This is a genomic window from Pedobacter sp. Hv1, from assembly GCF_001412215.1.
Taxonomy (GTDB): Bacteria; Bacteroidota; Bacteroidia; order Sphingobacteriales; family Sphingobacteriaceae; genus Pedobacter.
In genome coordinates this window covers 57,672-115,342 of the sequence record NZ_LLWP01000004.1, presented here as the reverse complement: position 1 = coordinate 115,342, position 57,671 = coordinate 57,672, and the positions used below count along the sequence as shown (strand labels likewise).

Below are 57,671 nucleotides of genomic sequence, written 5' to 3'. Positions count from 1 at the left end.
CGCTTTAATCAGTCTTTCCTCAAAACTATCGATAGCAGTGCTCTACAGAAATTATAGTAGAAATTATCATAACTTTTTTAACCAAGCTCCAGCAGAGAGTAGTGGAGCTACCAATGAAAAGGGTTTCTATACAGGCATAAATTTCACACCAACAAAGGCTTTAAATTTCTCATTATATGTTGATCATTTTGTTTTTCCTTGGTTAAAGTTTAGGATTGATGCGCCATCAAATGGATATCAAATTTTGGCTCAAGCTACTTATACGCCTACGAAAACATTCAAAGCATTATTGAGATATAAATCAGAGCTAAAGCAACAAAACACAGAACTGGAAACACCGATAAACTATTTAGATTTTGTAAAAAAAGAATCGTACAGAGCTGATGTAAATTGGAAGTTGCACAAATCATTTAGTTTTCAGAACAGGTTAGAGGTAGTCCAGTTTCAAAAAGGAACAGCTCGAGCAGAATTTGGTTATTTGATTTATCAAGATATCAGCTATGTACCAAAGCTTGCTAAACTTTCGGGGAACCTTAGGTTTGCTTATTTCAATACCCCTTCTTTTAATAGCAGAATTTATGCTTACGAAGATGATGTATTGTACAATTTCAGTTTTGGAATGTATAGTGGAAAAGGTTGGAGAACTTATGCAAATCTAAAATACAAGCTTGCAAAGAAAATTGACATTTGGGTCCGATATGCTTTATTTCTATATCAAAATGTAGCAACTGTGGGTTCTGGTTTAGATGAAATCAATGGCAATCAAAAAACAGATGTTAAACTCCAGTTACGCTTTCAATTTTGACATTTAGATCTGAAATTGTTTTTGTAAGAATAGTACTGCCCTTTATTGCAGGGATCATTTGTGCCTATCCTATTGAAAGCAAAAAGTTAATCGCCCCAACCCTCTTCATTTGCCTATTACTCTTTACTTGCCTACTTATCATTAATATCTTGTATAAACACATAAAAGCCTACCATTTTAAAGATAGAATTGGCTTGCTTATTTATATGTTTTGTTTCTTTTTAGGTGGGTTAATTTGTTTATTCAATAAACAGTCTTTAAGGCCTGATTACTACAGCAATTACACATCCAGTTATCTTAAATCGTATGTAAACAGCGAACCACAACAAACGAATGATATTTTAAGATTTGAAGTGGTAGTAACCAAAGCTTTTGTAAGCCAGCAGGCTAAAGCAGTAAAAGGAAAGCTCTTAATTGCCTTAAAACTTGACACTTTAAATCCAATTGAGCTTAATTATGGCGATGAACTCATGATCGTTTCCGAAAACTTACCAGTAGAACCACCCTATAACCCTGCCGAATTTAACTTCAAAGCATGGTTGGCAGCAAAAAACATCTACCATCAAACTTTTATCAAGCAAAGCCATATCATTAAGTTAAACAGTACTAATGGAAACAAACTTATCAAATATGCAATTGAAGTTAGACAACGGCAAGTGGCTATTTACAGAAAGTTAATTCACAACAATGAGGCGTTTGCGGTGGCCTCGACATTAATTTTAGGTTACCGGGCAGATTTAAGTCAAGAAACATTGGCCGCTTATAGTAAAACCGGCACCATACATGCACTTTCTGTATCAGGAATGCATGTGGGTATCATTTACATTTTCTTAAACTGGGCTTTATTCTTTTTAAATGGTAAAAGAACATTAAGAATAATCAAACTGCTATTCATTTGTACCTTAATTTGGTATTATGCACTTTTAACTGGCTTCTCCCCTTCAGTTTTAAGATCGGCGATCATGCTGAGTGTTTATATTTTTGCAAAAACATTTAACAGAAGTAGCAATAACTATAACATATTAGCTTTTACTGCTTTTTGTCTCCTCGTTTACAACCCCTTTCTGATTTGGGATGTGGGGTTCCAGCTCTCTTTTTTAGCAGTGATTGGATTGATTTACCTCCAGCCAAAAATCTATAAATGGCTGTACATCAAAAACAAATGGCTAGATAAATTATGGTCTACTGTAGCTTTGAGTTTAGCAGCACAAATTGCCACCTTTCCGCTAAGTATCTACTATTTCCATCAATTTCCTTTGTATTTTATCTTTAGCAACCTTTTTATCTTATTGCCTTTAACAGCAATGATGTATTTAGGGATTATGATCTTAGTCTTAAAGTTCTATTTTTTAGCCCCTTTGTTTGAATGGATCATCACTTTTACCAATAATGGTTTAAGATGGATGGCTGAACTGCCCTTTTCGGGTATCACTTCCATTTGGTTAAATCAAGGACAGTTAATCTTATTGAGTTTTACTTTAACGATTTTTACATATGCCTTGGTTAAAAAACGAAAAGGCTTGTTCATCTTGTCGTTAGTTTGTCTCTTAATTTTTCAGTCCAGTGCATTTTACGATAAGGTTTCAGCATTAAACCAAAGAAAGATCTTGTTCTTCAGTCTCCGTAAAAATTATGCAACAGCTTTTATCAATGCCAATGAGGTAGTTTTAGTAACCAATCTATCCAAAAATGATAAAAACTTTAATTTCTTTATCAAACCCGCATTAGATCAAATGCAGCTTACAAAAATTCATTTTATAAATTGGGAACAGGATACCATCATTAATGCATTCGTCAAAAAAGAGCATCAACTTTCGTTTTATGGCTATCGAATTTTATTGCTCGACCAACGTTTAAACTATAGATCAATAGCTAACCTTCCACAATATGAAACCATATGGCTCCATCAAAATCCTAAAAAACTAATCAACACTTTGCGACAAGAAGTATTGTTCAACTCTTTGGTAATAGATGCCAGTAATAAAGATGATCAGATTCAGAAATATAAAACCGAGGCAAATAAAATTAAAGTTCAATATCATATCTTAAAGAAAAATAATTCATATTTGGTGCACCTTAAATAATGAATAATATGGCCGAAGAACTAGTTTTATATCGTGTTAAAGATAGAATTGCCAACATTACATTAAACCGGGTCGATAAGCGTAATGCCTTAAATCCAGAATTGGTTGCGCTACTTTCGGCAAGTTTGCGTAAAGCTGCCGAAGATGACGAGGTGAAAGTAATTGTATTAAAAGCCAATGGAAATACTTTTAGTGCAGGTGCAGATCTGGCCTATTTACAACAATTGCAACAGAACAGCTTTGAAGAAAATCTTGCTGATTCTAATAATCTAAAAGAGCTTTTTACCACCATTTGTTACCTCCCTAAAATTGTGATAGCCCAAATAGAAGGTCATGCTATTGCTGGTGGATGTGGCCTAGCTACTGTTTGTGATGTTATTTTTGCGGTACCTGAAGCAAATTTTGGCTATACAGAAGTTAAACTGGGATTTGTACCTGCTATTGTTTCTTGCTTTTTAATGCGTAAGACAAGTGAAACGATAGCAAAAAGGATTTTACTTACTGGTGAGCTATTTTCTGCTGAACAAGCTTTGGCCTATAATTTGATTTCCTTTGTAACAAAAAAGCAAGATATTGATCAAAAGGTAAATGATTTTGCAGTAGATTTGTGTAACAACAGTTCCGCAAATGCGTTAATGGTAACTAAACAATTGATTAACCAAACTACCAATCCTTGGTTAGAAAAAAGTTTAGAAATGGCCATAACAATCAACGCAAAAGTGAGGGAAAGTGAGGATTTTAAAAAAGGAGTAGCTTCTTTTTTAAATAAAGAAAAAATTAATTGGTAAATTAAATTCTAAAACTAATATTATGTTTAAATCTTTGAAAACTGGCGTCTTAGCCGCAATTTTAATTAGCACAGCAATTGTAGCACATGCGCAAAAGAAAATTACAGAGGGCACTCTAACTTATAAAACGGAATATGCATTAACTCCTGAACAAGAGCCTATGGCGGCGAGTTTACCTACAGAAACCAAAGTAAAATTCAGTGGAAACCTTACTAAAATGGTAATAGAACAAGGTCCAGCAACCATTACTATTTTCTCTGATTTTGTAACCAACAATGGCTTGGTACTGATTGATGTTCCTGTTGCTCAAATGCAATTTGCAGTTAAACAAGGAAAAGCTGAATATGAAAAAGCTAGAGCTACTTCTCCAAAATTCAGCGACTTTAAAGCTACTGGCGAAAAACAGATGATTGGTACCTACAACACTGAAAAATACACCTACAAAGATGACAAAGGTGCCACTTACGAACTTTGGGCCACAAATGACATTGAATTGCCAGCTGGTTTTTCTGGTGAAGATTTTAAAGATGTAAAAGGTTCATTGGTAAAATATACAGTTTTTCAGAATGGTCTTAAAACTATTTTAACCTTAAAAGGTGTTACTGAAGAAAAAACAGGCCCTTTCAATTTAGATGTTCCTAAAGGATATGAGATCAAAACAATGGAAGAAATCATGGCTATGCAAGGTGGTGGCGAATAAGCCCTCTTAAATAACCTTATCCGAAATCAGGCTTTTATTTTAGCAAAATTATTAAATTGCGCTAATGATTAAAAGCCTGATTTTTTTTGTCCGTTTTTTTCTGTTCTGGCTATTGTTCTTCGCCATAGATCGATTTATTTTCTTAGCCATCTTTCACCAAAAATTAAGAGCTATTCCTTTTACTGAAAGGTTATCTACTTTTTATCATGCTTTAAGGTTAGATCTTTCCATGACGGCCTATCTTGCTGTTATTCCGCTATTGCCATTTATTTTCTGGTATTTTACTAAAAAAACTACGATTAACTTTAAATGGGTAGCCATTTACAACAAAATCTTGATTGTTCTTTTCAGCATTTTTTCTGTTGTAAATTTCAATATTTATAGAGAATGGGGTAGTAAACTAAACGCCAAGGCTTTTTCTTTTGCCATAGATACACCAAATGAAGCATTAGCTTCCAGTGCTTCCTCTCCTATTTTACTGAGTTTAGGTATACTGGCTATCCTTTTATGCATTGGTCTTTATCTCAATTTTTTAATCATTAAAAACAAAATCACCTTTGTTAAATCGCCAATTTGGTTAAAAGCTATTGTTGCCATCTTATTAATTGGTTTCAATTTTTTATTGATCAGGGGTGGTGTTGATGTTGCGCCAAATAGCCAAAGTATGGCCTATTTTTCAAAACATCAATTGTTAAACCATGCCTCATTAAATACAGAATGGAATTTAATGTCGAGTATTTTGGCCTCCAAAAAAACAAATCACAACCCCTATATTTATTTTAAACAGACTACTGCTGATCAAGAAGTGGCTCAACTGTATCATGTTCAAAAAGATACTACTGTTTCTATTTTAAAAGTACAAAGACCTAATGTTGTCATCTTCATTCTAGAGAGTTTTACAGCAGACCTTACCAAAACTTTGGGAAATGAAAATGGCATTACCCCAAAATTTGATAGTTTAATTAACCAAGGTTTACTTTTCAGCGAGATCTATTCGGCAGGGAACCGTACCGATAAGGGCCTAATTGGTACCTTAACCGGATTTCCCACACTAGGCACAGGAAGCATTGTTAAATGGCCTGAAAAGATGCAAAAAATACCAGCTATTAGTCAAAAGCTAGTTCAAAATAGTTATCAAACTTCTTTCTTTTATGGTGGCGAATCAGAGTTCGATAACTATAAAGCGTTCATTTTAAGTCATGGCTATCAAAAACTAGTAGACAAAAATAGTTTTGATCCAAAAGACATGAATTCAAAATGGGGGGCTTATGATGGATTAGTATTTACGAAACAACTCGAGTCGCTTAACCAAACCAAACAACCATTTTTCTCTACAATCTTATCTTTAACCAATCATGAGCCATTTGAATTACCCGTAAGGTCGAAGTTTGGCACCAGAAACAATGTGGAGAAATTTAAGAGTACAGCTTATTATACAGATTCGTGTATAAATGCATACCTCAACACTGCAAAAAAACAAAATTGGTACAAAAACACATTATTCATTTTTGTGGCAGATCACGGCCATATTTTACCTAAAAATAATAGTGAAGTTTTTGAACCTCGCCGTTACCATATCCCTCTTTTATTTTATGGAGATGTAATTAAAGAAGAGTTTAAAGGAAAAAAACTCAGCAACACAGGTAGCCAGCAAGATATAGCTGCAACTTTATTAAATCAATTAAATATACCAGCCAAAGATTTTTTATGGAGTAAAAACCTACTTAACCCTTATACTCAGCATTTTGCATTTTTTAGCTGGGACAATGGTTTAGGTTTTATTTATGACAAACATTCTGTTACATTTGATAATATTGGTAAAAATATTTTGTACAATAGTAATCCAAAAGACAAACTGCAAACAGACAATAACTTAAAGCTTGGTCAATCTTATTTACAATCTGTATATCAACAATTTATAAAACTATAACTTACATATGAAAATCAATAAACTATGCCTGGTTATTGCATTCATTGCTTTACTTGGCCCTATTGTAAAAGCCCAAAGAGGCGGTGTTAACTGGACCAAAGATGGCAGCAGCTATTACCTGAATGCTGGTGGTGAAATTGTAACCATTACGCTTCCAAAAAGCGAGCGAAAAACAATTATTAGTAGAGAGCAGCTTACGCCAGCCAATAGAACCACACCACTATCAGTTCGAAGCTTTCAATTAACTGATGATGGTACAAAAGCTTTGATCTACACCAATACCAAACGTGTTTGGCGTCAAGATAGCCGTGGCGATTATTGGGTAGCAGACATTACAAACAATAAATTAACTCAAATTGGCAAAGGCAGGCCCGAATCTTCTTTAATGTTTGCCAAGTTTTCGCCTGATGGTTCGAAAGTAGCGTATGTAAGTGAACACAATATTTATGTAGAAGATTTGGCCAGTGGCGCAATTAAAGCATTAACCACCGATGGAACTTTAAGAATGATCAACGGAACTTTCGATTGGGTTTATGAAGAAGAATTTAACTGTTTAGATGGTTTTAGATGGAGCCCTGATAGCAAGTCTATCGCCTATTGGCAAATAGATGCCACTAAAATCAGAAACTTTCTAATGATCAATAATACAGATTCGATCTATTCTTTTAATGTTCCTGTAGAATATCCAAAAGTTGGACAGAACCCTTCGGCCTGTAAAATTGGCGTAGTAGACATTGAAACTGCTAAAACCAATTGGTTAGCCGTGCCTGGAGATAATATTCAACATTACATCCCTCGTATGGAATGGATCCCGAACACAAATGAAGTGATTTTACAGCAATTGAACCGTGAGCAAAACGAAAGTAAGGTATTTATTGCCAATGCTGCTACTGGTGGAATTACAGAGATCTATAAAGAAAATGATAAAGCTTGGATAGATGCAACTGATGGTTGGGTTTGGTTAAATGGCAATAAAGAATTTGTTTGGCAAACCGAAAAAGATGGCTATACACACTTGTATCGTATTAGCAGAGATGGCAAGAAAGAAACATTGATTACCAAAGGCAATTACGATGTAATTAGTGTAAACTTAATTGACGAGAAAAATAACCTGGTTTATTTTATGGCCTCTCCTACCAATGCTACTCAAAAATATCTGTATAAAACTAAATTAGATGGCAGAGGAAAACTAGAAATGGTTACTCCTTCTGTTTTGCCAGGCACACACAGTTATTCCATATCTCCAAATGGCTTATTTGCCCGTCACAGCTATAACAGTTCTACGGTTTCTCCAGTAACAGAGTGGATGAACTTTACCACAAACAATCCATTAACCATGGATGGTAGCATTACCAGCCAAATGGCTAAACAGCAACAACCAAAAAATAAGGTTGAGTTTTTTAAAGTAACAACTGAAGATGGTGTAGAGATGGATGGTTGGATGAAAAAACCTGATAATTTTAATCCAAACAAAAAGTACCCAGTTGTATTCTATGTATATGGCGAGCCTGCTTCTCAAACTGCTGCAGATGTTTGGGGTGCTGGCAGAAATGGATTATATGCTGGCGATATGGCTAAAGATGGCTATATCTATATTTCTATGGATAATCGTGGCGCCCCAGTTCCTAAAGGTGCTGCTTGGAGAAAAAGCATTTATAAAAATATTGGGATCATTAACATTAGAGACCAAGCAATGGCAACCAAAAAATTATTGGCCACTTATTCATTTATGGACAAAGATCGTGTTGCTGTTCATGGTTGGAGTGGTGGCGGTTCCTCTACCTTAAACCTATTGTTCCAATATCCAGAAATCTATTCTACAGGCATTGCCGTAGCAGCAGTTGCTAACCAATTAACTTACGACAATATTTACCAAGAACGTTACATGGGTACTCCTTTCCCAAGTACAGAAGCTTATGTAAAAGGTTCTCCAATTACCTATGCTAAAAATTTAAAAGGCAATCTCTTGTATATTCATGGTACTGGTGATGACAATGTACATTATCAAAATGCCGAAATGTTAATTAATGAGCTGGTTAAGAACAAGAAAGTATTCCAGATGATGAGTTACCCTAACCGCACACATGGAATTTTTGAAGGCGAAGGAACCTCTGAGCATTTATCTTTGGTGTACACCAAATTTTTAAAAGAAAATTGTCCTCCGGGAGCTAGATAAGATCTATTAAGGTTATATAAAAAGCCTCAGTTACATTTAGCTGGGGCTTTTTTATAGTGTTACTGTCATTGCTACAATTAAAGCAATACCAAAGCTCAACAAGGTACCAATCAGTACATATTCTGTGAGTTTAATATCATGTGCTTCTTTTAAATCGCCAAACCTAAAAATGGATTTAGCAGCTAGTAAAAAACCAACTGCCTCAAAATGGCGGGTACAAACAAAGAGGTAAATCAGCAAGCGTTCCATAATACCTATAAACTTACCTGCATCTTGTAGTGATGCCGAGTTTTTTGTCGGAATCCATTTGGCGATAATTACCCTGATAAATATAGCCGCTGGGGATGTTAAAAATAATGCGCCCAATACAAATAACCAAAATTTTTGATTCTGTAAAAAGCTCAAATCAATTGTTGCTTGATGACTGTATTTCCAAACCCCTACAATAAGTGCTACATGCAATATCTGGTCGATGAAAAACCATAAGCGTTTGGTTTTTTCTTTCTGAAAAATCAGTTTCATGGCATCAATTAGACCATGGCCTAAACCAACTACCAAAGCAACTTTCCATACACTAAAAGAAAAGAACACTAAAAAAATTAGAGCAATATGGATGGCAATATGTAAATATAATTTACCAGATTTCAACTTTAGTTTTTCCTTTTCAGCTACCCAGGAGTTCGGTTGAAGAAAAAAATCGCCTAGCACATGTGCCAATAATAGTTTAAGCAATGCAATTTCCATTATTTTTTAATTAGGTTGATCATTTGTGCCCTGTATTTATTTTCTAGCTCCATTAGCTCTGCAAAATGTGCTCTTTTTAAAGCCTCACTAACCGATGATTGGCTCCTGCCTGATATTTTAGCAATCTTATCTTGTTTAGTGTCTTTATTTTCAATGGCATACTTCACCATCTCGGCCGAAATCTGCCCCCAACTATCCATAGTGATCAATGCCAATTTCACCAAAAGATTAATGTCATCATTAAAACTAGGCCAAGGAGTCTGAAAAGCCATATTCACTTTATTGGTTCTTAAGGTATCAAAAGCAAATCCAGAATGAATAAAAGCTTCCCCATTGGCCTCAGTTACCTTTGCTGAATTTACACTTTTTTTACCTATTCCTATCCCCATTCTTACATCAGCTTTTTTTAAGGTCTTGATGCATGCTTTAATATAAATTGCATTTAACAGGGCGTCTTCTGCATTCAGTTCTATCTGAAAACTATCTCCTCTAAAGATTTCCCATGTCGATTTTTTAGTAAATAAATGCGTTAGTGCACCTTTAAGTGTATCTATCCATTCTTCTGGCAATGCCCTGGAGTTAATGATATCTCCTGTAATTACTGCTATCATTTTACTAATATCGGGTAAATACACGATATTTCCAATTATCGGCTAATTAACCGATATTTTAATTTATCGGCTAAATACACGATATTACAGATTATCGGCTAATTAGCCGATAATTAAACGAAAGTTTATTGGTATTTGATTGGTTATTAGCTCATGTATGGCGCTCATTAATAAGAGCAGCTATTGTACCTGGTAATTGCATTTGAAGGTAGCCAGAGAAACCGCAGGTTTAAAATCCAATAGCTAAACCTATACCCACATTAAAAGTTCCAATGCTTTGTTTCACTTGTTGTGTTACTGGTGCATCGGCTGGATAAGTGGTCACAGTGAACTTAGGTTGAGCCCCGTTATAATCTCCACTTAGCTTTAAGGCCAACGAAGGGCTTAAGCTATATTTCAATCCAGCACCTACTACATAAGCAAAAGAACCAGCAGACTCAGATTCTTGAGTATCTTGAAAAGAGCCCATACCTGGAATAGATATTTTAACATCTACCTTAGGCGATGAAGTAGATTGATATCCTCCTAAAGCTCTGATCTCTAAATTTAACTTTTCATCTTTGGTTAAAGGAACAACCTGAAAAATACCAGCCATAATGGCTCCCATTTTCCAAGTGCCTGTTGCGATACTTAAGCTCGCACCAGATCCATCAGGAACAGCATAAGTTGACAAAGCTTTTTCATCAACCCCATGAATACGACCCTGTGCACTTACAATTGCTCCAAAGTATTTCGAAAACCGATAACTATAATCAATCCCTAAAAAACCACCAACCTTGGCTAAACCAGACTGCGAATTGGATAGATCTTTACTTGCAAAATCACCAACAGGGAAACTTGGGCCAACTGTAATCCCAATACTAGATTTCTGGCTTACAGTTTGTGCATTTACATTGAAATATACGAACGAGATGAGGCTGAATAATAGAATTTTCTTCATAAAACTGTTTAAATAGAGTTTGTGCGCTAAAAGCGCTCTAAGATAACAAAACCCCTTATAAAACGAAATAAATAGTTGGTTTAAACAACAAACGATCTAGAAATCGACTACTAGCCCAACACCAACATTAATGGCTTCTGTATCACGCCTCATATCACTTATTGTAGGCCCAATATATACTCCACCTCTAAATTCGGGGTTTGAACCATAATAATCTGCATTAAATTTTAAAGCAAGTTTTTTGGTAAGGTGCTGTCTTACTCCTACCCCCACTAAATAGGCAAATGCGTTAGAGGCAATTGACTTTTGTTGAAGCTGTGTTCCCATTACCATTACCGTAGTAGAAATATCAGGAGAAGAGGTCCGTTGAAAGCCTGCCATAATTTTAAGTTCGAAGTTCAACCTTCCTGTTTTTGTTAATGGCAGTACGTGGAATATACCGCCCATAATAGCGCCAGTTCTCCAAGTACCTGCACTAAAAGATGCAGCCTCGTTAATTTCTTTTGAAACCCCATGTATGTTTAGAGCATCCTTATCAATGCCATATCTACGACCTTGCCCACTCAGTACTAAGCCAAAATGTGACGAAAACTGGTAAACATAATCAATGGCTAAAAAGCCACCAACTTTAGCTAGACCACCAGATTTAGAGCCCTCCGTTTTACCAAAGTAACCAATAGGAAAACTTGGGCCAAGCGTAATACCAATGCTAGATCTTGATACTGTAGTTTGGGCATCTACTTTAACAAATCCAAACAAAATAAAACTTAACAGTATAATTCTTTTCATCTATGGTTATTTAGCCAATCTAAAATAATAACTAAGATATAGAATTAAAAAACTTTAACTAAACTTTTAATTGATTAAACTATAAGCCGTAACATTTTAAACATTAACCTGTTAAAGAAACCCTTTTAAGAAATCAGTTGCTTACTTCTTTCGCTAAACCAAGCATCCAATCGGTAAACATCTGCTGTTCAATTTTAATGATCTCTTGCGCATGTTTTTCCCAATCGGGCGAAAATTCTTTTAATTGATGCAGCATCTCTTCTAAATGCCCCTCTTCTTCCAAAATGATAGATTTTACAGTTACCTTACTCTCTTTAGCAGTTAACACGTCTTGGTAAATTGGATAAAGCTCATCTGCTCTTACCTCAATGGCATAAGTTACAAAAAGATAGGCAGCAAATTTCAGCTCGTAACCAGAAAGCTTGAAGTGATCTTTCAAATATCTGCAAACCTGAACATCCAAAGTATTTAGATAATATTTGGTATGGTTTGGTGCCAATAATTCAGCATTGCTATAAGTTCTACAAAGATTTTCGTCAAGCTTGGCCAATTGTTTTTTGAGGTAATAGGCATGGCGATGCTCTTCTGCCGCATGTTTTAAAATCAATAGGGTTACTTCTTCTTTATGTTCTGATGCTGATATTTTCTTTGCACCTGCATTTTCCATATAAGATAAGGTATTTAACCATTTGGAATGCAATACATTATCGTTAACTATATTTTCTAAAACTGTGGTTAATTGCATATTATATTTCTTCTAAAGCTTGTTGAATTGTTTGGTAAATGTACGCCAAATCCTCGTTAGAAATGACATACGGAGGTAAGATATAGATGATGTTCCCTAATGGTCTAAGAATAATCCCACTTGTTAAAAAGTAGTTATAAAGCTGGTCTCTTAACCCACTCAGGTAAGAAGTATCATTTCCAGTCTCCCATTCTAATGCGATAATTGTTCCTGTTTGGCGAATACTTCTCACTTTAGGGTGATTTTTGATTTGCTCAAAGAATTGGCTGTGCTGATCTTTTACCCTTTGAATGTTCATCAAGGTTTCTTCGGCCAATAAAATATCTAAGCTTGCCAAAGATGCTGCACAAGCTACCGGATTTGCGGTAAATGAATGACCATGGTAAAGTGTCTTCAATTTATCGTCACTTAAAAAAGCTTCAAAAATCTTTTGGTTACAGCTAGTTACGCCTAAGGGCATGGTGCCGCCAGTTAAACCTTTGCTTAAGCAAAATATATCTGGACGGTGTGTTAATTGCTCACAAGCGAAGTAAGTGCCTGTACGGCCAAATCCTGTCATTACTTCATCAGCAATGGTTAAAATATCATTTTCGATGCAACAAGCTAACAATTGGTCGAGGTAGGTTGCTTCGTACATCTGCATCCCGCCGGCACCCAAAATTAAAGGTTCAAAAATGAAACAGGCCAATTCTGATTTGAGGCCTGAAATACGGGCTATTAAACTTGAGATATTATTTTGATTGGGTAAGTCGATAAACTCAACATCGAACAATAAATCGTTAAAAGGATTGGTAAAAATACTTCTACCACTTACAGACATGGCACCAAAAGTATCTCCATGGTAGGCATCCCTAAAGGCCAAAACCTTCTTTTTCTGTTTATTTCCAGTATTGTTCCAATATTGCAAACACATTTTAAGGGCCACCTCTACCGCTGTAGAGCCATTGTCTGTATAAAATATCTTCTCTTGTTTACCTGGCAATAAGGGCAATAATCTTTCTGCAAGCCTAACTGCTGGCTCGTGGGTAAAACCAGCAAAAATTACATGTTCTAGCTCACTCAATTGCAAAGAAACCTGTGCTGCAATATAAGGGTGAGCATGGCCATGAATATTAACCCACCAAGATGAAACTGCATCGATGTATTTTTTTCCATTTTCATCAAACAGGTAAACCCCTGCTCCACTTACAATAGGAATTGGTGTTTGTGCATCTTTCATTTGGGTATAAGGATGCCAGATTACTTTTTGATCTCTTTCTACTAAACTCATCATATATCAGTCTCTTCTTTCAATTCTGTTTCAAAAACCGCTTCTTCAACAGGTGCAATTGGGTAACGAACCATTAAATAAACAATTAAAATTGCAAGTACAGCTGTACAAACAACAGATCCTTCAATACCAAAAACACCTCCAGATAAATAGGTATTGCCAATTGGTTTGGCCACCAATACGCCGGGGGTATCTGTTCCACTTACTTTATAGCCTAATAAAATTCCCTGTGCAAAATTCCATCCAAAATGAATGCCAACAGCCCAGCTCAAATTCCTTTTTTGTAGGGTATATACAGCGAATAAGATTCCTGCCAAAGTAATATTTAACATGGCCAGCCAAGTAAAACCCGGGTTAGCCATATGTACAGCACCAAATAATAAACCATTCAAAACAATGGCTAAAATGATTGGATACCGTTCTGCAAAAACAAACAATGGCAAAGTCCTGAACATTAATTCTTCAAACAATCCTACAATTACAAAATACAGCAGATAGGCAAAAAAAAGAATCAAACTGATTTTACCAACTGCAAATACAACATTACCACTTAGCCATAAAGCAACCCCACATAGCCCAATCAATAATATACCGATCAAACTACCTTTTAAAAATCCTGAAGCCATATTTTCTTTAGCAAGAAATACACTCCTAAAATCTAAGGTGGGGAAAGTTTTAAAAGTCATTAACAAAGCACCCAGTACCGCTAACACCATTCCTACTTCGTAAATCATATCTGTTCCCACAAAATCTTTCGGTAAGGAGAAGAAATTGAGCTGAGCAATAAGCCCAAAAGGCAAAATGCAAAGAAAGATAAACACCACAAATAAGATCAGCCTAAAAACCGGATGTAAATAATAGAATATCTTTTCTCCCATGCGTTAAATAGTTGATTTTTTTAAAAGATTGACTACGGTTTGATCTGTTTTAAAAGTTACATCGGCTTCAGTTAAGTCGCTTAAGTTAACCCATCTAAAAGATTGGCTGCTATTTTCATCGAAATCAAAAACTTTAGTTTTAAAGGCTAATTGTAAAGGATGTACTGCTTTAACCAAATAATACACACTAATGATCTGGCTTTCATTAAACGACGATTTTTCATAAAAATCTGTCGTGTAAAAATGATTTACAACTTCAATTTCTGCATTACACTCTTCTATAAATTCACGCTTTAGTGCAGTAATTAGCCCCTCTCCCAATTCCAATCCACCACCCGGAAACTTGGTAAAATATTGTTGATACTCGTATTCATCGCTTAACAAAACTTGATTTTGGGCATTCATGAGCAAACCATAAACCCTTACATTGAAATAACTCATTGATTAAAATGTTTTTGGTTTTTGGTTACATTTTCCATGTTCCATTTAATTTCAGCTTTAAATTCTTCTTGTCTAACGCCACAATGATGCATCTTACAATAATTGCAACAAGCTGGCAAACACGGATCGGCATGAATAAACAATTCTGTTTTATGCGAACCAGAAACATTAATCAAGTTGTCGATGCTGGAGATTTCTTGATGAACTGCATTTAAATCGTAGTAATAAGGTAAGGTTACGTGACAGTCGATATGCAAATCAGCACCATATTGCTGGGCCCTTAGGTTATGTACATCAATCCAACTGTCTAATCTATTCTCTTGTAAAATGGTTACGATATCTTCTACCAGCTCTATGTTACTTTCGTCCATTAGCCCCCCAACAGATCTTCTCGTTAATTTATAGCCGTTGTAAATGATGTATAGCCCCAATAAAATAGAAATAGCTCCATCTAACCAATAAATTTGGGTCAACTGAATTAAAATAATGCCAATTACCAATCCTCCACTGCTGATCGAATCGGTATGAAGATGTTTACCATCTGCCTCTAAAGTGATCGATTTGGTCTTTTTCCCTACGTTAATCAGATAAAAGCCTACAATCATGTTAATTAATCCAGTTACACCGATAATAATAGCCCCTTCATAGAGTTGCTTAATTTCATTGGGATAAATTAGATCATAACTAGATTTCAGGATAATGATGATCCCTGCAATACCAATTAGAATCCCTTCAACAAATGCAGAGAAAAACTCTACTTTGCCATGCCCATAGGGATGATTTTCATCTTTGGGCAAAGTACTCAGGTAAATGCTATAAAAAGCGAAAGCACTGGCCAATACATTCACAATACTTTCTGCGGCATCTGTCAATATCGCATTTGCATTGGTAAGGAAGTAGGCCACAAACTTGGCAAGCATTAATAAGATACTTACACAGAGGGAAATAAGGATCGCTTTCTTTTTTGGCTGCAAGATGAGATGTTTTAGACGTCAAAAATACATTTTAACCCTGAATTTTTACGAAAATTATCTTTTTTTAGTGCCTAATTGCAATAGGTTTTTATATTTGCGCATTCACAAAAACATTATGACATTTTTATCCCGAAGAATTAATAGTCTATCTGAGTCAGCCACACTTAAAATGACTAAACTTGGTCGCGAATTAGCGGCAAAAGGCGTTAATATTATCAGTTTAAGTATTGGTGAGCCTGACTTTAATACACCAGAACATGTAAAAGATGCCGCTAAGAAAGCTTTGGATGAAAATTACACCCATTATTCTCCGGTACCGGGCTATCCTGAATTACGTCAGGCCATTGCCAATAAATTAAAAAGAGAAAATAACCTAGATTATGATATTTCTCAGATCGTGGTTTCTACTGGTGCAAAACAGTCTTTATCTAATGTCATCCTCACCTTGGTTAACCCAGGTGAAGAAGTGATTATCCCTACGCCTTATTGGGTTTCTTACTCAGAAATGGTGGTATTGGCAGAAGGTAAATCTGTTTTTATAGACACAGATATTGAAAGTGATTTTAAAATTACGCCTGCTCAACTTGAAGCAGCAATTACCCCAAAAACAAAGCTTTTCATGTTTTCTTCGCCTTGTAACCCAACAGGCTCTGTTTATAGCAAAGCTGAATTGGCTGCATTGGTTGAGGTATTTGAAAGATATCCAAACATCTTTATTCTATCGGATGAGATTTATGAACATATCAATTTTGTTGACAAACATGAATCTATTGCACAATTTGACAGCATTAAAGAACGTGTAATTATTGTAAATGGTTTTTCTAAAGCTTTTGCAATGACTGGATGGAGACTAGGTTACATTGCAGCAAGCAAAGAAATAGCAGCAGCGAATGATAAAATGCAAGGACAAACCACCTCCGGTACTTGTTCTATCTCTCAACGTGCCGGCATTGTAGCTTATGACCAAGGCTTAGAAAGTGTTTTGGAAATGAAAAAAGCTTTTGCCAGACGCAGGTTATTGGTATATGATTTATTGAATGACATTCCGGGTGTAAAAACAAACTTACCTGATGGTGCATTTTATTTCTTTCCAGAAATTAGCTCATTCTTTGGTAAAAAAGATGCCGATGGAAACATTATTAAAGATTCTGCAGATTTAGCTTTATATCTTTTAAATGTAGGCCATGTGGCAACGGTAGGTGGCGATTCTTTTGGTAACAACAACTACATCCGCTTATCTTACGCTGCATCAGACGAAAGCTTAGTGGAGGCATTAAGAAGAATTAAAGAAGCATTGGCAAAATTGCAATAACATTCCTCTTCATTTAAAAGGGAATAAAAATATAAAAGGAGCCCCAAATTGGGGCTCCTTTTTTTTCACCTATATTTTAATAATTATACTAAGCTATTAAGAACGGATTGCCTCTACAGGATCTAACCTCGAAGCAGAATAAGCTGGCCAGAAGCCAGATATCAATCCAATGATAACCGAAACACCTATACCCAATACAATATTGCTTACATAAAGGATAATTTCGACATCAAAGCCATGGGTTGCAATTAGTGTTAAAATATACACCAAGCCAAGTCCGAGCAAACCACCCATGATACACAAGGCTACAGATTCAAAGATAAACTGCAACAGGATAAAGTAATTTTTGGCACCCAAAGATTTTTGGATACCGATAATATTTGTACGCTCTTTTACAGAAACAAACATAATGTTGGCGATACCAAAACCACCTACAAGAATAGAGAAACCTCCAATAATCCAACCTGCAATCTTCACTACACCAAACATTACATCCAATTGATTAGAGATCATGGTTGTTTTATTGAGTGAGAAATCATCTTCTTGTCCTGGTCTTAAACGGTGAATAGAACGCATTAATCCTTTCAATTCACTTTCTACATCTTCGAAGCTCACATTGTCTTTACCTCTTACCGTAACCTGAGGGTTGTAACGTTCATTCTCCACATCAAACATACTTTTGGCTAAATTGAGCGGAATCAATACATTTTTATCTTGCGACATGCCCATCATGTCATCACCTTCTTTTTTAAATACGCCTACAACAGTAATCCTTCGGCCCATTATCTTTACTTGTTTGCCAATAGGATCTTCGCCATTAAACAATCCATCTGCAATATCGGCGCCAACTACACAAACCGGAGACCCCGATTTACCTTCACTTTCTGTAAAATATCTTCCATCTTGAAATTCTAGAGTCCAAGTCTGATCATATTCTTGAGTAGCTGTATTTAACGTTGCCCCTTCTACAGAGTTGCTTCTATATTTAATAGTCCGGTTGTTTGCTGAAGCCTCAAAGCAAATGCCTTGAGCCATTTCCATACGATCTTTTAGAGCAATATAATCCCTTAATGAAGGCTCTGGACGGTTAACATATTTCCACCAAGGAAAATTCCCGCTAAAAATCCACGGCCATTTTTGAATGAAGATGGTTTTAGAACCTAGTTTATCTACACTACTCTGCAATTTATTGCGCATGGTATCTACGCCCGTAAAAACGGCGATAATGATAAATATACCAATGGATATGCCCAGTAAAGAAAGCATTGTTCTGAGTTTATTTTGGCGAAGGGCGTCCCATGCAAATCTGAAACTCTCACCAACTAGTCTAAAAATCATCATCATACAGTTTAGACCAAAAATACCTAAAAAGGTTACAGTTACTCTACTATATTATAAAAAATACATTGCAAATATTTTTGGCTCAAGCACCTTTAATTATTAATTGCAGAAAAAAGAATTAAAATTCGTAAATTTGCGCCCTAATTTACTACATCAAAAAAACATGAAATTATCTCAATTTAAGTTTAATTTACCTGAATCGCTTTTAGCGAACAATCCTGCCGAAAATAGAGACGAAGCCCGTTTAATGGTTTTGCACAAAGATAGTGGCAAGATTGAGCATAAAATCTTCAAAGATGTTTTAGGGTATTTTGATGACCAGGATGTAATGATCCTTAACAATACCAAAGTTTTTCCTGCTCGTTTATATGGCAACAAAGAAAAAACTGGTGCAACTATTGAAGTTTTTTTACTTCGCGAGTTAAATAAAGAACTACGTTTATGGGATGTGCTAGTAGATCCTGCTCGTAAAATCCGTGTTGGCAACAAATTATATTTTGGCGATGACGATCTTTTGGTTGCTGAAGTAGTTGACAATACCACCAGCCGTGGACGTACCATTCGTTTCTTATTTGATGGTACTGACGAAGAGTTCAGAAAAAATGTGGAAATTTTGGGTGAAACACCACTTCCTAAATACATCAAACGTAAAGCTACAGCTCAAGATAAAGAACGTTATCAAACTATATTTGCTAAACATGAAGGCGCCGTAGCAGCTCCAACTGCTGGTTTACACTTTAGCAGAGAGTTGATGAAACGTTTAGAACTGAAAGGTGTAAACTTTGCTGAAGTTACATTACACGTTGGTTTAGGTACCTTTAGACCAGTGGAGGTTGAAGATTTGACCAAACATAAAATGGATTCTGAGCAATTCATTATTGAGCCACCTGCGGTTAATATCGTAAACAAGGCCATTGATGATAAAAGAAGAATTTGTGCCGTAGGTACCACTTCAATGCGTGCAATTGAATCGGCTGTTTCTTCTAACAGAAGATTAAAAGAGGCAAATGATTGGACCAGCAAATTTATCTTTCCTCCTTACGATTTTAGCATTGCAAATTGTATGATCACCAATTTCCACACCCCTGAATCTACATTATTGATGATGGTAAGTGCATTTGGTGGATACGAAAATGTAATGAATGCATACCAAGTAGCGTTAAAAGAGAAGTATCGCTTTTATAGCTATGGCGATGCAATGTTAATTATATAACTAGATACAAGTATCGAGTATCAAGTATCGAGATTTGTGTCTTGATACTTGATACTTAAATCTTGATACTTAAAAATGAAATATTACGCAATAATTGTTGGGGGTGGTTCAGGTAAGCGGATGCAGAATGCAATTGCCAAACAATTTTTATTGCTTAAGAACAAGCCTGTGCTCATGCACACCCTCTCGACTTTTCACTCCTCTCCTTTTAAGCCCGAAATTATTTTAGTGCTCCATCCCCATTTACATCAGTATTGGGAAGAACTTCGTTTAAAGTATGATTTCACTATTCCACATTTATTGATCAGAGGTGGCGACCAAAGATTTCATTCGGTAAGAAATGGCTTGATGGCGATTAAAGGTGAAGGAATAGTGGCAATCCACGATGCAGTTAGACCTTTGGTTAGTCAGAAACTGATTACCAATACCTTTGAGCATGCTGAAGAAAATGGAAATGCCGTTTGCTGTATTAAACCAAGTGATTCTGTAAGAAGGGTTAAAACAACGCAACAAAGCAAAGTCATTAACAGAGATGAGCTGGTGATGATCCAAACACCACAAGTTTTTGAAATTAGCCAATTGAGAAAAGCTTATCAACAACCTTATAGGGCCAAATTTACAGATGATGCTACTGTAGTTGAAAAAGCTGGATTTGCCATCAATTTGGTTGAAGGCGAAAGAAATAACTTAAAAATTACCTATCCTGAAGATTTAGAACTTGCAAATTTCTTGTTAAAGTAAAAAATCGTCATTCCGAACATCATCCAAGCACTCGCTCATCCTAAGTTCGAAATGACGGAACCCTAGGTCAATTAGGCTGCGCTTTTGATTACCCTTAAAAGAATAGCTACAATTGCGATCACCAATAGCAGGTGAATAATACCGCCCGTATAATAGCCTCCTAAAAAGCTAATTGCCCATATAATTACTAAAATAACTGCAATAACATAAAGTAGATTTCCCATAACATTTAGTTTTTTAATGAATTTGTGGATGATTTCATTTCCTAAACATTAACAACAACTTTATTAAATTGTTCTGTAAAATAAAAAAAGCCCCAATTTCACATCAGGGCTTTTAGTAGGTTGAGATTTTAATATTCATCTTCGTTAAAAAAGAAGTCATCTTTAGTCGGATAATCTGGCCAGATTTCTTCTATCGTTTCATAAGGCTCACCATCGTCTTCCAAAGCTTGTAAATTTTCAATCACCTCTACAGGTGCACCAGAACGGATACCGTAATCTATTAATTCGTCTTTTGTTGCAGGCCATGGAGCGTCTTCCAAGTGCGATGCGAGTTCTAATGTCCAATACATATTCTTAATATTAATTATTCTTAATTCTGAAAGCGCAAAAGTATGTTAAAAAAAATGAGCAAAACAAATATTTTTTTCCACTATTTAAATTCGTGGTATCCATATGTTTTCTGCCGTCTTAGCATCTGCATTCAGTTTACGTGCCAAAACAAACAAATAATCGCTTAATCTATTTAAATAAATTGTAATATTGCTGTCAACAAAACTATCAACTGCCAATTGCACAGTTAATCTTTCGGCTCTTCTACAAACACAACGTGCTAAATGACAATAAGATACAACTGTATTTCCACCTGGCAACACAAAATGTTTCAAGGCTGGTAAAACTTCGTTCATCTGGTCCATCTCTTGCTCTAATAGCGTAATATCACTTGCTAACAAGTCGGGAATTTTCATTTTGGAACGTTCAGGATCGGAAGCCAAAGATGACCCAATTGTGAATAACCTGTCCTGAATTTCTTTCAAAATCTGTTGATGATGTACTTCAATTTCCTGGCACATGATTAAACCAATATAAGAATTGAGCTCATCAACAGTACCGTAAGTCTCGATCCTTACATGGTATTTAGGTACTCTGGTTCCTCCAATTAATGAGGTTTGACCCTTGTCTCCTGTTTTGGTATAGATTTTCATTTGTAATAAAGTTGAAGGTTCAAAGTAGAAAGTTCAAAGTAAAAAATTAAAGGTTAAAAGTTGAAGGTAGACTTGATCATCCCTTTATTCTAACTCATTATTCAAACCTTAAGGTATAAATTTTCATTTGATACACCAAAGACTTGTACTTTGGATTCATAACACAAAGCCTTTTTTCTTACACCCTGAAAATTTTAATGGATACTTTCAAAGTCATCGCCTTTTTTCTCCAGATGAGATAATCTTGGCGACACTGTTTTGATATCCTCATTGGCATAATCTTTTTCGATCAAACCATCACGCATACGTACAATTCGGTGTGCATGTTGAGCAATATCTTCTTCGTGGGTTACCAGAATAATGGTATTCCCTTTACTGTGAATTTCTTCTAACAAACCCATAATCTCTATGGAAGTCTTGGTGTCCAAGTTACCCGTTGGCTCATCGGCCAAAATAATAGAGGGGTTATTGATCAATGCTCTGGCTACTGCAACACGTTGACGTTGACCACCTGAAAGTTCATTGGGTTTATGGGTTACACGATTACCTAGACCTACATTTTCTAAAGCTTTGGTAGCACGCTCATCGCGTTCTTTTTTACCTGCACCAGCATAAATCAATGGTAGGGCAACATTGTCTAATGAAGTAGAACGAGGCAATAAGTTAAAGGTTTGAAAAACAAAACCAATCTCTTTGTTTCGTACTTCAGCTAACTCATTGTCTGTCATCTGACTAACATTAATTCCATTTAAAATGTAATCGCCTTTGCTTGGTGTATCTAAGCAGCCTAAAATATTCATCAAAGTAGACTTTCCAGAACCTGAAGGCCCCATTAAGGCAACAAATTCTCCTTTATTGATACTTAGACTTACAGATTTTAATGCGTGAATAACTTCTGAACCAATAACGTATTTACGACCTATATCTTTAATGGTAATCAATGCTTTCTCCATTTGTTTTTTCTTTTTTAGACAGGCTATCCCTATATAATGTTACAGCTACGATTATTTTTCTATGATCTTGGGCACGAAGAAGAAACTTTCGTTGTGTTTAGCGGCATTTTTTAACCCCTCACTTACACTAATTTCTTGTTTCACTACATCTTCACGCCATACATTTACTTCTTCGTTCATGTAAACTAATGGTTTTACACCTGTGGTATCTAGCTCATTTAGCTTTTCCATAAAAGTAAGTATCTTATTCATTTCTACAGTTAATGTATCAACCTCGTTATCTTTTATAGCTATTCTGGCTAAATCGGCCACTTTATGAACCGTTTGTTTATCAATTATCATGATGTAATAATTTACTGTCGATCTTTTTAAAAACTTCTTCTTTTAAAGCATCTGCACTTTCTACGGCTAAGGTACTAGTTAAAATGGGTTCGTGCACATAAATATTGCCAATACCTGGTCTTGTTCCGTATTTATAACCATTGTCCCACATCAGTTTCCAGATATTAACGAGACTTACTGGTACAATAGGAATATTTTTTTCAATGGCCAACCTGAAGGGGCCATTTTTAAACTCATGCAAAACCGGTGGGTATAGATCATCAATCCTTCCTTCTGGAAAAATGATCAGGCTCATCCCCTTTTCTAAATTTTCTCCTGCTTTTTTAAATGCCCTAAATGCCGAAATATTACTTTCTCTCGAAACGGCAATATCAATAGTTTTAAAAAACATACCCAAAACAGGATTTTTCGTCAACTCTTCTTTGCCCATAAAATGATACCTCCCTTTGGCCAATAAGCAAAAAAGAACGATATCTAAATTAGAACTGTGGTTTGCACAATAGATATAGGTTTGCTTGGAATTTAGCTTCTTTTCAAATTTAAAATTCAGATAAACCCCTGCTAGTGTAGTGCTAATCAAAGCATGAAAAGCCCTTAATTTATTCAAATAGTAATAGTATTTCGGTTTTCGTGTACCCAAGTAATAGAGTGGCCAAAACAAAAAGAAGAAAAATACAATGCAAAACGAAAAGTAAAAAAAATGTATTCTTTTGAGCAGTTTAATCATCTAAACCAAAAATACAAAATATGATAATCTATTTATTTTATTTTTCTAAAAAGCTAGCCAAGCTTAAATACTAATTTAACTTTTATTAACCATTCAAATCTTTATTTAACTAATAATTAACAATTAGCCTTGTCAAACTATTTTTTAGTGCAAAAAAAATTATTTAACATTGGCAACAATAGCGCCTATGCTGAACATGGTATCGAATAAATCAGAAAATGATGTATTGTTGATTAAACTCAAGAATGGTGAGGCTACTGCATTTGAAGAAATCTACAATCAATACCGAAGCAAAATATATACTTATGCATTGAAACTGTGCAAATCGACAGTTATTGCTGAAGAAATTACCCAAGAAGTATTTATCAAAATTTGGCAAAAACGAGAGCAGCTTAATCCAGAGCTTCATTTTGGTGCCTATTTAAAAAAGATTGTTTTAAATGATGTGTTGAATCATTTGAAAAAAGTAGCGAGAGAAAAAACTTTACAAGACGAGCTCTTTTCATATCTCAGTGCAATTAAAAATAGTTCGGAAGATCGGCTTTTAGAAAAAGAACTGCTCAAGACCTATGAGGAAGCCATTGCCCAATTACCCCCTCAAAAAAAAATCATCTATCAACTGAGCAGAAATGAGGAGCTTACCCATGATGAGATTGCCAAAAAGCTCAACATTTCTAAAAACACAGTAAAAAACCACATGGTAGAAGCCACTAAATTTATTCGCAATTATGTGAGTAAACATGGAAGTATCATCTGTTTTTTAATGGCCGCCTCAAATTATTTTCGGTCCAACTAGTCCTATCCCTTTTTTCAATTGTATTAGTTATAAATGGATTTGGCAGCGGAGCCAAGTTCTTTAGTTCAACTGTATATTGAAAACGCAACAAGAATTCAAACACCTATATCAACTGTACCTCACCAATCAGTGTACGGCACAAGAGCTGGAAGCATTTTTTGCGCTTTTACGTAACCATGGAAATGACGAAGAAATCACAGCTTTGCTAGCAGATACCTGGGATGAAACACAAACCGTTCCAGATACAGGCTTAACACCTCAATTTCTTCCACTTTATACGGAGAAAATTGAACCTAAGGTTGTTCCAACCAAAAAATTGATTCCTTATCGATTAATTGCTATTGCTGCAAGTATCCTAATCGTTTTCGCCAGTTTGGTTTTTTTCAAGAATAACCTATCTAACCTTATCGATCCCGTACAACAACAGGCAATGCTTACCCATGGAGAACGTAAACAGTTGCAACTGGACGATGGTACTAAAGTATGGTTAAGTCCAAATAGTAAATTAAGCTATCCAGACAAATTTACGAGCAAGCAAAGATTAGTTAGCCTTGATGGAGAAGCATTTTTTGAAGTGGCTCATGATGCAGCACATCCATTTATTATCAAAACAGGCAAAGTAAGCACAACAGTGCTTGGCACATCTTTTAATATTAATGCATATCAACAAAAACACACCATAAATGTAACCCTGGTTAGCGGAAAGGTAGCAGTGGCCCTTAACACTAAAAATGTTACCATGTTGCCAAATCAACAAATTATTGTCGACAAAACAACAGCCCAACTAACCAAAATTGATTTCCCAGGTGCCGCTTCCTTTCTACATAAGCGGTTAGGCTTATATGAATATCAAGGAACGGCACTGAAGGAGGTCATTAAAGATTTGGAAACACAATATGGTATCCAAATACAATTGGATAGTGAATTAGTTGAAAGCAATTTTTATGGAAATTTAAACATGAACGATCCGATTAGCCAAACCTTAAATAAACTGGGTACGGTAATGGAAATCAAATGGAAAAGAAATGGAGGGCAATATGTAATCATCAAATAAGTGCTCGATCCTGTAGTACAGAACCGAGCAAATATCTACATCAATTCAATGCCCAAGCCTTGAGAACTATAGGGCAATAAAATCAATTAATAGTATAAAGTTATGAATACTCAGCGAGCTTATCAAAATAATGTATAGATATAGCTTAACGAAGTAGACATTCAAATAAAACCCACACAAAATGAAAAAAATCGAACCTAAAAGGTTCTTAATCTTTATTGCGATTATATTGTTGCTGTTAATAATGGTACAATCGCAAGCTCATGCTCAAAGTATGCTTGAAAAAAAGATGAGTATCCAAATAAAGGATGAGTTTCTTAAAAATGCACTAGATAAAATTACGACAGAAAGTGGCATTAAATTCACCTATAACGAACAAATTGCCAAGAGTAAAATCAAAATTACTGTAATTGCTAAAGACAAAATGTTAAAAGAGATTTTAACCACGGCTTTTGCAGACCAAGCCTTGATATTTAGTCAGTTGGACCAAGAAATATTTATCAGATTTGATCCTTCAAAAACAAAAAAGGTAATCGCCGGTCCGGCGGCTAATCCGGCACAAACAGGAGAGAAATATAACATTAGTGGCACCGTGAAATCTAAAAACAGTGGTGAAACCTTAATTGGTGCCACAATTAGGGTTACTGGCACAACAGCATTAGTGGCTACCAGCAACGAATATGGTTTTTACTCGTTAAGCCTACCCAAAGGCAGCTATACTGTTGAGGTAAAAACAGTAGGAAATAAAACCTTTAGAGAAACTCTTGATCTCGATAAAAATCTAGTACTCAACATCTCACTCGAAGATGAGAGCAATCAATTAGAAATGGTAACGGTTACTGCTTCGCCAAGTCAAAGGAATATCAAAACTACCCAAATGGGCATGGAACGCCTAAGTATTGTAGAAACCAAAACTGTTCCTGTTTTAATGGGCGAACCAGATGTGATCAAAACCTTACAATTGTTACCAGGTGTTAAAACCGGAGGTGAAGGTACTGGAGGCATGTTTGTACGTGGCGGTGGTGCCGATCAAAATATGATTTTATTAGATGAGGCCCCTGTTTACAATGCCTCTCACCTTTTGGGTTTCTTCTCTACCTTTAATTCTGATGCCATTAAAAATGTAACCCTGTACAAAGGCGGAATGCCCGCCCAATATGGTGGTGGCCTCTCTTCGGTATTAGATGTAAAGATGAACGATGGAAACAATCAAAAATTTGGGGTAAATGGCGGAATTGGCCTCATTGCTGCCCGACTTAATTTGGAAGGCCCGATACAAAAAGGAAAATCTTCTTTCTTGATCTCAGCCAGAAGAACTTATGCCGATATGTTTTTGAAATTATCTAGCGACACCTCGATCAACAAAACTCAATTGTATTTTTACGATCTTAACCTAAAGGCCAACTACATTTTGGGCGATAAAGACCGTTTGTATATTTCTGGTTATTTTGGAAAGGATGTATTAACGTCAGACAACCTTTCTGGTATCAATTGGGGCAATGCAACATCTACCCTACGTTGGAACCATGTATTTAGTCCTAAGCTCTTTTCTAATACCTCTGTTATTTTTAGCAATTACAATTATAAAATTCGAGCCAATAATGATGAAACCTCACTAAGCTTATTTTCACAAATCCGCGATTGGAATTTCAAGGAGGATATGCAATGGTATGCCAATGATAAGAATACCATCAGTTTCGGCATCAACTCTATTTACCATACCATTAAACCTGGTGAAGTGCAGGCCATAGGTAATTCTGGTTTCATTTCGCAAAACTTACAGAATAGGTTTTCATTAGAGAACGCTGCTTATATCAGTAATACCTGGAAAGCCAGCGATCGTTTTAGCCTTACTTATGGGCTAAGGCTTTCAGCATTCAGTATTTTTGGCAAAGGAGAGTATTTCACCATTGATAATGATGGAGATGTAATTGGCAGCAAAAGTTATAAAAGTGGAGAGTTGGTTAAAACATATTTCACGCTCGAGCCAAGGTTAGCAGCATCGTTCCAGGTGAATGAATCTACTGCACTTAAGGCTTCTTTTGTAAGAAATGCACAAAATCTGCATCTTATTTCTAATTCTAACGCCGCCTCACCAACAGACAGATGGGTGGCCAGCACCAACCTCATCAAACCAGAATTGAGCGACCAAGTATCATTAGGTTATTATAAAAATTTTGCTTTCAATAGTTTCGAGTTCACAGCCGAAACTTATTATAAAACGCTGCAAAACCAGATCGATTACCGCAATGGCGCTGATATATTTACGAATAAACCGATAGAAACACAATTGTTGTTTGGTAAAGGCAGAGCTTATGGTTTGGAGCTGTTATTGAAAAAGAAAACTGGCAGGTTAACCGGTTGGTTGGGTTATACCATTTCTAGAACAGAAAGAAAAATCGATGGTATCAATAACAATGAGTGGTACAAAGCCAGACAAGACAAAACCCATGATATTTCATTGGTTACCATTTATCAATTGAGCAAAAAGTGGACAGTTTCTGCCAACTGGGTATATGCTACCGGAAATGCAGTAACCTTTCCTAATGGCAAATACACCATGTTAGGTCAAAGTTATTACTATTTTTCTGAGCGTAATGCAGATCGGATGCCAGCTTACCACAGATTAGATTTAGGCGCTACACACCAATTGAAACAGACCAAAAAATTCTCTTCGGAGCTTACTTTTAGTCTTTACAATGCCTACGGAAGAAAAAATCCATTCCGTATTGCTTTCAAGGATAGTGAAACAAATCCTAATCAAACTGAAGCCATCAGAACAACCTTGTTCAGGTTTGTTCCATCAATCTCTTATAATTTTAAATTCTAGTATATGAAATTCTTATATCGACTTATATTCTTTGCCAGCTTTAGCCTCTTATTGGCCTGCGAAGACCCCATCACGCTTCAATTGAAAGACAATACCCCGAAATATGTAATTGAGGGCATGGTTACCAATGAGGCAGGAGCTTGCTGGGTAAATGTGAGCCAAACCAAAAGCCTGAGCGAGAGCAATCAATTTAATGGAGTTAGTGGTGCTATTGTAAAAATAGCCTACAATGGCAACACCATTACATTAACAGAAACTGAAAAAGGCGTATACAAAACCAATTTGATCAATGGTACTCCGGGAGTAACCTATCAGCTCAATGTCAATATCAGAGGCGAAGTCTTTACGGCATCGAGTAAAATGCCAGCAGTGGTTCCTTTTCTCGACTTTAAGCTTAAACCGAGCGATTATGATACCGTGAGAACTACACCCATGGTTAAATTCAAAGATCCGGATGGTGTAAACAATTATTATTGGTTTCAGCAGTACATTAACGATAAACTTCAAAGCCAATATAAGGTGTTGAATGATGAGTTTACACCTGGACAAGAAGTAAACGATTACCTGGTATTTGAAAATACGACCAAAAACAACAGCAAAAACATTAAAAGAGGTGATAAGTTAACTGCAGAAATGCATAGCATTGATCCTGCTGTTTACACCTACCTATTTAGCCTTAGCAATGCCAATGGCTCATTAGATGGTGCAGCACCAGCCAACCCATTGAGCAATATAAAAGGTGGTGCACTTGGTTTTTTTAGTGCCCATACTGTTGAACGAAAAACATTGGTTATTCCTTAATTTTTCAAACTGTTATAGAGATTAGATGAAAGAGGTCGCCTTTGTGGTGGCCTCTTTCATTTTAACATGAATCCATTTTAGATGGTTATCCTTTCGTAATTTTTGTGCCTCTAGATAATTCATCAGCAGAAAACTGATTAAAGAATGTATTTTGCTCATAATTTATTTTTAATTTCGCCAACATGAAAGAAACGGTTGTAAGCGGCATTAGGCCGACAGGAAAGCTACATTTAGGAAATTATTTTGGTGCTGTAACCAATTTTGTAAAGATGCAGTACGATTACAACTGCTATTTTTTTATTGCAGATCTTCATTCACTAACCACTCACCCTACTCCGGCCGATTTACATGGTTATGTTAAACATGTATTGGTAGAGTATTTGGCTTGTGGTATCAACCCTGAAGAAACCACGATCTATATCCAATCGGATGTTCCAGAAGTTTCAGAACTTTATTTATACCTAAATATGAATGCTTATTTAGGAGAACTAGAACGCAGTGCGTCTTTTAAAGATAAAATTCGTTCGCATCCCGATAATGTAAATGCAGGTTTATTAACGTATCCAACATTAATGGCAGCTGATATTTTAATCCACAGGGCAAATAAAGTTCCTGTAGGTAAAGATCAGGAGCAACATTTGGAAATGACCAGAACGTTTAGCAACCGCTTTAATAGATTATATAACACAGATTATTTTCCTGAGTCTTTTGCATTTAATTACGCAGACAACTTGGTAAAGGTACCCGGATTGGAAGGTAAAGGTAAAATGAGCAAATCAGACGGTGATGGAAACTGTATCTATTTAGCTGATAGTCCTGAAGTAATTCGCAAAAAAGTTTCAAGAGCAGTGAGCGACAGTGGTCCGACCGAAGAAAATCAGGCCAAACCAGAAGCTATTCAAAACTTGTTCGATTTGATGAAAATTGTTTCAACTACCGATACGGTTGAGCATTTTGATGGATTGTACAATAAAATGCAAATTCGTTATGGCGATATGAAAAAGCAGTTGGCAGAGGATATGATTGTATTTAACACGCCAATTAGAGAACGCATTGAAGAACTTTCTAAAGATGATACTTATTTAAGACAAGTAGCAAAACATGGTGCTTTAAAGGCTAGAGAAAGTGCGCAAAAAACAATCAGAGAAGTAAGAGAATTAATAGGTTTTAAAAGTTTTTAATAGTAGTATTGTGTAATGTGAACGGCGTTTAACCAAACGCCAAAAGCAAAACGTACGCTCAAATCATCAGAAAGAAATATGCACATAGCAATAGTTGGAAACATTGGCGCAGGCAAAACTACATTAACTGGTCTGCTTGCCAAAAATTATGGTTGGGAAGCGCTCTATGAGGCCGTAGATAACAATCCTTATTTAGAAGATTTTTATGGAGACATGAAACGTTGGAGTTTCAATCTTCAGATCTATTTTTTAAATAGTCGTTTTCAACAGATTGTAGAAATTGAAACCAATAAACGCAATGTGATACAAGATCGTACCATTTATGAAGATGCACACATTTTTGCAGACAACCTGCACGAAATGGGCTTAATGACTTCGAGAGATCATGACAATTACAAAGCAATATTCGACAATATAACCTCATTTATTAAACCACCAGATTTATTGGTGTATTTAAGAGCATCTGTACCTACTTTGGTCAACAATATCCAACGTCGTGGTAGAGAGTACGAAGCAAGTATCCGTATCGATTATTTATCAAAACTAAATGAGAAATACGAAGCTTGGATTAAGAACTACAGTTTAGGTAAGCTTTTAATTTTAGATAAAGACAAACTTGATTTTACAAATAGTCCTGAAGATTTAGGCACTGTAATTCAAGCTATTGAAGCAGAAATTAACGGACTTTTTTAAATCACTATTGAAAACCTTAGGCATCATTCCTGCTCGTTTTGCGTCGACCAGATTTCCTGGTAAACCATTGGTTGACATTGGCGGAAAAACCATGATCCAAAGGGTTTATGAACAAGCGTTAAAAGCCAATTTAGATCAAGTTGTTGTAGCTACCGACGATGAAAGAATTGCGAGTACGGTAACAACATTTGGTGGTAAATTTGTAATGACCAGTGCCCAACATCAAAGCGGAACAGATCGTTGTGCCGAAGTAGCCCAGCAACTGCCAGGTTTTGACGTAGTGATCAATATTCAGGGTGATGAGCCTTTTATAGACCCACAACAAATTTCATTGGTCAGTTCTTGTTTCGAAGATGAGACTGTGCAATTGGCTACTTTAGTTAAAGAAATTAAAGAGGATACTGAGCTTTTTAATGTCAACATTCCTAAAGTTGTGATCAACGTTAACCAAGAAGCCATTTATTTTAGCCGTCATCCTATCCCCTATATCCGTAATGCGGTGCAAGAAAATTGGGCAAAAACACATCAGTTTTATAAACATATTGGAATTTATGGCTACAGAACCACTACATTATTGGCCATTACCAAACTTGCTCCTTCTTCTTTAGAGTTGGCAGAAAGCTTAGAACAATTGCGTTGGTTAGAAAATGGCTATCAGATTAAAACAAAGGTAACTGATATCGAAACGATAGCTATCGATACGCCAGAAGATCTACAAAAAATAGTTTTTTAAGATATTTTTTTATCTTCGATAGCTAATTAATCATCATATGAAATCTTCTTCCCTAAGCTTACTTATCCTTGTCTTGTTTTTTGCTGCTTGCAATAGCAATCCATCAAAAGAAACAGCAATAGATACCAAAAAAACAGTCTTACAAGCATTTTCAGATACGGTTAAATTAGACACCTTTAAAATTGAGTTAAAAGGTGAAAAAGCGAAGGACATGTCGCTCCTATTTACCATTACTTCTTACAAAGGTGTACAAATCTACAAGCAAGAGATCAAGGCAGCAGAACTTTTAAAAAGTTACCTGGCCAGTGCCGAGTTGAAAAAAGAAGAAGAAAAAGTTAAATTCTTAAATGATGAGATCAATTACTTCTTTGATGAGCAACACTTTTTAATCCCAGCGGTTACCGAACAAGAACAACCAGACAATAATGTTCCCGATAAGGATTTTTATAATGAACTTAAACAAACCATGCTCAATGGTTTTGATTACAGGCTTGGTAAAGACACTAAGATCTATATTGCCTGGTCTGTTAAAGAACAAAAAGTAAAAGCATACTACAAGTGTTGTGAACTAGCTAAATAAAAGTTTTTAGGTTTTATTAAATAAGAAATCGAACAAATTCACTTCGGGCTTTAAAGCCAATTTTTTACGCAAACGATACCTACTTACCTCTACAGCCCGGGGAGTAATGTTTAAGAGCTGTGCAATTTCTTTTGACGAAAGGTTCATTTTTAGATAGGCACAGAGCTTTAAATCGCTTGGACTCAAATTAGGATATTTATCTTTCAGGTTGCTTAAAAAGTTAGCGTGAACGTGGTCAAAATGGACAGCAAACTGGTCCCAATCACTATCTAGCTTTTTAGCCTCATTTAACAAACGAATTACCTTTTTAATATCATTAGCTGTGTCTTTATTGGTGGTTTGCTGTACCAAAGGCAAAAGCTCATCTCCTATTTTAGATAATAATTTACCACGTTGCACCAAATGCATGGTAGTAGTGGCCAATTCTTTATTTTTAAACTCTACATCAGCCTCTAATTGTTTCTTTTGGAGTTTGGTTATCTGTTGTTCGTTTCTTTCTATTTCTAATTGATGTTTTTGTCTTAAGTTATCCTGCTCCTTTTGATGTTCCTTCTCTTGGAATTTAATTAATAAATACAAGAGAAAGATAAAACCAATAAAATAAATGATATAGGCAAAATTGCTTCGATACCAGGCTGGTGCAATGGTAAAGCTATAAGTTACAGGCTCAGATTCGTTACCCAGGTTGTTTCTTGCCTTAACTTTAAAGGTATAGTTGCCATGTGCCAAATTGGTATAATCTTTTTCACTTTTACTGCTCCATGCAGACCAATCGTCATCATAGCCTTTCAGCTGAAAGCTATATTCAATATTCTCTCTTTGTTCAAATAAGGTAGACGCATATTCAAAATGTAGCGAATTAAACTTATAAGGCAATTTAGCGTTGTATTTCTTTTGGGGTTTTACATTGTTAAAATAGCCACCAAACAATATACTATCTGTTTTACCCATGATACGGATTTGGCCTAACAATACATTTGGCTTATAGATATTGGCCGCATATTTCTGATAATCTAAATGGATTAGCCCTTTATTGGCACCGATAAATATATTGTTATCGTTATAAGGGTATATATTTTCGAAACCGGCTACAATCTTTTGAGATAGCTCTGGAAGTTCAACAATAGTAAAATTCTGATTTCCGCTTTTCTTCTTTAAATCAACAACACCTACCTTTTTATCTGATACAAACCACAGTTTACCCGTATCATCTTCAACTAAACATTGAATAGGAATACTTTTAAAAATTGGTCTGAAAAAGCTGCTGACTTGAAATTTTTTCTTTTTTGGATTATACTCATAAATCCCATCAGATGTGGCCGCTACTATTTTATTTTTAAGTGCAAACACATAATTATATAAGGTTAATGGCAAACCATCTTTTTCTGTCATCAAGCTTGTTTTAACAATTCTTTGCTTGTCGGCAGAAAGATCCATCTTAAAAATACCCCTGTACGGATGTGACGCCCAAATACAGTTTACTTTATTGTCTATGGCCACAAATCTTAAGGGTTCATTTAAAGAGAGGAAGTTTCGATTATTTACCAGCTCATCATCTTTAAAATCCAAAATCTGCAAACCAGTGTAAGTTCCCGTAATTACTTTATCGCCCAATGGCCTGTACAACCAGGTCCCAATGGCATCGTACAATTGTTTGGCATTGTTGTTTTTCACATCAAATGCACCTTCTTCGTTTGCCAATAACAAATGTTTGTTAATTTCTGCCAAACCCCAGGTTTGCCCCTTGGTATTGTTTACTTCTGCAAATTTCGATTTGCTATTGCTAATATCTGTCTGATTGAGATCTACAGGTGCCGAAAACAAGCCATTAGATGTACCAACATATAATCTATGGTCGAAGATTCGACTGGCATAACTCGAGATCTGTTTATTCCGATCGGGATAGATATGTTTGATTGCACTGTTAAATGCAATAAATGAGATCCCATCGTCAAGCCCTAGCCATAGGTTTTGGTGGTGATCAATAAAAATACTTCTAATGTTATTGTTCAATAACCCTTCGGCATAAGAAAACTGTCTTTCCAGCTCTCCTTTTTTATTAATGATCAATAAAGCCGATGAGGTGGTACCCAAAGCATATAAATCATCATTGATCTGAATGGCTCCATTGATCCGATCATTATAAAATATATGGTCTAGTGGGCTATTCTTTTTAATCAGTTTATTATTTATTAACAAAAACAACCCATCTTTTAAAGTTGTAATTAATAAAGTATCCCCTTTGTAGGGAAGTGTAGCAGTAATGTTGGCATTGATGATCCTTGGATCGTTACACTTCACTATCCACTTTCCATCTTTCAGGGTTTTTAAGCCAATGTTTATTTCTTGAGCCACAACTTCATTGTTGGCTACCCCCATGTAAACCCAGGTTAATTGAGTTCTATATACCTCTATTTTATTGTTCTTTAGCTTAAATATCTTGGTTACTGTTCTAAAATAGACTTCATCATTTAGTAACACGATATTCCAAACATCAGCAAATTGACGATCTGCTGCTGGTATCAGATTTTTAAGCGATTTATAGGTCAGTGTTCCATTCTTATCAGGGTAATAATAGCCAATCTCGTCTTGTGCACCCACAAAGATCTTTCCTTGTTTGTCTATCTTCACCGATCTTAAAACAGTTTTATTAGGAAAAGGATAACGTTTCCAATACGCACCATTAAAAGTTAACAGCCCTTCATTATTGGCAAAATATAAAACTCCTTGATGATCTTGTGCAATGCCCCAGTTCTGGGTACCCGCTCCATAGTCTAAACCAGTATAGCTTGTTACCTGTGGCAAGCCAATTGGATCTTGGGCATTTACCATACCAACTGGCAATAAATAGAATAATAAGATCAAAAAGATAAACCTCATTTCTTTAAAAAAGATTAGTTCAGTTAGTAGTTTACAATTGGTTATAGTACTTGGTAGTTATTGTTTCATGAAGATAAGAAAATTCATCTTGTTGTGGTAACATATTGCGTATTCTAATCGATTTTGCAGAAAAAAGTACTTCTTGTATGGGTATTGTAGTGGGTCACTTTTTCACATTCGGGTAGTTGTACGTATATATTTGTGTTACATCCATTGCCAAAATTGACTTGTTTCTACTCGTTAACAATGGTGATGAACTAACTAAAATATAAACTTTAATTTATTTGTTATGAAAGGAAAATCTACGTTCATTCTTTTGCTGTTTTCCCTGTTTTTTTCTGCCAGTGTCTGGGCGCAAGAAATAGACGTATCGGGAAAAGTAATCTCCAAAATTGATGGGCTGCCCATACCAGGGGTGTCAGTTCAAATTGAAGGAACAAAAACCGGAGTGGCCACCGACCAAAATGGTGCCTTCCGAATCAAAGTTCCCAAACTAGGTGCAGTGCTTGTCTTTTCACAAATAGGCATGGAAACCCAAAGCTTTACTGTAAACAACAACCAACCTATTAGTATTGTATTAACCGAACAAACTAGCGGCTTGGGTGAGGTAGTAGTAATTGGTTATGGTACACAAAAGAAAAGTGTGGTTACAGGAGCTATTTCTCAAGTAAAGGCTTCCGATTTAGAAAATATGCCCGTTACACGTATCGAGCAATCATTACAAGGTAGAACGTCAGGCTTAACCATTACTTCGAGTTCTGGCCAACCTGGCGATGGCGCTACACTGCGGATTAGGGGTACAACCTCTATCAATAACAGTGAAGCCTTGTATGTAGTAGATGGTGTGCAAGTTGGTGGTGGTATAGACTACCTTAACCAAGCAGACATCGAATCTATTGAGGTTTTAAAAGATGCAGCCTCTGCGGCCATTTATGGTGCAAGAGCAGCAAATGGCGTTATTATCATCACTACAAAAAGAGGAAGTAAAAGTGGAAAGATGAGTGTAAATTACAACACTTACCTGGGCACACAAGCACCGGCTAGAAAACTAGACCTGCTAAATGCCACACAATTTGCTACACTATATAACGAAGCCCAGTTAACGGCAACGCCAAATATACCAGCCCCACGTTTCCCTAATCCATCGCAATATGGAGTGGGTACAGATTGGCAAGCAGCTGTATTTAACAACAGTGCTAAAATCCAAAATCACGAATTAAGCATAAGTGGTGGTAATGAAAAATCTACCTATTATAGTTCTTTTGGCTATTTCGATCAAGATGGTATTGTAGCTACCAGTAACTCAAAATACAAAAGATTTACTGCCCGTTTCAATTCAGACCACCAGATTACCAAAGCCATCAAATTTGGCCAGACCATTGGCTACACCCGTACCAATTCTGTAGGTGTAGGTACCAATAGCGAATATGGTTCGCCGTTGGGCAGAGCGATCAATATGGATCCTATAACCCCAATTATTGAAACTGATCCTGCAAAGATTAATGCAAGTCCATATAGTACAAACCCAGTAGTAAGAAATGCACAAGGTTTCCCATTCGGGATATCTACAATTGCGCAATCAGAGATCCTAAATCCATTAGCGGCATTGGCAGTAGCACAAGGCAATGGCTGGTCTGATAAAATTGTAGGTAATGCTTATGTTGAGGCAGAAATTATCAAAGGATTAAAAATAAGATCGCAAGGTGGTGTCGATTTGGCATTTTATGGTGGACAAGGCTTCACTCCTGTTCATTATTTAAGTCCAACTTTTAGTGTGCTTGTAAATTCTTACAACAGAAACCTTAATAGAGGTTTGTTCTGGTCGTTAGAAAATACAGTTAGTTATACCAAATCCATCCAAAAACATAATTTCACTGCCTTATTAGGTTATTCAGCACAGAAAAACAAAGGCGAAGGACAAAGTGTAGCCTACCAAAATCTACCTGTAGACAATCTTAAAGATGCTTCATTAAGGTTTGCAGTAGCCAGAGAAAATCGCGATGGTGGAGGTTTTGAATATCTCAATACATTGAACTCTGCATTTGCTCGTTTAACTTATGATTACGATGAGAAATATTTATTTACTGGTATCATCCGTAGAGATGGATCATCACGTTTTGGACCGAACAACAAGTTTGGTTACTTCCCTTCTGCTTCTGCAGGTTGGGTCATCACCAAAGAGAGCTTCTTTCCTCAAAATAAATATGTTACTTTCTTAAAGTTCAGAGGCTCATATGGGGTAACAGGTAATGATAACATTGGCGATTTTAGATACCTATCTACGGTAAGTGGTGGCAGAAACTACACTTTGGGTACTAGCGCAGGTTTAAATATCGGCGTTAGTCCAGATGCATTATCTAATCCAGATTTAAGATGGGAAGAAACATCTTCTACCGATGTTGGTTTAGATGCAACCTTGTTTAACAACATCAGTTTAACGGCCAACTGGTATAAAAAGAAAACCAGCGGTATGTTATTACAAATTGCCGTACCGGGTTATGTAGGTAACAATGGTCCGATTGGTAATATTGCCGATCTTGAAAACTCTGGTTTTGAGTTGGAATTGGGTTATAACAAAAAGATTGGCGATTTTTCATTTAGAGTTGCTGCCAATGGATCATTTGTAAAAAACAAAATCGTATTCTTAGGTGCTGACAAAGAATTTTTAGGTGGTCAAACAGTAACCCCTCAAAACTTGGAGGTTACACGTACCAAACTTGGCCATGCCATTGGTTCATTTTATGGCTATAGAAGTGATGGGTTGTTCCAAAATCAAGCAGAAATCAACAATTACAAGAATAGTGCTGGTGGTTTAATCCAACCAAATGCTAAACCTGGTGATATTAAATTTATTGATGTAAATGGTAATGGATCAATTGACCCTAATGATAGACAGATTATTGGCGATCCAACCCCAGATTTCACTTATGGCATTACCTTCAATGCGGCCTACAAAGGTTTCGATATGGTGGTATTAGGTCAAGGTGTTGCTGGTAACCAGATCTTTAATGCAACAAGAAGATTTGATTTACCAACTTCAAACTACACCACTGCTATTTTAAACAGATGGACAGGTGAAGGTACAAGCAACAAAGTACCACGACTAACTTTAAACGATACCAATGAGAACTACAGTAGAGTATCTAGCCTATTTATAGAAGATGGTTCTTATTTCAGGATCAAAACATTACAGATCGGTTATACCCTACCTAATAAGTTGACCCAAAAAGCAGGCATCAACAAAATAAGATTTTATTTGATGGCGAACAATTTATTAACCCTAACAAAATATACAGGCTTTGACCCAGAGATTGGTGGTGGCAGTTATGGTGTAGATCGTGGTTTTTATCCACAAGCAAGAACTTATTTTGCTGGTATAAATGTTGGTTTTTAATAATTATAAATGATGAAAAATAAATATATAAAAAGCACAATCGCAATAGTTGCGATGATGCAGATTTTTGTATCATGTAAGAAAGATTTTTTAGAATTAACTCCAAAAGGGACAACGCTAGAAGACAATTTCTACAAAAATGAAAAAGAAGTAATGCAAGGTGTGATTGCAGTATACGATGTAATGCAATGGGGCACCACTGGTGGCTATACCATGAAAATGCCATTGTTAAGTGCAGCTTCTGATGATTGTTGGGCAGGTGGTAGTAATGCCGCAGATCAACCAGCATGGGTTGCTTATGACAATTTTAACATGAGCTCTTTTGTTGGACCTCAGGGTGGTTTGTGGAACAAAAACTATAGTGGAATTAACCGTGCCAACCTAATCTTAAGCAAAATTGATAAGTCAACTACCTTATCTGCTTCTTTTAAAACAAGGGCAACCGCAGAAGCTAAATTTTTAAGAGCTTATTTTTATTTTGATCTGGTAAGATGGTTTGGCAATGTTCCTTTAATTGTAACTACATTACCAACTGCAGAGTTATATACACAAAAACAATCTGCACCTGCACAAATTTATGCGCAGATAGAAAAAGACTTGAGAGATGCCATTGCAGGCTTACCCCCTCTTGTTGCTGCTGCAGAAAAAGGCAGAACATCACAAGGGGCTGCAAAAGCACAATTGGCCAAAGTTTTATTGTATCAAAACGACAATACCAAATTGGCAGAAGCCATTACCTTATTTGAAGATGTAAACAAAACAGGTAATGCTTATGGTTATAAATTAATGACCAATTATGCTGATATTTTTGATCCTGCAAATAAATTCAATTCTGAGTCTATCTTAGAAATCCCTCACTCAAATAATGCAGCATGGGGCGATTGGGGATGGATCAATGGCGGCGAAGGGAACGTAGCCACTCAATTTATTGGTATGGATACCTACAATGGCGATACTTATTCTAGTGGATGGGGTTTCTGTCCGGTTACTTTAGACTTGGTAAATGTATTAAAAACAGATCCTCGTTTTGCGGCTACAATTATTGATGGAGCTGCTTTAAAAGCTGCAGGCGCTACTTATAACGCCCGTTACCAAAACACCGATTATTTCATTAGAAAATATGCACCATTAAAAGTTTACCGTTCTACCTTGGGTGTAGCAGAGCAAAATTGGCCTATTAACGAAATCGAAATCAGGTTGGCAGACACCTATCTAATGCAAGCAGAAGCCTTAGTTAAAAATGGCAGTAACCCTACTAGGGCCAAAGAACTACTTGATGCAGTTAGAGGAAGAGTTGGTTTAGGATCTGTTCCTGCAACATTAGATAACATCTATAACGAACGCAGATTAGAGCTGGCAACAGAAGGACACCGCTTTTTTGACTTGGTGCGCACAGGCAGAGCAGTAACAGTTTTAGGACCTCTTGGTTATAAAGCTAACAAAAGTGAGTACTTGCCTATTCCACAATCAGAAATCGATGTTACTAAAGGAGTTATTAAACAGAATCCTGGTTATTAATCATTCAAAAAATGAAATCAATTAAAAACACAATAAAAACATCAATCTGGCTAAGTTTATGTTTGATGTTAACCTTAATTAGCGCTTGTAAAAAAGACAATGCGCTAAAAGATCTAGGTGCTGCCCCTACTGCAGACCAGGTTAAATTTAGCTCAGCACCAACAAGTGCCAATGCCAATATCATTAATTTCAAAAACGAATCGCCTGGTTTTAGGGCCATCTGGGACTTTGGGAATGGTGCAACTGCAGAGGGAAATGATGTACAGGCAGCCTATCCTTTAGTTGGCAATTATACCGTTAAACTAACCATTGTAACAGATGGTGGTTATGCATCATCTACAAAAACCATTAATATTGCTGCAACTAACCCGGCCATGTTAACAGACCCTGCGTTTGTTACCCTTTCTGGTGGTTTAGGCAATGCTACTGGCAAAACCTGGATCATTGACCAAACACAACCAGGACATTTGGGTGTTGGACCAGTGGCTTCGCAATTTCCAGACTGGTACCAAGCTGGTCCAAATGAAAAAGCGGGTTTGGGCTTTTACGATGACGAGATGACGTTTAACATGAATGCGTTAAAATATACTTATGCCAATAATGGAACTACATTTGCCAATGCTTCAAATGCACCCGGTATTGGTGGGCCTACAGGCACGTCAGATCCAATGGTAAATTATACGCCCCCAACCAATTTAACCTGGTTGGTAACCACCATTAATGGCACTAAATACATCACCATTAGCGGCAATGGCTTTATATCTTACTATTTAGGTGTTTCACAATACCAAATTCTTTCACTTACTGAAGATGAAATGTGGTTGAGATCTTTAGATAAATCAAACGCAGGAAATGCTTGGTATTTGAAACTGATTAGAAAAGGATATGTGAGGCCAGTTGTACCTCCTGTACAAAAACCAATGCAAGCTGCCAATCTAAGTGACGATTTCCAAACCACCTCTAATATTACTTGGATACCTGAAAACATGGATTTTGTGAGATCATACGATAATCCTTCTAAGTTCCCATTAAATACCTCTGCTAAAGTTGGTTATTACGAAAAAAGAACCGGAGACGATGGACAGTATGGCAATTTAAACGTTACTTTACCTTATCGTTTTGATTTAACTACAAAAAACAAGATCAGGATGAAAGTATTCATCCCGAGTGGTAACGATTTTAGTAAAGTGAAATCAACCGTGGCCATCAAACTACAGAACTCATTACTCGGTGGCAATGCATGGCAAACACAGATCGAAATTGTGAAGACCATTTTACCAGCACAATACAATACATGGATCCAGCTAGAATTTGATTACTCAGGTTCTTCAGCCCAAACATTATATGATAAGATTGTGGTACAATTGGGTGGCGAGGGCCATCCACACCCAGGTATCTTCTACATTGATGATTTTGAATTTAAATAAGAAACAACCTTACTGTCTGGCTAATTGCCGGACAGTAAATTAACTCAGGAAATATGATGGTTAAACCGTTCAAAAAGCTTTATTACTTTATTGCACTCTCAGCAAGTTGTATATTATCATGCCAATCTTGTTCCACAAAAAAGGAGGATGGTATCATTATCACTCCTCCAAAACCAACCGAAATTGTTGACAAACAATGGAGTTTCGAAGCCACGCCTACTTGGGCCGACGAATTTGATTATACAGGTTTGCCATTAGATAGTAAATGGGATTATGACCTTGGCGGATCTGGTTGGGGCAATAACGAAAAGCAATATTATACCAATTCCATCAACAATGTAAATGTGGCAGACGGTAAACTATTCATTACTGCTAAAAAAGAAAGCATGAATGGAATGGCTTATACTTCTACCCGATTGGTAACCAGAAACAAAATGGATGTACTCTATGGGCGTATTGAAGTTAAAGCTAAACTGCCATCTGGAAGAGGCACCTGGCCAGCAATATGGATGCTGCCTACCGATCGGGCTTATGGCGATTGGCCGAAATCTGGCGAAATAGACATTATGGAACACGTTGGTTACGATCAAAACAATGTACATTTCACTACCCATACCGAGGCTTATTATTTCAAGATCAATACACAAAAAAGCAGTACAAAACTAATTCCTGATGCCAGTACAGCTTTCCATATTTACCGCGTAGATTGGACACCATATGCCGTACGTGGGTATTACGACAATGTAATGATATTTGAATTTGCCAATGAAGGTACAGGTTATAAGGTATGGCCATTTGACAAAAGATTCCATCTGTTGTTGAATGTTGCCGTAGGTGGCGATTGGGGTGGTGCGCAAGGCATTGATGATACCATCTTCCCTCAAAAAATGGAAATAGATTATGTACGCTATTACAAAATAATAGAAAAATAAATGTGGTCACCATTTAACTCTTGGTTCGTTAAAACATGCACCAAGGGTTGAAAACAAATTCAAATCATCCCTATAAATGTCTGGCTTTGGTCAGGCATTTTTTTTGCCTCTAATCCCAGAATTGTGTGTATACCAACCAATCATTTTTTCATTTTTCTTTCGCAAAACACCTAAACCAATCTTTATCAAGCTTCTATAGCCCACAAAAAATATTTAGTTAATTCCCTGTTAACATCAGATTTTTGTGTAACTTTGTATCCCGTACAAAAGCAATTAAAAAGGCAATCACAGCCCTATTAATTTCACAAACTCACAAACATGACTAAGTATATTTTTGTTACGGGCGGTGTTACTTCCTCATTAGGTAAGGGCATCATCTCCGCTTCATTGGCCAAACTTTTACAGGCAAGAGGTTACCGTGTAACCATCCAAAAATTCGACCCTTATATCAACATTGATCCAGGCACATTAAATCCTTATGAGCATGGCGAATGTTATGTAACCGAAGATGGAGCTGAAACAGATTTAGACTTAGGTCACTACGAGCGTTTTTTAAATACGCCAACCTCTCAGGCCAACAACATTACAACTGGTCGTATTTACCAAAATGTAATCAACAAAGAAAGACAGGGTGATTATCTAGGTAAAACCGTACAGGTAGTACCTCACATTACCGACGAGATTAAACGCAACATGCGCATTCTTGGCGATAGTGGCAATTACGATATCGTTATTACAGAATTAGGTGGTACCGTTGGCGATATCGAGTCGCTTCCTTTTATCGAGGCCGTACGTCAATTTAAATGGGAAGAAGGCTCTAGCAATGCAATAGTAATTCACTTGACATTGATCCCATTTTTGGCTGCAGCCGGAGAACTTAAAACCAAACCTACACAACACTCTGTTAAAGCCTTATTAGAATACGGTATCCAACCAGATATCTTGGTTTGCCGTACAGAACACCACATTAGTCCAGACATTCGTAAAAAAATTGCCTTGTTCTGTAATGTAAATATCAATGCCGTTATCGAATCAATTGATGCATCGTCTATTTATAGTGTGCCCCTATTGATGATGAAAGAGCAATTGGACAAAACTGTATTGAGCAAATTAAAATTGCCTGCTAAACACGAGCCAGACATGGAAAGCTGGAAAGATTTCTTAGGTCGTTTAAAAAATCCAACAGCAGAAGTTAAAATTGGTCTGGTAGGTAAATATGTTGAATTACCCGATGCCTATAAATCAATATCTGAAGCATTTATTCATGCAGGTGCAAAAAACGAATGTAAAGTACGCGTAGAATATATTCCATCAGAAAGCATCTATCCCGAAAACGTAAAAGAGAAACTAGGCCATTTACAAGGTGTTTTGGTAGCTCCTGGTTTTGGAAGTCGAGGTATTGAAGGAAAAATTGAAGCCATTAAATACGTGAGAGAGCATGAAATTCCTTTCTTTGGGATCTGTTTAGGTATGCAATGTGCAGTAATTGAGTACGGACGTAATGTATTGGGCTTAAAAGATGCCAACACTACAGAAATTAATGATACGGCCGAACATCAGGTAATTAACATGATGGAAGAGCAAAAAAATATCACTACCAAAGGCGGAACCATGCGTTTAGGTGCTTATCCATGCGATATCAAAAAAGGCACAAAAGCCTACTCAGCGTACGGAAAACAACACATTACCGAGCGTCATAGACACCGTTATGAATTTAATAACAAATATTTAGCGCAATATGAAGAAGCCGGAATGATTGCCTCAGGGATCAATCCAGACAGTAAATTGGTAGAAATTGTAGAGCTAAAAAACCATCCTTTTTTCGTTGGTGGACAATTTCACCCAGAATTAAAGTCAACAGTTGCAAATCCTCACCCACTTTTTGTTAAATTTGTCGCCGCTGCAATGGAGCACGCCAAAAAGAAAACAATATAATACAAGTTTAAAACATCATAATGGATAGAAATACATTCACAGGTCTGTTCCTGATCATGGTTATTTTAGGAGCAGCTGTCTTTTTTATGAAGCCAAGCGAGGCAGATATGAAAAAGGAAAGAGAAAAAATTACAGCAGATTCTCTTAAAAAAGCTGGAGTTAAACCAGCTCCTGCAGCAGTAACCACACCAACAGCCCCAACAAAACCAGACTCTACCACTTTGGCAGGTCCTTTTGGCGCAAACATTAATGGCACTGCAGCAACTTCTGTTTTAGAAAACGAAAATTTAAAATTGACCTTTACCACATTGGGCGGTAAAATTTTAAGTGTAGAAGTTAAAAACCAAAAAACTTATAGTGGCAAACCAGTTATCTTATTTAATGGTAGCGATAGCAAGTTTGGTCTGAACTTAAATATTGATGGTAAAATTGTAAACACCAACAACCTTTATTTTGCCCCTACTCAAACAGCTTCAGGGATCATCATGCGTGCCAATTACAATGCTGATAAATACATTGAATTTGTATACGATTTGAAACCAAACAGCAATAATGTTGGGTTTAACATTAATTTAAATGGTTTAAACGCAGTTGTACAAGGAAACAACATTTCTTTAAACTGGGAAACTACTTTATTAGAGCAAGAAAAATCTGCTAAAAAAGAACAAGAGCACTCTGCTCCTTTCTTTAAATATTTAGAGAAAAATCCAGACCATTTAGGTATCGGTAAAGACGAGAAGAAAGAACTAACCGAAGGTAAAATTGAGTGGTTCTCTTTTAAACAACAGTTTTTCTCTGCGGTATTGATCCCGCAAGTACCTTTTGAGAAAGGAAACCTAGAGGTTAAAGTAAGTACAGAACCGGGCCAGATTAAATGGTATGGTGCAAATATGCAATTGCCATTTGCGCAATTGGCTACCCAAAATTATGCCTTTAAGTTCTATTTCGGAACCAATAAATTCGATGCTTTAAAAGCACAGGGTCAAGAAATTGAGAAACAGGTTGATATGGGCTACTGGCCATTAAAATACATCAACAGATGGATTGTATTACCAGTATTTAAATTATTGGAAAGCTTTAACTGGGGTTATGGTGTAATTATCTTGGCACTTACCATCTTGTTAAAAATTGCCATGTCGCCATTAACCTACAAGTCGTACATCTCTATGGCTAAAATGCGAATCTTAAAACCAGAAATGGATGAGATTAAAGCTAAGGTAGGCGAAGATAATGCAACTCTATTGCAACAAGAATATTTAAAGCTGTACAAAAAAGTAGGTGTTAACCCATTAGGAGGATGTTTGCCAATGTTGCTACAATTACCATTTGTAATGGCTTTCTTCTTCTTCTTCCCTAATTTATTTGAGTTAAGGGGCGAGAGTTTCTTATGGATGAAAGATCTATCAACTTATGATGATTTTATCAAGTTTGGTTTCACCATTCCATTTATTGGCGACCACTTGAGTTTGATGTGTATTTTGATGACCATCTCTACTTTAATCTACACTTACTTCAATAATCAGATCTCTGGTGCAACCGGACAAATGAAATACATTGGTTACATTATGCCAATTATCTTCTTAGGTGTGTTGAACAGCTATCCATCAGGTTTGAACTATTATTATTTCTTGGCCAACATGTTAACCTTCTTACAACAGTTTTTAATTAGAAAGATGGTTAATGATGATAAAATTCACGCCATTTTACAAGAGAACAAAACAAAACCAGAAGGCGAGAAAAAGAAATCTAAATTTCAAGCTCGTTTAGACGATTATATGCGCACGCAAGCACAAGCTAAAACGCAAGAGAAAAAAGGTAAATAATCATTTTTCAATTGATGCGAACCGCAAATGAATTTCAGTATTCATTTGCGGTTTTTTTATGCATTAGGTTTAGGGCTTCAATAAAAATCTTTTCTTGTTTGTAAAATTTGACGTACAAATAGTGGTTTTGTGCATAAAATTTGCAATTTTTAAATTTCAATAAGGCCAAACCGCTTATTAACTAATATTAAACCATGCAAAAAAAACTAATCTTACTTTTTTTATTGTTTGCTAGTGTAGCTTACGCTCAAAAAAAACCGTTAGACCATTCTGTGTATGATACCTGGGAAAATGTGGGTATTAAACAATTCACCAATAATGGTCTTTGGGCTGCTTATGCTGTAAATCAGCAAGAAGGCGATGCCAATCTGTATTTTCAAGAAACATTGACCGCAAAAAAAATTAAAATTTCTAGAGCAAGCTCTGCTCAGTTTAGCGCTGATTCTAAATTCGCAGCTTTTGCCATTAAACCTTGGTACAAAGACACCAGAATGGCGAAAATCAAAAAGAAAAAACCAGACGATATGACCAAAGATACTTTGGGTATAGCCAATTTAACCACTTTGGCTGTAACTAAGATTCCTAGAGTAAAATCGTTTAAGTTTCCTGAAACTGGAGCTGCTTTATTGGCTTACAATTTGGAAAAAGCACCAGATACCAGCAAAAAAGCTAAACCAGCTGCTCCAGCAGGTACTGAAGCCAAAAATGATGATCAGGATTATTTTGCAGATGATGATGCACCTGGTGCAAGTGCTGCCAAAGAAGGAACAGATTTGATTGTTAAAAACTTAACTACTGGTACCGAACGTGTTTTTAAATTTGTAACCGATTATAGCTTTAGCAAAGATGGTAAACAACTTGTTTTTGCTGCTAGCGGTTCTAAAAAAGATAAAACTGCAGCTCAAGGTGTTTTCTTATTAAACACAGAAACTGGTGCCTTAAAATCATTGGTTAAAGGTAAAGGTAATTTCAAAGGCTTCATTTTTGACGATGAGAGTGAGCATTTGGCATTTTTAGGCGAAACTAGTCCTGAAAAAGCAGAAATTAAAGATTTCAATGTTTATTACAATTCTTTAACGTTAGATACTGCTCAAATTTTGGTTGATGGTGATATGCCAGGCATGCCTGCTAAATTTGCTGTAAGTGGCGATGGAAGATTAAACTTTAGCAAAGACGGCAATAGATTATTTTTCGGCATCGCTCCTATTAAAAAAGCAAAAGATACTACTTTAATCGATTTCGAAAATGCCAAATTAGACATTTGGGGCTATAAAGACGATTACTTACAGCCAATGCAATTGAGAAATGCTGACCGTGATTCGAAAAGAAGCTTCTTAACTACAATTGATATTTATGGAACTGACCCTAAAATTGTTCCTTTAACAGATAACAAATTACCAGATGCCACTTTGGTAAATGAAGGTAATGCAAGTTTCGTATTGGCTTCTACAGATTATGGCAACCGTATTGCCTCTCAATGGACTGGTGGTTCTGTTAGAGATTACTATTTGGTTGACGTAAAAACAGGTAGCCGTAAAAAGATCATTGAGAGTTTAGGCGGAAATGCTTCAACATCGCCAAATGGCAATTATGTGTTGTACTATGATAAGAAAAAAATGCTTTGGAGCACTTATCAAGTAGCTACCGGAAAAGTTACCCCTTTAAATGCAGGAATGACCGTTAAATTCTACGATGAAGATAACGATGTACCTGATGATCCAAATAGCTATGGTGTTGCAGGCTGGACAGAAGACGATAAAGCTGTTTTATTATACGATCGTTATGATATTTGGCAATTCTCTCCGGATGGAAAATCGGCACCTAAAAACTTAACCAATGGTTTTGGCAGACAAAGTAACCTTACTTTCCGTGTAGAAAGAACCAATCCAGAATTTAGGTTCTTTACTAAAAAAGATGTGTTGTTATTGGATGCGGTAAATAACGAAACCAAAGAGAATGGTTTCTATCGCAAGGCCATCAATGATAGTAAAAACCCTGAGTTGATCATCATGTCTCCTGCTAAATATTCTAATGTAGTTAAAGCTAAAGATGCTGAAATCTACATTTATGATAAAGGAAATTATGTAAACTCTCCTGACGTATATGTTTCTAAAGATTTGAAAACTGCTGTAAAATTAAGCAGTACCAATCCACAGCAGGCCAATTACAATTGGGGTACTGCAGAATTGGTAAAATGGACTACACCAAAAGGTTACAAATCTGAAGGTATTTTATACAAACCAGAAAATTTTGATCCAACTAAAAAATATCCAATGATTGTTTATTTCTACGAGAAACTATCTGACGGATTATTTACCTACAACGCCCCTTCTCCTACACCATCTCGCTTAAACATTCCATTTTTTGTAAGTAATGGTTATTTGGTTTTCACACCAGATATCAGTTATGAAACTGGTCATCCGGGTAAATCTGCTGAAGAGTTTATCAATTCTGGTGTAGAGAGCTTAAAGAAAAATGCTTGGGTTGATGGTACTAAAATAGGTATCCAAGGTCAGAGCTGGGGTGGTTACCAAGTGGCACACTTAATTACAGTAACCAATATGTATGCAGCTGCTTGGGCTGGCGCACCTGTAGTAAACATGACCTCTGCTTATGGTGGTATCCGTTGGGAAAGTGGAATGAACAGACAATTCCAATATGAGAAAACCCAAAGTAGAATTGGTGCAACCTTATGGGAAAAACCAGAATTATACATTGAAAACTCTCCATTGTTTAATTTCCCTAAAGTAGCTACGCCAGTTGTTGTAATGTCTAACGATGCCGATGGAGCTGTGCCTTGGTACCAAGGTATTGAGATGTTTACAGGCTTAAAACGTTTAGGCAAACCAGTTTGGTTGCTCAACTACAATAACGAAGCACACAACTTGGTACAACGTCAGAACAGAAAAGATATCCAAATACGTGAACAACAATTTTTCGATTATTACCTTAAAGGTGCTAAAGCACCAGTTTGGATGGTTGGTGGTATTCCAGCAACCGAAAAAGGTAAAACTTGGGGATTTGAGTTAACTGAGGATAAACCTTAACGAATAGCATAAATTTATTAAATTCGTCATTGCGAGGAACAAAATGATGAAGCACTCTACCAAGAGGCTTCTCTATCCTTGCAATGACGATTTTATTTTAGCCAGATTTTAAATGGATCTCCAACCTATCCTCCATCATTACGAAAACTTTAAAGAAAAGACATTACAAAACCGTTTTTTTAAGCATCAAACCATTTTAAGCTTAATAGAAAAACTTCCATCAACATTTGAAGTAGTTCATTTGGGCAACTCAGTACAACAGCACAGCATCAATTTAGTGAAATGGGGAAATGGTAAAACCAAAATCATGTTGTGGAGCCAAATGCATGGCGATGAAGCCACTGGCACGATGGCCTTATTTGACCTGTTCAACTTTTTGCAGGGCGATAATGAACATGTAAAACTGCTAACTGAGAATTGCCAATTGTTTTTCATCCCAATGGTTAATCCAGATGGAGCAGCTGCTTTTACCCGAAGAAATGCACAACAAATCGATATCAATAGAGATTTTTTAAAAGAAAGCTCTTCAGAAGCACAAATCTTAAAACAATGCAGGGCTGACATCAAGCCCGACTTTGGTTTCAACCTACATGATCAACTTACCCTTTGGAGCGTCTCTAAGAGTTTAAAACCGGCTACCTTGTCATTTCTTGCACCTGCTTTAGACGAAGAGTTGAGCATTAACGAAACTCGGAAAAATGCCATGCTCGTGATTGCAGAAATGTTTAAACAAATCGACCCTCTCCTTCCTAAACATATTGGCTTATTTGACGATGAATTTGAGCCTCGTGCTTTTGGCGACAACTTTCAAAAGGCCGGAACAGCTACCATATTAATCGAAGCCGGAGGTTTCGCAGCTGATTTTGAGAAACAAGAAATTAGAAGGTATTATTTTGGGGCTATATTGGCAGGTTTGTTAAGCATTGCTACCACAAGCTACACACAGCAAAACCTCGAAAATTATCTGTCTATTCCTAAAAACAACAAGCAGATTTTCCATGTACTGATCCATCAGATCATGTTAAATGGAATTGAGGTAAGTATAGGCATTAATTACGATGAGAGCCCTGCTGCTGATGGTAACAGTACCACTAAAACCTATACCATACAAGACATTGGCGATTTAAGCTTTTGTGATGCTTACCAAAGCTACACTTCAACTCAACTTCATTTAAAAGGAGACATTATATTATACAAGGAAGCACATTTTGAATTATTTGACCACAATGAGCTTATTTTATCCTTCCAAAATGGAAAATTACTTTAAAAAAATACTACATTCATCATCAAAATTTAAAACACATGGCATTAAGTAGAATTTGGTCGGGCTTTATTATTGTTGCAATTGTTGTAGCCTGTATTAAATGTTTCTTTTTTGGACAAACAGATATCTTTAGCTGGATGGTTGTAGGCAAGGCAGACGATCCGACCAATTTGACCAAGGTTAATGGAATTATCGAAACCTGCTGGACATCGGTTGAGCTGTGCCTCAAACTCATTGGAATACTTGCTTTATTTATGGGTTTCATGAGCATTGCCGAGCGAGCAGGTGGTATCCGTTTATTGTCTAGAATTGTTGGACCATTCTTCTCTAAACTATTCCCAGAAATCCCAAAAGGCCATCCATCAATGGGGCACATGATCATGAATTTTTCGGCCAATTTATTGGGCTTAGACAATGCAGCTACTCCTTTTGGCTTAAAAGCGATGGAGAGTTTACAAGAGCTCAATCCGAGTAAAGATACTGCCAGCAACTCTCAATTGATGTTTTTATGTTTACATGCTGCAGGCTTAAGTTTAATTCCTGTAAGTGTAATCGCAATCCGTGCATCTCAAAATGCATCAGATCCAACAGATGTATTCATCCCTTGTTTAATCGTAACCTTTGTGGGTACCATGGCCGCAATGATGATCGTTTCGTTGAAACAGAAAATTAATCTTTTTCAACCTGTTATTGTGGGTTGGATCTTAAGTATTTCTTTAATTATTGCCTTATTGGTATGGTATGTTACCTCACTTAATGCCGATGGCATTAAACAGTTTTCTGGCATATTGAGCAATGGTCTTATCCTGCTTGTTTTTCTATTGATTGTTTTGGGTGGCATTTACAAAAAGATAGATGTGTTTGACGCTTTTATTGATGGCGCAAAAAATGGTTTTGAAACTGCGGTTAAAATCATTCCCTACTTGGTAGGTATGCTGGTAGCCATCAGCATGTTAAGAACCAGCGGCACCTTTGATGTAGTAATTTTGGGCATTAAAAATCTATTTGCCTTTTTAGGGGCAGATACCCGCTTTGTAGAAGCCTTACCAACGGCGTTGATTAGACCTTTAAGTGGTGGTGCTGCTAGAGGAATGATGGTAGATACCATGACAGCTTATGGTGCCGATTCTTTTGCCAGTAAATTATCTGGTATTTTCCAAGGCGCATCTGATACCACATTTTATGTAATAGCCGTCTATTTTGGCTCTGTAAGCATTAAAAATACACGTTATGCAGTTGGTGCAATGTTGTTGGCAGATCTGGTTGGTGTTTGTACCGCTATTGGTTTGGCCTACTTGTTTTTTGGAAACAGTTAAAAATACATACTTCAATCAAAAAGCCCTGTTCTAACTTATAGAACAGGGCTTTTTTATAATCATCAAATCAAAGAATTAAGGTTTATCCCACCATACTCTTGCATTTAAATCGTCTACTCCGCCATAAGGGAAAGCAGCTACTGCCGCATTATAATTTACGGTATTATTGGCTCGCTCTTGCGTTGGATAAGCTTCTCTTCTTGGGATTAATGCTCCATTGTTATTTGGCGCAGGCGAGATAAAGTTAGGAAAACCTGTTCTTCTCCATTCTGCCCAACCTTCATAACCATGCAAAAACAAATGTACCCATCTCTGGTTACCAATTTTTCTTAAGGCATCGTTAGAATCATAGGCTACATCTGCATTGGCCATGTAAGCCGCTAAACCACTGATATCGTTGTTGTTCCACTGTCTGATCGAAAATTCTATGGCTTTATCATAATTTGCTTTAGCGGTTACATCAGTTCCGGCTATCCAGCCAATTTTTGCCGCCTCTGCCATTGCAAATAAAGATTGCGCATAAGTAACCAAGGCCACTGGAGAGTTCTGCAAACGCAGATTGCTGCCCAATAAACTAAAATTATTAATCACCACCGTGGTAGAGCCCGGTAAACCATAATCTAACCCAACATAATTGGTAATGGCAGTATTTGCTGGTTTATTTGCAAAAACTGGTAAACGTGGATCATTTAAGGGTTGCATATAGTCTACTACTGGCTTACTTACTGCAAACCAGTTTCTACCTAAACGTGTAAAGGAATTATACCAGTAGTTCTCGTTGTTTTGCTCTGCCAAATGTGGATAGCTTAAATTATCCGTATTAGCTGTCATCATTCCGTTGGTAACAGCCTTATTAAATTCTGCTGCTCCTTTTGTAGCATCAACCTTACTTAAGCGCAAAGCCATTAAAGCATGGATGGTATTGCCTAATCTCTTCCATTTCGCTACATCACCACCATAAACAATATCATTTTTAATGTTCCCACTCACTATCGCTGCATTGGCTTCATCTAGCAAAGTAAATAAACTGTTATAGATGGCCTGCTGCGTGTCGTATTTAGGCGTAAAATTGGCGCTTCCTTTTAAAGCTTCACTATAAGGTAAATTTCCCCATCTATCAGTCATATGCCAGAAAAAATAGGCTTTCAAGATCTTAGCTACCGCAATTTGGTTCACTACTGGACCCTCGTTGGCATCTAAACTGGCATTGTTGATTACATTTTCCAAGTTCATCAATGGGCCTGTATATAATCCGTAAAAGTTAAAATTTACGGTTACATACCTACTGTTATCTGTAAATGAAGTGTTAGAAAGATATTGAGGATAATGCACCCCATAAGGTGATGAACTCATCCCAGGTAAAAACAATTGCGCATTGGCTATCAGCTGTGTTCCAGAGGCCTTTGTTGGGCTATTTGGATCTGTATTGATAGCTGAATCGAACTTTTTACAACTGCCCAACATCAATAGCGTTAAACAGCAGATGTAAATAGATTTATATGTATTTTTCATATGCTTAAAATTAAAATGTTAGGCTTAAATTAACACCAAAAGAACGTACGGTTTGGAACTCTCCTTTTTCAATCCAGCTAATTGCTGCACTTCCCGACGACAATTCTGAAGGGTCTAAACCTTTAGGTGCTTTTTGCCAGATCATTACTGGGTTACGGGCTATAATGGCCAATTTTGCAGATTTAAATGGGGTTTTACCTAACAATTTAGAATCGAAGTTGTAACCTAAACTTACTTCACGTAATTTAATATAAGAAGCACTGTAAATCCATTCATCATAGATACGAGTTCCCAGATTGGCTCTGTAATAGGTTCTTGCATCAACAAAACCATTAAATTCCTGACCGCTTACATCCACATTATTTATTTTTGTACCAGGGCCATAAATACCATTTACTTTAACCCCTCCTCCATCTGCCAAAGGATCGCGTACATTTTTTCCGTTTTCATTCATGGCTGCTGTAATGTCTGCTTGACCAGATTTGGTAGAAAGCATTTTTGACCAGCTAAAGAATTGTCCTCCTTTTTGAAAATCGATCATGGCACCAAGGTCAAATCTTCCTATTCTAAACGTGTTTTGTAAACCTCCGGTAAATGATGGCAATACACTACCAAAATCTTTTGCAGCATCAAATAAAGGCATGTTATCTGCACCTAATAAGATCTTTCCAGTTGCTGCATCTCTTCTATAACCCGGACCTACCAAGTTACCAAACGACTGTTTTACCGTAGAGTACAAGAAGATATTTTGACTTGAATAAGAAGCCACATCATTTTGTAGAATGCTGATACCTGGATATAAATCAACAATTCTGTTTTTATTATTGGCGAAGTTTATGGTAGCATCCCAAGTAAAAAACTTAGATTGAATTGGTCTACCACTTAAGGTTAACTCTACCCCTTTATTCTCTATCAAACCTGCATTTACTACAGTTTGGTCAAACCCACTAGCACCAGAAACAGAAAGGTCTATAATCTGATCTTTATTCTGTTGGTTATAATAGGTAAATTCCATTCCTAAGCGATTTTTAAAGAATTTCAGATCCAAACCTACCTCAAAAGAATTGGCAAAAGATGGCTTAATCAAAGGGTTTTTTAACTTATCAGGTACCAACAAGGTATTGATAGCTCCAGCAGTAGCAGGATAATTAGCACCAGCCCCATAAGTAAAGGTAGTTTGATAAGGACTCAAATCAGAACCTGCAATGGCATAACTGGCTCTTAACTTACCAAAAGATAGTGCATTCCATTTGGCTAATTCGCTAAACACAAAACTTCCAGAAACTGACGGATACCAGTAAGAGTTGTTATTGTCTGGCAATGCCGAAGAAATATCGTTACGAATCGATGCATCTAAGAAGAACATGTCTTTATAGCCAAATGAACCCATGGCATATACACTTCTAACTTGTTTCTGTCTTAAAAACGAAGTACTTGTTGGTCTATCAATTGAAGCCGCTGCAGAATACCAGCCTGGACTACTCAAACCACCTACCGTAGCTTGAAATTGTTGCGAATATTTAACCGTGTATAAGTTAGCCCCAACATTTACATTCACAGAAAAATCGTTAAAATTTTTGCTGTACTGGCCTAAAAACTCATAGTTGTTTTCTGTATTCTGATATTTTCCAACTTGGTAACCATCAACCAAACGGCCTCCTAAGCCCTCCTTGTGTGTAATGTTTTGAATAAACATATCTGAACGCACAAATCCACTTAGTTTAAGCTCAGGTAATACTTGATAGGTCGCGTTTACATCACCAAATAAACGATCTCTACTGTCATTGTTTAATACTTCATAAGCATCAAAAAATGGATTATTCCAGTCACTCGGTCTATTATTGGTTATGATACCTGTAGTAGTATTCGGGTTAACATTCCAGTTTAAGATGGTACCATCTGCATATCTATAGTTGCGTAAACGGTTGATATCTATATTTCGTTGGAACCACTGATTAGCACCTGTAAAAGAACCCTGATAACCTTGTGTTGGTCTTTGCCCATCGTTATTTGCATAATTTACATTGGCTCCAACACTCAATTTCTCTGTAATATTTAAAGAAGAGCTTAAACCCAGGTTATTTCTTTTTAACCAGGTATTCGGAATTACACCATTGATATAAGCATTGTTATAGCTCAATCTATAGTTCATATTTTCATTGCCACCAGTTACTGAAATACCGTTGTTTACATTCTGTCCAGTTTCGTAAAAATCTTTAACGTTATCTGGCTGTGGAAGAAATGGAGTCAGCTTTCCAAATTCAGCATCTTGGGGATAAAAACTGTAATACATCCTTACAGGTGTACCATCCATTTTCGGGCCCCAGCTTTCATCGTTGCCATTTACATATTTTTGTCCACCAGTTAAGGTTAGAAAGGTTTGGTTGTTACCTACACCATATATATTTTGCAAGGGTAAAAAGTTGCCTACTTTCTCTACAGAGAATGCCGAATTAATGCCAATATTAACTTTTTTAGCACCTTTTGCTCCTTTTTTTGTGGTAATTAAAATTACACCATACTGTCCTCTAATGCCATAAAGTGCAGAAGCAGCTGGTCCTTTTAAAATACTGATATTTTCAATGTCTTCAGGGTTGATATCTTGAGATACGTTTCCGTAATCGACACCATTGGCATCGCCCCCAAAATTACTTTGTGCAATAGGTGTACCATCAACCACCATTAAGGCTTGTCCACCACCAGTAATTGAATTTACACTTCTAATCTTGATTTTTTGTGTACCTCCCATACTGGCACCAGAAGAACCAGTTACCTGAACACCGGCAACTTTACCAGCTAAAGATCCAATCACATTTTGTTCTTTGGTTAAGGTGAGGTTATCTCCTTTAATTTGTTGTGTAGCGTAACCTACAGATTTTTCACTACGTTTGATACCCAAGGCCGTTACGACTATACCTTCTAAAGTTTGGGCACTTTCACTTAATGCGACATTGATTTCGCTGCTATTGCCAATGCTTACTTCTTTAGTGGTAAAACCTAAATAAGTAAATACTAAGATGGTAGCATTTGTTGGCACGTTGATCGTGTATGTTCCGTCGGGTTGAGTACTGGCTCCAGCACCACTTGTACCCTTAGCCACAACGCTTACACCAGGCATTCCATTTCCATTCGCAACATCTGTTACCTTACCCCTTAAGGTTTTTTGGGCATAGGTAACCATTGCGAACAGTAAGAATCCAAATAAAATGAGGATAGATTTTCTGTTCATATTCTGTGAATTAAGTTTAAGTTAAATGAAAATTACAAAAAATCATTTGCTATAACTTAATACGACGTCATATTAAGAATCAAAATTAATCTAAATAAGGAAAATAGGCTTGCTTAAGAAACAGTTAAGAGATTTGTTTCTTCTTTATGTACCAATTTATCAATAATCTGGTCTAATACACCAGCATCTAAATTTGTAAACTTAGAAGAACGCCATAATGAAGTCTTATCATCCAACCAAATACAAAAAGAATGACAATCTTCTAAAATTACTGCATAGGTCAAATGAAAATCATCATGAATTCTCATGCAGAATCCTTTAAAGGTTTTGCCTTTAACATCAAACTGTAGGTTTAAATAATCGTTTAACATGGCTATAAGTTTAGGGTGATGATCTATTAACAAATTTCTCTATAAAATGTTTAGCCAAAGTTAAATTTAGAATAATAAATCGTTCTTAAACTTTAAATCAACTACCCGATATTCAACATATTAGAGTAGCCCTTGGCAATGAGGCGGTCTTTAGTTGGCAAAAAAACTTCGCATTGTAGGTTGATGATTGCCCTACCCTGTTTTACGATGCTTGTTTTAGCGGTAATCAGATCTCCTTCGCTAGCAGGAGCAAAATAATCTATGTTGTTATTTACAGTAGTATAACGTGCGCTGAGACCTAAAGTGTATACGGTTGCACCAATTAAATCGTCGATAATGCCAGCGGTAATTCCTCCGTGTAAAATACCATAGGGATTGGTCATTTCCTTTCTAACCAAATAACTACAATGTAGTTCTCCCCTTTCTGCACTAATCAATATGGGCTTTAACCAATTCATAAAATGCGAAGGAGATTGGGTAATTTCTTTTCCTTTAAAAGACTGAAAAATCAATAATCGTTGCTGTGCTTCGTTTTTTTCTTCCATTTTATAATTATGTTTACCACAAATTTAGGGATTAAAAATACAAATATGAGTAGCACACTGATTACGGCAATTACAGAATTAGATCAATCTAAATATAAA

Annotated in this window: 48 protein-coding genes (2 of these 48 cut by a window edge); 27 read left to right on the top strand and 21 right to left on the bottom strand. The window is 36.4% G+C overall.

Translation table 11 applies throughout. The features are described from left to right. The 6 genes from AQF98_RS08275 to AQF98_RS08250 all read left to right on the top strand — a co-directional run. Positions 1-805, top strand: the 3' end of a protein-coding gene (locus tag AQF98_RS08275; RefSeq protein ID WP_235524199.1) for a helix-hairpin-helix domain-containing protein. It extends 1,214 nt beyond the left edge of the window; only the last 805 of its 2,019 coding nucleotides appear in the window; its start codon lies beyond the left edge, outside the window; its stop codon occupies positions 803-805. Further along, the gene (locus AQF98_RS08270) at positions 802-2,889 is read left to right on the top strand and encodes a ComEC/Rec2 family competence protein (protein WP_055131468.1); all 2,088 of its coding nucleotides are present in this window, start codon (positions 802-804) and stop codon (positions 2,887-2,889) included. Before AQF98_RS08275 ends, AQF98_RS08270 begins: the two co-directional genes overlap by 4 nt. An 8-nt stretch (positions 2,890-2,897) precedes the next feature. Beyond that, positions 2,898-3,677 (top strand): enoyl-CoA hydratase/isomerase family protein, encoded by a 780-nt coding sequence (locus AQF98_RS08265; protein ID WP_055132092.1) that lies wholly within the window; start codon positions 2,898-2,900, stop codon positions 3,675-3,677. 22 nt (positions 3,678-3,699) lie between these two features. After that, positions 3,700-4,377, top strand: a complete 678-nt coding sequence (locus AQF98_RS08260) for a hypothetical protein (protein ID WP_055131467.1) — start codon at positions 3,700-3,702, stop codon at positions 4,375-4,377. A 64-nt stretch (positions 4,378-4,441) separates the two neighbouring features. Next, positions 4,442-6,307, top strand: a complete 1,866-nt coding sequence (locus AQF98_RS08255) for an LTA synthase family protein (RefSeq protein ID WP_055131466.1) — start codon at positions 4,442-4,444, stop codon at positions 6,305-6,307. A 7-nt stretch (positions 6,308-6,314) separates the two neighbouring features. After that, on the top strand, positions 6,315-8,483 hold the full coding sequence (locus AQF98_RS08250; RefSeq protein WP_055131465.1) for a S9 family peptidase: 2,169 nt from the start codon (positions 6,315-6,317) through the stop codon (positions 8,481-8,483). 51 nt (positions 8,484-8,534) lie between these two features. On the opposite strand, the gene AQF98_RS08245 is transcribed toward AQF98_RS08250, so the two are convergent. The 9 genes from AQF98_RS08245 to AQF98_RS08205 form a co-directional block, all read right to left on the bottom strand. Continuing rightward, entirely contained in the window at positions 8,535-9,227 is a 693-nt protein-coding gene (locus AQF98_RS08245; protein WP_055131464.1) for a DUF3307 domain-containing protein, read from the bottom strand. Then, positions 9,227-9,838 carry a SatD family protein gene (locus AQF98_RS08240; protein ID WP_055131463.1) on the bottom strand — a complete coding sequence of 204 codons (612 nt, stop codon included), beginning with the start codon at positions 9,836-9,838 and terminating at the stop codon, positions 9,227-9,229. The genes AQF98_RS08245 and AQF98_RS08240 overlap by 1 nt, the downstream gene beginning before the upstream one ends. A gap of 229 nt (positions 9,839-10,067) precedes the next feature. Further along, the gene (locus tag AQF98_RS08235) at positions 10,068-10,778 is read right to left on the bottom strand and encodes an outer membrane beta-barrel protein (protein ID WP_055131462.1); all 711 of its coding nucleotides are present in this window, start codon (positions 10,776-10,778) and stop codon (positions 10,068-10,070) included. 96 nt (positions 10,779-10,874) lie between these two features. Next, positions 10,875-11,567, bottom strand: coding sequence for a hypothetical protein (locus tag AQF98_RS08230; protein ID WP_055131461.1), 693 nt, complete (start codon positions 11,565-11,567; stop codon positions 10,875-10,877). 133 nt (positions 11,568-11,700) lie between these two features. Continuing rightward, on the bottom strand, positions 11,701-12,312 hold the full coding sequence (locus tag AQF98_RS08225) for a hypothetical protein (RefSeq protein WP_055131460.1): 612 nt from the start codon (positions 12,310-12,312) through the stop codon (positions 11,701-11,703). Between the two features lies 1 nt (position 12,313). Continuing rightward, complete coding sequence (gene bioA, locus AQF98_RS08220; protein ID WP_055131459.1) at positions 12,314-13,582, bottom strand: adenosylmethionine--8-amino-7-oxononanoate transaminase; 1,269 nt, start codon at positions 13,580-13,582, stop codon at positions 12,314-12,316. After that, complete coding sequence (locus AQF98_RS08215) at positions 13,582-14,460, bottom strand: CPBP family intramembrane glutamic endopeptidase (protein WP_055131458.1); 879 nt, start codon at positions 14,458-14,460, stop codon at positions 13,582-13,584. Before AQF98_RS08215 ends, bioA begins: the two co-directional genes overlap by 1 nt. Before the next feature lie 3 nt (positions 14,461-14,463). Continuing rightward, complete coding sequence (locus AQF98_RS08210) at positions 14,464-14,901, bottom strand: NUDIX domain-containing protein (protein ID WP_055131457.1); 438 nt, start codon at positions 14,899-14,901, stop codon at positions 14,464-14,466. Beyond that, positions 14,898-15,821 carry a cation diffusion facilitator family transporter gene (locus AQF98_RS08205; RefSeq protein WP_055131456.1) on the bottom strand — a complete coding sequence of 308 codons (924 nt, stop codon included), beginning with the start codon at positions 15,819-15,821 and terminating at the stop codon, positions 14,898-14,900. The genes AQF98_RS08210 and AQF98_RS08205 overlap by 4 nt, the downstream gene beginning before the upstream one ends. Positions 15,822-15,990: 169 nt before the next feature. Between AQF98_RS08205 and AQF98_RS08200 the strand changes: the two genes are divergently transcribed. Next, the gene (locus AQF98_RS08200; protein WP_200911860.1) at positions 15,991-17,187 is read left to right on the top strand and encodes a pyridoxal phosphate-dependent aminotransferase; all 1,197 of its coding nucleotides are present in this window, start codon (positions 15,991-15,993) and stop codon (positions 17,185-17,187) included. A 96-nt stretch (positions 17,188-17,283) separates the two neighbouring features. On the opposite strand, the gene AQF98_RS08195 is transcribed toward AQF98_RS08200, so the two are convergent. Then, a complete protein-coding gene (locus AQF98_RS08195; protein WP_055132091.1) occupies positions 17,284-18,528 on the bottom strand; it encodes an ABC transporter permease in 1,245 nt (414 codons plus the stop codon). 163 nt (positions 18,529-18,691) lie between these two features. Between AQF98_RS08195 and queA the strand changes: the two genes are divergently transcribed. Together queA and AQF98_RS08185 are read left to right on the top strand one after the other, a co-directional pair. Continuing rightward, positions 18,692-19,741 carry a tRNA preQ1(34) S-adenosylmethionine ribosyltransferase-isomerase QueA gene (queA, locus tag AQF98_RS08190; RefSeq protein ID WP_055131454.1) on the top strand — a complete coding sequence of 350 codons (1,050 nt, stop codon included), beginning with the start codon at positions 18,692-18,694 and terminating at the stop codon, positions 19,739-19,741. Positions 19,742-19,816: 75 nt separating this feature from the next. Then, positions 19,817-20,482 carry a 2-C-methyl-D-erythritol 4-phosphate cytidylyltransferase gene (locus AQF98_RS08185; RefSeq protein ID WP_055131453.1) on the top strand — a complete coding sequence of 222 codons (666 nt, stop codon included), beginning with the start codon at positions 19,817-19,819 and terminating at the stop codon, positions 20,480-20,482. Positions 20,483-20,553: 71 nt separating this feature from the next. On the opposite strand, the gene AQF98_RS22030 is transcribed toward AQF98_RS08185, so the two are convergent. From AQF98_RS22030 to AQF98_RS08160, 6 genes are all read right to left on the bottom strand, one after another. Then, the gene (locus AQF98_RS22030) at positions 20,554-20,706 is read right to left on the bottom strand and encodes a lmo0937 family membrane protein (RefSeq protein ID WP_152969672.1); all 153 of its coding nucleotides are present in this window, start codon (positions 20,704-20,706) and stop codon (positions 20,554-20,556) included. A gap of 128 nt (positions 20,707-20,834) precedes the next feature. Next, the gene (locus tag AQF98_RS08180; protein WP_008240955.1) at positions 20,835-21,056 is read right to left on the bottom strand and encodes a DUF2795 domain-containing protein; all 222 of its coding nucleotides are present in this window, start codon (positions 21,054-21,056) and stop codon (positions 20,835-20,837) included. Between the two features lie 84 nt (positions 21,057-21,140). Continuing rightward, entirely contained in the window at positions 21,141-21,689 is a 549-nt protein-coding gene (locus AQF98_RS08175) for a cob(I)yrinic acid a,c-diamide adenosyltransferase (RefSeq protein ID WP_055131452.1), read from the bottom strand. Between the two features lie 194 nt (positions 21,690-21,883). Then, positions 21,884-22,642, bottom strand: coding sequence for an ABC transporter ATP-binding protein (locus tag AQF98_RS08170; RefSeq protein WP_055131451.1), 759 nt, complete (start codon positions 22,640-22,642; stop codon positions 21,884-21,886). Between the two features lie 51 nt (positions 22,643-22,693). Further along, the gene (gene gatC, locus AQF98_RS08165; protein WP_055131450.1) at positions 22,694-22,984 is read right to left on the bottom strand and encodes an Asp-tRNA(Asn)/Glu-tRNA(Gln) amidotransferase subunit GatC; all 291 of its coding nucleotides are present in this window, start codon (positions 22,982-22,984) and stop codon (positions 22,694-22,696) included. Further along, complete coding sequence (locus AQF98_RS08160) at positions 22,974-23,591, bottom strand: 1-acyl-sn-glycerol-3-phosphate acyltransferase (protein ID WP_235524198.1); 618 nt, start codon at positions 23,589-23,591, stop codon at positions 22,974-22,976. The genes gatC and AQF98_RS08160 overlap by 11 nt, the downstream gene beginning before the upstream one ends. Positions 23,592-23,880: 289 nt before the next feature. On the opposite strand from AQF98_RS08160, the gene AQF98_RS08155 reads away from it, so the two are divergent. The 8 genes from AQF98_RS08155 to AQF98_RS08120 all read left to right on the top strand — a co-directional run bounded on the left by AQF98_RS08155 (position 23,881) and on the right by AQF98_RS08120 (position 32,379). Beyond that, positions 23,881-24,507, top strand: a complete 627-nt coding sequence (locus tag AQF98_RS08155) for an RNA polymerase sigma factor (protein WP_152969671.1) — start codon at positions 23,881-23,883, stop codon at positions 24,505-24,507. A 76-nt stretch (positions 24,508-24,583) separates the two neighbouring features. Beyond that, the gene (locus AQF98_RS08150; RefSeq protein ID WP_055131447.1) at positions 24,584-25,561 is read left to right on the top strand and encodes a FecR family protein; all 978 of its coding nucleotides are present in this window, start codon (positions 24,584-24,586) and stop codon (positions 25,559-25,561) included. A 181-nt stretch (positions 25,562-25,742) separates the two neighbouring features. Next, the gene (locus AQF98_RS08145; RefSeq protein ID WP_082434946.1) at positions 25,743-28,391 is read left to right on the top strand and encodes a TonB-dependent receptor; all 2,649 of its coding nucleotides are present in this window, start codon (positions 25,743-25,745) and stop codon (positions 28,389-28,391) included. A 3-nt stretch (positions 28,392-28,394) separates the two neighbouring features. Beyond that, a complete protein-coding gene (locus tag AQF98_RS08140) occupies positions 28,395-29,192 on the top strand; it encodes a DUF4249 domain-containing protein (protein ID WP_055131446.1) in 798 nt (265 codons plus the stop codon). A gap of 182 nt (positions 29,193-29,374) precedes the next feature. After that, entirely contained in the window at positions 29,375-30,373 is a 999-nt protein-coding gene (trpS, locus tag AQF98_RS08135; protein WP_055131445.1) for a tryptophan--tRNA ligase, read from the top strand. Positions 30,374-30,451: 78 nt separating this feature from the next. After that, entirely contained in the window at positions 30,452-31,066 is a 615-nt protein-coding gene (locus tag AQF98_RS08130; RefSeq protein ID WP_055131444.1) for a deoxynucleoside kinase, read from the top strand. A gap of 7 nt (positions 31,067-31,073) precedes the next feature. After that, positions 31,074-31,799, top strand: a complete 726-nt coding sequence (gene kdsB / locus AQF98_RS08125; RefSeq protein ID WP_055132089.1) for a 3-deoxy-manno-octulosonate cytidylyltransferase — start codon at positions 31,074-31,076, stop codon at positions 31,797-31,799. 37 nt (positions 31,800-31,836) lie between these two features. Continuing rightward, complete coding sequence (locus AQF98_RS08120) at positions 31,837-32,379, top strand: hypothetical protein (protein ID WP_055131443.1); 543 nt, start codon at positions 31,837-31,839, stop codon at positions 32,377-32,379. 6 nt (positions 32,380-32,385) lie between these two features. Here the strand turns inward: AQF98_RS08120 and AQF98_RS08115 are convergent, their stop codons facing one another. Continuing rightward, positions 32,386-35,259 carry a triple tyrosine motif-containing protein gene (locus AQF98_RS08115; RefSeq protein WP_055131442.1) on the bottom strand — a complete coding sequence of 958 codons (2,874 nt, stop codon included), beginning with the start codon at positions 35,257-35,259 and terminating at the stop codon, positions 32,386-32,388. Positions 35,260-35,548: 289 nt separating this feature from the next. Between AQF98_RS08115 and AQF98_RS08110 the strand changes: the two genes are divergently transcribed. The 9 genes from AQF98_RS08110 to AQF98_RS08070 all read left to right on the top strand — a co-directional run bounded on the left by AQF98_RS08110 (position 35,549) and on the right by AQF98_RS08070 (position 51,915). Further along, positions 35,549-38,653, top strand: a complete 3,105-nt coding sequence (locus AQF98_RS08110) for a TonB-dependent receptor (protein WP_055131441.1) — start codon at positions 35,549-35,551, stop codon at positions 38,651-38,653. A 9-nt stretch (positions 38,654-38,662) separates the two neighbouring features. Continuing rightward, positions 38,663-40,171: a RagB/SusD family nutrient uptake outer membrane protein gene (locus tag AQF98_RS08105; RefSeq protein ID WP_200911859.1), complete on the top strand. Its 1,509-nt coding sequence runs from the start codon at positions 38,663-38,665 to the stop codon at positions 40,169-40,171. 11 nt (positions 40,172-40,182) lie between these two features. Further along, positions 40,183-41,598, top strand: a complete 1,416-nt coding sequence (locus tag AQF98_RS08100; protein WP_152969670.1) for a PKD domain-containing protein — start codon at positions 40,183-40,185, stop codon at positions 41,596-41,598. Positions 41,599-41,651: 53 nt separating this feature from the next. Then, positions 41,652-42,530: a family 16 glycosylhydrolase gene (locus tag AQF98_RS08095; RefSeq protein ID WP_235524197.1), complete on the top strand. Its 879-nt coding sequence runs from the start codon at positions 41,652-41,654 to the stop codon at positions 42,528-42,530. A 318-nt stretch (positions 42,531-42,848) separates the two neighbouring features. Beyond that, the gene (locus AQF98_RS08090; RefSeq protein ID WP_055131438.1) at positions 42,849-44,465 is read left to right on the top strand and encodes a CTP synthase; all 1,617 of its coding nucleotides are present in this window, start codon (positions 42,849-42,851) and stop codon (positions 44,463-44,465) included. 20 nt (positions 44,466-44,485) lie between these two features. Beyond that, positions 44,486-46,288, top strand: a complete 1,803-nt coding sequence (gene yidC, locus AQF98_RS08085; RefSeq protein ID WP_055131437.1) for a membrane protein insertase YidC — start codon at positions 44,486-44,488, stop codon at positions 46,286-46,288. Positions 46,289-46,482: 194 nt separating this feature from the next. Continuing rightward, positions 46,483-49,335 carry a prolyl oligopeptidase family serine peptidase gene (locus AQF98_RS08080; protein ID WP_055131436.1) on the top strand — a complete coding sequence of 951 codons (2,853 nt, stop codon included), beginning with the start codon at positions 46,483-46,485 and terminating at the stop codon, positions 49,333-49,335. 112 nt (positions 49,336-49,447) lie between these two features. After that, the gene (locus AQF98_RS08075) at positions 49,448-50,602 is read left to right on the top strand and encodes a M14 family zinc carboxypeptidase (RefSeq protein WP_055131435.1); all 1,155 of its coding nucleotides are present in this window, start codon (positions 49,448-49,450) and stop codon (positions 50,600-50,602) included. A 35-nt stretch (positions 50,603-50,637) separates the two neighbouring features. After that, positions 50,638-51,915 (top strand): nucleoside recognition domain-containing protein, encoded by a 1,278-nt coding sequence (locus tag AQF98_RS08070; RefSeq protein ID WP_055131434.1) that lies wholly within the window; start codon positions 50,638-50,640, stop codon positions 51,913-51,915. 75 nt (positions 51,916-51,990) lie between these two features. Here AQF98_RS08070 and AQF98_RS08065 read toward each other — a convergent pair whose 3' ends face one another. From AQF98_RS08065 to AQF98_RS08050, 4 genes are all read right to left on the bottom strand, one after another. Continuing rightward, the gene (locus tag AQF98_RS08065; RefSeq protein WP_082434945.1) at positions 51,991-53,427 is read right to left on the bottom strand and encodes a SusD/RagB family nutrient-binding outer membrane lipoprotein; all 1,437 of its coding nucleotides are present in this window, start codon (positions 53,425-53,427) and stop codon (positions 51,991-51,993) included. Positions 53,428-53,437: 10 nt separating this feature from the next. Further along, positions 53,438-56,656 (bottom strand): SusC/RagA family TonB-linked outer membrane protein, encoded by a 3,219-nt coding sequence (locus tag AQF98_RS08060; protein ID WP_055131432.1) that lies wholly within the window; start codon positions 56,654-56,656, stop codon positions 53,438-53,440. Between the two features lie 113 nt (positions 56,657-56,769). Beyond that, positions 56,770-57,027 (bottom strand): hypothetical protein, encoded by a 258-nt coding sequence (locus tag AQF98_RS08055; RefSeq protein WP_055131431.1) that lies wholly within the window; start codon positions 57,025-57,027, stop codon positions 56,770-56,772. A gap of 101 nt (positions 57,028-57,128) precedes the next feature. Beyond that, positions 57,129-57,572 (bottom strand): PaaI family thioesterase, encoded by a 444-nt coding sequence (locus AQF98_RS08050; RefSeq protein WP_055131430.1) that lies wholly within the window; start codon positions 57,570-57,572, stop codon positions 57,129-57,131. Positions 57,573-57,617: 45 nt separating this feature from the next. Between AQF98_RS08050 and AQF98_RS08045 the strand changes: the two genes are divergently transcribed. Beyond that, a protein-coding gene (locus AQF98_RS08045; RefSeq protein ID WP_055132087.1) for an OsmC family protein crosses the window boundary here: on the top strand, positions 57,618-57,671 show its beginning. Its footprint extends 348 nt past the window's final position; 54 of the gene's 402 nt are visible here — the first part of the coding sequence; it begins with the start codon at positions 57,618-57,620; its stop codon lies off the right edge, out of view.

Excerpts from the sequence above, each read along its gene's own strand:
- AQF98_RS08120 (WP_055131443.1), top strand. The coding sequence starts at position 31,837 with ATGAAATCTTCTTCCCTAAGCTTACTTATCCTTGTCTTGTTTTTTGCT.
- AQF98_RS08250 (WP_055131465.1), top strand. The coding sequence starts at position 6,315 with ATGAAAATCAATAAACTATGCCTGGTTATTGCATTCATTGCTTTACTT.
- bioA (WP_055131459.1), bottom strand. The coding sequence starts at position 13,582 with ATGAGTTTAGTAGAAAGAGATCAAAAAGTAATCTGGCATCCTTATACC.
- AQF98_RS08225 (WP_055131460.1), bottom strand. The coding sequence starts at position 12,312 with ATGCAATTAACCACAGTTTTAGAAAATATAGTTAACGATAATGTATTG.
- AQF98_RS08055 (WP_055131431.1), bottom strand. The coding sequence starts at position 57,027 with ATGTTAAACGATTATTTAAACCTACAGTTTGATGTTAAAGGCAAAACC.
- AQF98_RS08245 (WP_055131464.1), bottom strand. The coding sequence starts at position 9,227 with ATGGAAATTGCATTGCTTAAACTATTATTGGCACATGTGCTAGGCGAT.
- AQF98_RS08205 (WP_055131456.1), bottom strand. The coding sequence starts at position 15,821 with ATGCTTGCCAAGTTTGTGGCCTACTTCCTTACCAATGCAAATGCGATA.
- AQF98_RS08200 (WP_200911860.1), top strand. The coding sequence starts at position 15,991 with ATGACATTTTTATCCCGAAGAATTAATAGTCTATCTGAGTCAGCCACA.
- AQF98_RS08130 (WP_055131444.1), top strand. The coding sequence starts at position 30,452 with ATGCACATAGCAATAGTTGGAAACATTGGCGCAGGCAAAACTACATTA.
- AQF98_RS08110 (WP_055131441.1), top strand. The coding sequence starts at position 35,549 with ATGAAAGGAAAATCTACGTTCATTCTTTTGCTGTTTTCCCTGTTTTTT.
- AQF98_RS08195 (WP_055132091.1), bottom strand. The coding sequence starts at position 18,528 with ATGATGATTTTTAGACTAGTTGGTGAGAGTTTCAGATTTGCATGGGAC.
- yidC (WP_055131437.1), top strand. The coding sequence starts at position 44,486 with ATGGATAGAAATACATTCACAGGTCTGTTCCTGATCATGGTTATTTTA.
- AQF98_RS08185 (WP_055131453.1), top strand. The coding sequence starts at position 19,817 with ATGAAATATTACGCAATAATTGTTGGGGGTGGTTCAGGTAAGCGGATG.
- AQF98_RS08175 (WP_055131452.1), bottom strand. The coding sequence starts at position 21,689 with ATGAAAATCTATACCAAAACAGGAGACAAGGGTCAAACCTCATTAATT.
- AQF98_RS08060 (WP_055131432.1), bottom strand. The coding sequence starts at position 56,656 with ATGAACAGAAAATCTATCCTCATTTTATTTGGATTCTTACTGTTCGCA.
- AQF98_RS08145 (WP_082434946.1), top strand. The coding sequence starts at position 25,743 with ATGAAAAAAATCGAACCTAAAAGGTTCTTAATCTTTATTGCGATTATA.
- AQF98_RS08265 (WP_055132092.1), top strand. The coding sequence starts at position 2,898 with ATGGCCGAAGAACTAGTTTTATATCGTGTTAAAGATAGAATTGCCAAC.
- AQF98_RS08065 (WP_082434945.1), bottom strand. The coding sequence starts at position 53,427 with ATGAAAAATACATATAAATCTATTTACATCTGCTGTTTAACGCTATTG.
- AQF98_RS08080 (WP_055131436.1), top strand. The coding sequence starts at position 46,483 with ATGCAAAAAAAACTAATCTTACTTTTTTTATTGTTTGCTAGTGTAGCT.
- AQF98_RS08255 (WP_055131466.1), top strand. The coding sequence starts at position 4,442 with ATGATTAAAAGCCTGATTTTTTTTGTCCGTTTTTTTCTGTTCTGGCTA.
- AQF98_RS08210 (WP_055131457.1), bottom strand. The coding sequence starts at position 14,901 with ATGAGTTATTTCAATGTAAGGGTTTATGGTTTGCTCATGAATGCCCAA.
- AQF98_RS08095 (WP_235524197.1), top strand. The coding sequence starts at position 41,652 with ATGATGGTTAAACCGTTCAAAAAGCTTTATTACTTTATTGCACTCTCA.
- AQF98_RS08050 (WP_055131430.1), bottom strand. The coding sequence starts at position 57,572 with ATGGAAGAAAAAAACGAAGCACAGCAACGATTATTGATTTTTCAGTCT.
- AQF98_RS08115 (WP_055131442.1), bottom strand. The coding sequence starts at position 35,259 with ATGAGGTTTATCTTTTTGATCTTATTATTCTATTTATTGCCAGTTGGT.
- AQF98_RS08100 (WP_152969670.1), top strand. The coding sequence starts at position 40,183 with ATGAAATCAATTAAAAACACAATAAAAACATCAATCTGGCTAAGTTTA.
- AQF98_RS08215 (WP_055131458.1), bottom strand. The coding sequence starts at position 14,460 with ATGGGAGAAAAGATATTCTATTATTTACATCCGGTTTTTAGGCTGATC.
- AQF98_RS08105 (WP_200911859.1), top strand. The coding sequence starts at position 38,663 with ATGATGAAAAATAAATATATAAAAAGCACAATCGCAATAGTTGCGATG.
- queA (WP_055131454.1), top strand. The coding sequence starts at position 18,692 with ATGAAATTATCTCAATTTAAGTTTAATTTACCTGAATCGCTTTTAGCG.
- gatC (WP_055131450.1), bottom strand. The coding sequence starts at position 22,984 with ATGATAATTGATAAACAAACGGTTCATAAAGTGGCCGATTTAGCCAGA.
- AQF98_RS08070 (WP_055131434.1), top strand. The coding sequence starts at position 50,638 with ATGGCATTAAGTAGAATTTGGTCGGGCTTTATTATTGTTGCAATTGTT.
- trpS (WP_055131445.1), top strand. The coding sequence starts at position 29,375 with ATGAAAGAAACGGTTGTAAGCGGCATTAGGCCGACAGGAAAGCTACAT.
- AQF98_RS08230 (WP_055131461.1), bottom strand. The coding sequence starts at position 11,567 with ATGAAAAGAATTATACTGTTAAGTTTTATTTTGTTTGGATTTGTTAAA.
- AQF98_RS22030 (WP_152969672.1), bottom strand. The coding sequence starts at position 20,706 with ATGGGAAATCTACTTTATGTTATTGCAGTTATTTTAGTAATTATATGG.
- AQF98_RS08260 (WP_055131467.1), top strand. The coding sequence starts at position 3,700 with ATGTTTAAATCTTTGAAAACTGGCGTCTTAGCCGCAATTTTAATTAGC.
- AQF98_RS08075 (WP_055131435.1), top strand. The coding sequence starts at position 49,448 with ATGGATCTCCAACCTATCCTCCATCATTACGAAAACTTTAAAGAAAAG.
- AQF98_RS08140 (WP_055131446.1), top strand. The coding sequence starts at position 28,395 with ATGAAATTCTTATATCGACTTATATTCTTTGCCAGCTTTAGCCTCTTA.
- AQF98_RS08240 (WP_055131463.1), bottom strand. The coding sequence starts at position 9,838 with ATGATAGCAGTAATTACAGGAGATATCATTAACTCCAGGGCATTGCCA.
- AQF98_RS08170 (WP_055131451.1), bottom strand. The coding sequence starts at position 22,642 with ATGGAGAAAGCATTGATTACCATTAAAGATATAGGTCGTAAATACGTT.
- AQF98_RS08090 (WP_055131438.1), top strand. The coding sequence starts at position 42,849 with ATGACTAAGTATATTTTTGTTACGGGCGGTGTTACTTCCTCATTAGGT.
- AQF98_RS08180 (WP_008240955.1), bottom strand. The coding sequence starts at position 21,056 with ATGTATTGGACATTAGAACTCGCATCGCACTTGGAAGACGCTCCATGG.
- AQF98_RS08235 (WP_055131462.1), bottom strand. The coding sequence starts at position 10,778 with ATGAAGAAAATTCTATTATTCAGCCTCATCTCGTTCGTATATTTCAAT.